52 protein-coding genes, 1 tRNA gene and 1 riboswitch (2 of these 54 cut by a window edge) are annotated in these 56,818 nt (G+C 70.8%); of the genes, 12 read left to right on the top strand and 41 right to left on the bottom strand.

The annotated features are described in order from the left end of the window. From CIK81_RS00770 to CIK81_RS00745, 6 genes are all read right to left on the bottom strand, one after another. A protein-coding gene (locus CIK81_RS00770) for an amidohydrolase family protein (RefSeq protein WP_241963861.1) crosses the window boundary here: on the bottom strand, nt 1-704 show its 5' portion. Its footprint begins 79 nt before the window's first position; 704 of the gene's 783 nt are visible here — the first part of the coding sequence; the start codon lies at nt 702-704; its stop codon lies off the left edge, out of view. Further along, nucleotides 701-3,613, bottom strand: a complete 2,913-nt coding sequence (locus CIK81_RS00765) for an RNA helicase (protein ID WP_114355269.1) — start codon at nt 3,611-3,613, stop codon at nt 701-703. The genes CIK81_RS00770 and CIK81_RS00765 overlap by 4 nt, the downstream gene beginning before the upstream one ends. Beyond that, nucleotides 3,610-4,551 (bottom strand): diacylglycerol kinase family protein, encoded by a 942-nt coding sequence (locus tag CIK81_RS00760; RefSeq protein ID WP_096197691.1) that lies wholly within the window; start codon nt 4,549-4,551, stop codon nt 3,610-3,612. The genes CIK81_RS00765 and CIK81_RS00760 overlap by 4 nt, the downstream gene beginning before the upstream one ends. Continuing rightward, entirely contained in the window at nt 4,548-5,420 is an 873-nt protein-coding gene (gene tatC / locus CIK81_RS00755; protein ID WP_241963860.1) for a twin-arginine translocase subunit TatC, read from the bottom strand. Before tatC ends, CIK81_RS00760 begins: the two co-directional genes overlap by 4 nt. 78 nt (nt 5,421-5,498) lie before the next feature. Further along, nucleotides 5,499-5,816: a Sec-independent protein translocase subunit TatA gene (tatA, locus tag CIK81_RS00750; protein WP_199586228.1), complete on the bottom strand. Its 318-nt coding sequence runs from the start codon at nt 5,814-5,816 to the stop codon at nt 5,499-5,501. A gap of 129 nt (nt 5,817-5,945) precedes the next feature. Continuing rightward, nucleotides 5,946-7,934: a WYL domain-containing protein gene (locus tag CIK81_RS00745; protein ID WP_241963859.1), complete on the bottom strand. Its 1,989-nt coding sequence runs from the start codon at nt 7,932-7,934 to the stop codon at nt 5,946-5,948. Nucleotides 7,935-7,991: 57 nt separating this feature from the next. Here CIK81_RS00745 and CIK81_RS00740 point away from each other — a divergent pair, with 57 nt between their 5' ends. Further along, nucleotides 7,992-9,101 (top strand): DUF3866 family protein, encoded by a 1,110-nt coding sequence (locus tag CIK81_RS00740; protein WP_096166189.1) that lies wholly within the window; start codon nt 7,992-7,994, stop codon nt 9,099-9,101. Between the two features lie 3 nt (nt 9,102-9,104). On the opposite strand, the gene CIK81_RS00735 is transcribed toward CIK81_RS00740, so the two are convergent. From CIK81_RS00735 to fmt, 7 genes are all read right to left on the bottom strand, one after another. Next, the gene (locus CIK81_RS00735; protein WP_096166188.1) at nt 9,105-9,530 is read right to left on the bottom strand and encodes a PH domain-containing protein; all 426 of its coding nucleotides are present in this window, start codon (nt 9,528-9,530) and stop codon (nt 9,105-9,107) included. 7 nt (nt 9,531-9,537) lie between these two features. Next, a complete protein-coding gene (gene hisG / locus CIK81_RS00730; protein ID WP_096197689.1) occupies nt 9,538-10,395 on the bottom strand; it encodes an ATP phosphoribosyltransferase in 858 nt (285 codons plus the stop codon). A gap of 100 nt (nt 10,396-10,495) precedes the next feature. Continuing rightward, nucleotides 10,496-10,759 (bottom strand): phosphoribosyl-ATP diphosphatase, encoded by a 264-nt coding sequence (locus CIK81_RS00725; RefSeq protein ID WP_096166186.1) that lies wholly within the window; start codon nt 10,757-10,759, stop codon nt 10,496-10,498. A 61-nt stretch (nt 10,760-10,820) separates the two neighbouring features. Further along, nucleotides 10,821-11,543 carry a nicotinamide riboside transporter PnuC gene (gene pnuC, locus CIK81_RS00720; protein ID WP_096197688.1) on the bottom strand — a complete coding sequence of 241 codons (723 nt, stop codon included), beginning with the start codon at nt 11,541-11,543 and terminating at the stop codon, nt 10,821-10,823. Nucleotides 11,544-11,637: 94 nt separating this feature from the next. Further along, nucleotides 11,638-11,755: riboswitch (FMN riboswitch) on the bottom strand. Between the two features lie 45 nt (nt 11,756-11,800). Next, a complete protein-coding gene (gene rpe / locus CIK81_RS00715; RefSeq protein ID WP_096166184.1) occupies nt 11,801-12,487 on the bottom strand; it encodes a ribulose-phosphate 3-epimerase in 687 nt (228 codons plus the stop codon). Then, nucleotides 12,484-14,073 (bottom strand): RsmB/NOP family class I SAM-dependent RNA methyltransferase, encoded by a 1,590-nt coding sequence (locus tag CIK81_RS00710; protein ID WP_096197687.1) that lies wholly within the window; start codon nt 14,071-14,073, stop codon nt 12,484-12,486. Before CIK81_RS00710 ends, rpe begins: the two co-directional genes overlap by 4 nt. Then, nucleotides 14,070-15,041 (bottom strand): methionyl-tRNA formyltransferase, encoded by a 972-nt coding sequence (fmt, locus tag CIK81_RS00705; protein ID WP_096166182.1) that lies wholly within the window; start codon nt 15,039-15,041, stop codon nt 14,070-14,072. Before fmt ends, CIK81_RS00710 begins: the two co-directional genes overlap by 4 nt. Before the next feature lie 75 nt (nt 15,042-15,116). Between fmt and CIK81_RS00700 the strand changes: the two genes are divergently transcribed. After that, entirely contained in the window at nt 15,117-16,316 is a 1,200-nt protein-coding gene (locus CIK81_RS00700) for an MFS transporter (protein WP_114355266.1), read from the top strand. Here CIK81_RS00700 and CIK81_RS00695 read toward each other — a convergent pair. From CIK81_RS00695 to CIK81_RS00650, 10 genes are all read right to left on the bottom strand, one after another. Further along, nucleotides 16,310-17,926, bottom strand: coding sequence for a DASS family sodium-coupled anion symporter (locus CIK81_RS00695; RefSeq protein ID WP_114355265.1), 1,617 nt, complete (start codon nt 17,924-17,926; stop codon nt 16,310-16,312). The genes CIK81_RS00700 and CIK81_RS00695 overlap by 7 nt on opposite strands. A gap of 87 nt (nt 17,927-18,013) precedes the next feature. Next, nucleotides 18,014-20,278, bottom strand: a complete 2,265-nt coding sequence (locus CIK81_RS00690; RefSeq protein ID WP_241963858.1) for a primosomal protein N' — start codon at nt 20,276-20,278, stop codon at nt 18,014-18,016. Continuing rightward, entirely contained in the window at nt 20,248-20,628 is a 381-nt protein-coding gene (locus tag CIK81_RS00685; protein ID WP_096166179.1) for an FKBP-type peptidyl-prolyl cis-trans isomerase, read from the bottom strand. Before CIK81_RS00685 ends, CIK81_RS00690 begins: the two co-directional genes overlap by 31 nt. Before the next feature lie 34 nt (nt 20,629-20,662). Further along, complete coding sequence (locus tag CIK81_RS00680) at nt 20,663-21,616, bottom strand: FKBP-type peptidyl-prolyl cis-trans isomerase (RefSeq protein ID WP_096197684.1); 954 nt, start codon at nt 21,614-21,616, stop codon at nt 20,663-20,665. Between the two features lie 126 nt (nt 21,617-21,742). Beyond that, nucleotides 21,743-23,128: a Pup--protein ligase gene (gene pafA / locus CIK81_RS00675; RefSeq protein WP_096197683.1), complete on the bottom strand. Its 1,386-nt coding sequence runs from the start codon at nt 23,126-23,128 to the stop codon at nt 21,743-21,745. 4 nt (nt 23,129-23,132) lie between these two features. Further along, nucleotides 23,133-23,321, bottom strand: coding sequence for a ubiquitin-like protein Pup (locus tag CIK81_RS00670; RefSeq protein ID WP_096166176.1), 189 nt, complete (start codon nt 23,319-23,321; stop codon nt 23,133-23,135). 9 nt (nt 23,322-23,330) lie between these two features. Beyond that, nucleotides 23,331-24,965 (bottom strand): depupylase/deamidase Dop, encoded by a 1,635-nt coding sequence (dop, locus tag CIK81_RS00665; RefSeq protein WP_096197708.1) that lies wholly within the window; start codon nt 24,963-24,965, stop codon nt 23,331-23,333. Between the two features lie 65 nt (nt 24,966-25,030). Beyond that, entirely contained in the window at nt 25,031-26,617 is a 1,587-nt protein-coding gene (arc, locus tag CIK81_RS00660; protein WP_241963857.1) for a proteasome ATPase, read from the bottom strand. A gap of 39 nt (nt 26,618-26,656) precedes the next feature. Further along, nucleotides 26,657-27,727: a tRNA (adenine-N1)-methyltransferase gene (locus CIK81_RS00655; protein ID WP_096166175.1), complete on the bottom strand. Its 1,071-nt coding sequence runs from the start codon at nt 27,725-27,727 to the stop codon at nt 26,657-26,659. 52 nt (nt 27,728-27,779) lie between these two features. Further along, entirely contained in the window at nt 27,780-28,898 is a 1,119-nt protein-coding gene (locus tag CIK81_RS00650; protein WP_114355264.1) for a site-2 protease family protein, read from the bottom strand. Between the two features lie 104 nt (nt 28,899-29,002). On the opposite strand from CIK81_RS00650, the gene CIK81_RS00645 reads away from it, so the two are divergent. After that, entirely contained in the window at nt 29,003-29,812 is an 810-nt protein-coding gene (locus tag CIK81_RS00645; RefSeq protein ID WP_096166173.1) for a PAC2 family protein, read from the top strand. Nucleotides 29,813-29,879: 67 nt separating this feature from the next. Here the strand turns inward: CIK81_RS00645 and mshC are convergent, their stop codons facing one another. The 3 genes from mshC to CIK81_RS00630 form a co-directional block, all read right to left on the bottom strand. Continuing rightward, nucleotides 29,880-31,157 (bottom strand): cysteine--1-D-myo-inosityl 2-amino-2-deoxy-alpha-D-glucopyranoside ligase, encoded by a 1,278-nt coding sequence (gene mshC, locus CIK81_RS00640; protein WP_096166172.1) that lies wholly within the window; start codon nt 31,155-31,157, stop codon nt 29,880-29,882. A gap of 52 nt (nt 31,158-31,209) precedes the next feature. Continuing rightward, entirely contained in the window at nt 31,210-32,082 is an 873-nt protein-coding gene (locus CIK81_RS00635) for an undecaprenyl-diphosphate phosphatase (protein ID WP_096166171.1), read from the bottom strand. A 139-nt stretch (nt 32,083-32,221) separates the two neighbouring features. Then, nucleotides 32,222-32,548 carry a DNA primase gene (locus CIK81_RS00630; protein ID WP_096197682.1) on the bottom strand — a complete coding sequence of 109 codons (327 nt, stop codon included), beginning with the start codon at nt 32,546-32,548 and terminating at the stop codon, nt 32,222-32,224. 89 nt (nt 32,549-32,637) lie between these two features. Between CIK81_RS00630 and CIK81_RS00625 the strand changes: the two genes are divergently transcribed. Together CIK81_RS00625 and CIK81_RS00620 are read left to right on the top strand one after the other, a co-directional pair. Continuing rightward, nucleotides 32,638-32,934, top strand: coding sequence for a DUF5703 family protein (locus CIK81_RS00625; RefSeq protein WP_096197681.1), 297 nt, complete (start codon nt 32,638-32,640; stop codon nt 32,932-32,934). Nucleotides 32,935-33,047: 113 nt separating this feature from the next. Then, nucleotides 33,048-33,557, top strand: coding sequence for a hypothetical protein (locus CIK81_RS00620; RefSeq protein WP_158541866.1), 510 nt, complete (start codon nt 33,048-33,050; stop codon nt 33,555-33,557). A gap of 21 nt (nt 33,558-33,578) precedes the next feature. Here the strand turns inward: CIK81_RS00620 and CIK81_RS00615 are convergent, their stop codons facing one another. From CIK81_RS00615 to CIK81_RS00555, 13 genes are all read right to left on the bottom strand, one after another. Next, nucleotides 33,579-34,439: a TrmH family RNA methyltransferase gene (locus CIK81_RS00615; protein WP_096166168.1), complete on the bottom strand. Its 861-nt coding sequence runs from the start codon at nt 34,437-34,439 to the stop codon at nt 33,579-33,581. Next, the gene (locus CIK81_RS00610) at nt 34,436-34,903 is read right to left on the bottom strand and encodes a tRNA (cytidine(34)-2'-O)-methyltransferase (RefSeq protein ID WP_096166167.1); all 468 of its coding nucleotides are present in this window, start codon (nt 34,901-34,903) and stop codon (nt 34,436-34,438) included. The genes CIK81_RS00615 and CIK81_RS00610 overlap by 4 nt, the downstream gene beginning before the upstream one ends. Before the next feature lie 153 nt (nt 34,904-35,056). Then, nucleotides 35,057-35,142, bottom strand: a tRNA-Leu gene (locus tag CIK81_RS00605). Between the two features lie 92 nt (nt 35,143-35,234). Further along, a complete protein-coding gene (locus CIK81_RS00600) occupies nt 35,235-35,642 on the bottom strand; it encodes a hypothetical protein (RefSeq protein ID WP_114355263.1) in 408 nt (135 codons plus the stop codon). A 103-nt stretch (nt 35,643-35,745) separates the two neighbouring features. After that, the gene (locus CIK81_RS00595) at nt 35,746-36,651 is read right to left on the bottom strand and encodes a shikimate dehydrogenase (RefSeq protein ID WP_241963856.1); all 906 of its coding nucleotides are present in this window, start codon (nt 36,649-36,651) and stop codon (nt 35,746-35,748) included. Continuing rightward, a complete protein-coding gene (mltG, locus tag CIK81_RS00590) occupies nt 36,621-37,787 on the bottom strand; it encodes an endolytic transglycosylase MltG (RefSeq protein ID WP_096166165.1) in 1,167 nt (388 codons plus the stop codon). Before mltG ends, CIK81_RS00595 begins: the two co-directional genes overlap by 31 nt. Then, nucleotides 37,784-38,335, bottom strand: a complete 552-nt coding sequence (gene ruvX, locus CIK81_RS00585; RefSeq protein ID WP_096166231.1) for a Holliday junction resolvase RuvX — start codon at nt 38,333-38,335, stop codon at nt 37,784-37,786. The genes mltG and ruvX overlap by 4 nt, the downstream gene beginning before the upstream one ends. Before the next feature lie 5 nt (nt 38,336-38,340). Further along, entirely contained in the window at nt 38,341-41,049 is a 2,709-nt protein-coding gene (gene alaS / locus CIK81_RS00580; RefSeq protein WP_114355262.1) for an alanine--tRNA ligase, read from the bottom strand. Nucleotides 41,050-41,182: 133 nt separating this feature from the next. Next, on the bottom strand, nt 41,183-41,809 hold the full coding sequence (gene rpsD, locus CIK81_RS00575; RefSeq protein WP_096166163.1) for a 30S ribosomal protein S4: 627 nt from the start codon (nt 41,807-41,809) through the stop codon (nt 41,183-41,185). A 156-nt stretch (nt 41,810-41,965) separates the two neighbouring features. Next, a complete protein-coding gene (locus CIK81_RS00570) occupies nt 41,966-43,339 on the bottom strand; it encodes a replication-associated recombination protein A (protein ID WP_096166162.1) in 1,374 nt (457 codons plus the stop codon). A gap of 63 nt (nt 43,340-43,402) precedes the next feature. After that, nucleotides 43,403-44,503, bottom strand: coding sequence for a quinone-dependent dihydroorotate dehydrogenase (locus CIK81_RS00565; protein ID WP_158541881.1), 1,101 nt, complete (start codon nt 44,501-44,503; stop codon nt 43,403-43,405). A 23-nt stretch (nt 44,504-44,526) separates the two neighbouring features. Next, entirely contained in the window at nt 44,527-45,048 is a 522-nt protein-coding gene (locus tag CIK81_RS00560) for a hypothetical protein (protein WP_338075623.1), read from the bottom strand. Beyond that, nucleotides 45,045-45,407, bottom strand: coding sequence for a hypothetical protein (locus tag CIK81_RS00555; protein ID WP_096166160.1), 363 nt, complete (start codon nt 45,405-45,407; stop codon nt 45,045-45,047). The genes CIK81_RS00560 and CIK81_RS00555 overlap by 4 nt, the downstream gene beginning before the upstream one ends. A 107-nt stretch (nt 45,408-45,514) precedes the next feature. Between CIK81_RS00555 and CIK81_RS00550 the strand changes: the two genes are divergently transcribed. The 3 genes from CIK81_RS00550 to sucB all read left to right on the top strand — a co-directional run bounded on the left by CIK81_RS00550 (nt 45,515) and on the right by sucB (nt 50,414). Then, nucleotides 45,515-46,987 carry a leucyl aminopeptidase gene (locus CIK81_RS00550; protein WP_114355261.1) on the top strand — a complete coding sequence of 491 codons (1,473 nt, stop codon included), beginning with the start codon at nt 45,515-45,517 and terminating at the stop codon, nt 46,985-46,987. A 146-nt stretch (nt 46,988-47,133) separates the two neighbouring features. Beyond that, nucleotides 47,134-48,537 (top strand): dihydrolipoyl dehydrogenase, encoded by a 1,404-nt coding sequence (gene lpdA, locus CIK81_RS00545; protein WP_096166158.1) that lies wholly within the window; start codon nt 47,134-47,136, stop codon nt 48,535-48,537. Nucleotides 48,538-48,557: 20 nt separating this feature from the next. Next, the gene (gene sucB / locus CIK81_RS00540) at nt 48,558-50,414 is read left to right on the top strand and encodes a 2-oxoglutarate dehydrogenase, E2 component, dihydrolipoamide succinyltransferase (protein ID WP_114306256.1); all 1,857 of its coding nucleotides are present in this window, start codon (nt 48,558-48,560) and stop codon (nt 50,412-50,414) included. 94 nt (nt 50,415-50,508) lie between these two features. On the opposite strand, the gene CIK81_RS00535 is transcribed toward sucB, so the two are convergent. Next, nucleotides 50,509-52,077 carry a hypothetical protein gene (locus CIK81_RS00535; RefSeq protein ID WP_147271511.1) on the bottom strand — a complete coding sequence of 523 codons (1,569 nt, stop codon included), beginning with the start codon at nt 52,075-52,077 and terminating at the stop codon, nt 50,509-50,511. A gap of 258 nt (nt 52,078-52,335) precedes the next feature. Here CIK81_RS00535 and lipB point away from each other — a divergent pair, with 258 nt between their 5' ends. From lipB to CIK81_RS00520, 3 genes are all read left to right on the top strand, one after another. Next, complete coding sequence (gene lipB / locus CIK81_RS00530; RefSeq protein ID WP_096166155.1) at nt 52,336-53,034, top strand: lipoyl(octanoyl) transferase LipB; 699 nt, start codon at nt 52,336-52,338, stop codon at nt 53,032-53,034. Between the two features lie 62 nt (nt 53,035-53,096). Continuing rightward, nucleotides 53,097-54,119: a lipoyl synthase gene (gene lipA / locus CIK81_RS00525; protein ID WP_096166154.1), complete on the top strand. Its 1,023-nt coding sequence runs from the start codon at nt 53,097-53,099 to the stop codon at nt 54,117-54,119. Nucleotides 54,120-54,151: 32 nt separating this feature from the next. After that, nucleotides 54,152-54,892, top strand: coding sequence for a DUF4191 domain-containing protein (locus tag CIK81_RS00520; protein ID WP_096166153.1), 741 nt, complete (start codon nt 54,152-54,154; stop codon nt 54,890-54,892). Between the two features lie 293 nt (nt 54,893-55,185). On the opposite strand, the gene CIK81_RS00515 is transcribed toward CIK81_RS00520, so the two are convergent. Then, nucleotides 55,186-55,620 (bottom strand): RDD family protein, encoded by a 435-nt coding sequence (locus tag CIK81_RS00515; RefSeq protein ID WP_114355260.1) that lies wholly within the window; start codon nt 55,618-55,620, stop codon nt 55,186-55,188. Nucleotides 55,621-55,814: 194 nt separating this feature from the next. On the opposite strand from CIK81_RS00515, the gene glnA reads away from it, so the two are divergent. After that, nucleotides 55,815-56,818: the 5' portion of a type I glutamate--ammonia ligase gene (gene glnA / locus CIK81_RS00510; protein ID WP_096166151.1), read on the top strand. It continues 427 nt past the right edge of the window; the window shows 1,004 of its 1,431 coding nt (coding positions 1-1,004); it begins with the start codon at nt 55,815-55,817; its stop codon lies off the right edge, out of view.

Raw genomic sequence — 56,818 nt, 5'->3', positions numbered from 1 at the left:
TCGAGGTCCGGCAGCAGCGGGGTCCGTGCACGAGGGTCCGTGGACCAGGAGTCGACCTTCAGGGCATGGGACTGCACGGTGAGGTCCCAGGGCTCCCAGACCACGAAGGTCGCCTCGATCCCGGTCTGCAGCGAGCCCGGATGACGCGCTCCGGCCAACCGCTGCCCACCCCGGGTCGCGGCGAGGAAGGCCGCGCGGTCGCTGATGCGCTGCTCGGCCGGCGGCCGACGGGTCGCTCCGCGCACCCAGTCCCAGGGGTCCGCGCCGGCCGGGTCGCCCGCCGATCCGAAGGCCATCGGCACCCCGTCGGTGCTGAGATCGAGGAACTGCGCGGTCTCGGTCGCGGGCGCGATCACGCGCACCCCGTCCCTCTCTCCCGTCGGCCCGGGAAGGCGCCGCACGATCCCGCGGGAGACGGCGTCCGCATCGGGCGTCGCCTCGGCGGCGGCGGCGTCGACGAAACCCGGTGTGACCAGGCAGCCGGCGGCGTCGACGACCTTGGCATCCGGGTGGATGATGCGAGCGGTCGCCTCGGGCCCGGTCCAGGCGATCAGCCCGTCCGCGATCAGCATCGCGGAGGCCTCGGGATCGAGGCTGCTGTAGAGCACGATGCCGGTGTAGAGCACGGGCGGGGCGGGCTGGATGGCGTGGTCGTCCTGGTTCACGCGCCCCAGGGTCCCCCGCGCGCCTGGGAGAACGCTCATCGATCGATCTCCTGGGCCACCAGACCGCGGCGGACGGCGCGGACCGCGGAGCGCGCCGTCGACCCCAGGAGCTCGTCGGCCGTGAGCTGATCGAGCAGGTCGATCACCTGGCGGCAGTGTCGGACGAAGTCGCCCGGCGGAAGGTCGTTCCCGGCCAGCGCGGCGGCGAGATGATCTCCCCGTGCCCACCGGTGCACGATCGCGGCGACCGCCGGATCCGGCACCGACGTCGGGTCGATCCCGTGGCGGGTCTGGGCGGACTGCAGCTCGGCGGCCAGGCGCACCGAGGCGGTCAGCGCGGCGTCGACCGCGGGATCGGGGATGACCTCAGGGGCCCGGTCGTCGCGCCGCGACTCGTGGACCGCGGCGGAGACCACGGCGGCGAGCCCGGCGGGATCGAGCCCGGTCCAGGCCCCGCGCTCGATACACTCGGCGATCAGCAGGTCTCGGTCGCTGAACAGTCGGCGCAGACGGAGCCCTCGGTCCGTGGGGACCAGCTCCTCGCCGTCGTGTCGGAGGTACCCCAGCTCGACCAGCAGGTCGGTGAGGCGGTCGAACTGCCGGGCCAGGGAGCTGGTGCGGCCGCGGATCCGGCGCTGGACGCCCTCGAGCTCTGAGCGGGACTTCCGCCAGCGGCCCGCCCAGCGCAGATGGGACGCGAGATCCGGGCACTGGGCGCAGGGGTGCTCGGCGAGCTCGGCGCGCAGCTGCTGCAGGGCCGGATCCGTCGCCGCCGTCGACGGGGTCCGCTCGGCACGCGCGCGCACCTCGCGGCGGGGGTCCTCGTCGTGACCGGACAGCCGCTGTCGCAGCGCGGCGGCGGTGTCCTTGCGCACCTTGCTGCTGCCCATCGCCTCCTGGCGGGGCAGGCGCAGCGAATCGATGACGGCGGGCGCCGAGGGGACGTCCCCGGGCCGCAGACTGCGGCGACGCGCCTCGGTGTCCAGCAGATCGATCTGGGGGCCGCCCAGCACGGCGCGGTCGACGTCCAGCACGACGGCGTAGCCCCGGCGCTTGCCCCCGGGCAGGGCGACCACGTCGCCACGACGCAGCGACCCCAGGCGGGAGCGGGTGCGGTCCCGATCGGCGGCGGCACGAGTCTGGGAGAGGGTCTTCTCCCGGGCGGAGATCTGCTCCTGGATCTCCGCGTAGCTCTCCATGTCGCCGAGATCGCAGGTGACGGCCTGTCGGTAGGACTCCACGGTGTCCTCGAGCTCGCGCGCCTTGCGGGCCAGCCCCACCACGGAGCGGTCCGTCTGGAACTGCGCGAAGCTGGTCTCGAGGGTCTCCCGGGCCCGCCCGAGATCGAAGCGGTCCAGCAGGTTGACCGCCATGTTCGGGGTGGGTCGGAAGGCCGAGCGCAGCGGGTAGGTGCGGCGGGAGGCGAGGGAGCCGACGGCCGCGGCGTCGAAGCCGGGCCCGGCGAGGACGACGGCATGGCCCTCGGTGTCGATGCCGCGTCGCCCGGCGCGCCCGGTGAGCTGCGTGTACTCCCCCGGCGTGAGGTCGGCGTGGTCGACGCCGTTGAACTTCACGAGCTTCTCCAGCACCACGGAGCGGGCCGGCATGTTGATCCCGAGAGCGAGGGTCTCGGTGGCGAACACGACCTTGAGCAGGCCACGGGCGAAGAGCTCCTCGACCACGGTCTTCAGCAGGGGCAGGATCCCGGCGTGGTGCGCGGCGTAGCCGTCGAGCACGGCGCGGCGGAACGCGGCGATGCCCAGCACCTCCTCGTCCTCAACGCCGATGCCGTCGAGTCGATCGTCGAGGACCGCCCGGATCTCGCGGCGCTCGGCGTCGTCGGTCAGGCGCAGCCCGGTGCGGGCGCACTGCTGCACCGCGCCCTCGCAGCCGGCACGGGAGAAGATGAACATGATGGCCGGCAGCAGCGCGGCGTCGTCGAGCAGGCCGATCACCTCGGGCCGGCGCATCGGGCGCGGGATGTGGCCGCCGCGGGGCCCACCGCTCCGGCCGCCACCGGTGCCGCCCCCTTGCGCGTCCCCGTGGCTGCCGTGCCGTCCGCGGCGCATATGGGGCGGCCGGTGCTGGCCGGAGCCGCGCGGACGATGCCTGCCGCTGGTGCCCTTGCGCCCGCGCGGAGAGCGTCCTCGGCCACCGCCGGAGCGTTCGTCGACGGGCAGGGAGAAGGAGGTGATCCGTTCGATCTCCGGATTCACCTGGCGCTTGCCCTGCGCTCCTGGACCATGGGAGACGACGGCCTCGCCGTCCTCGTCGACGAACAGGTCCAGCAGCTCCTCCCCGATCACGACGTGCTGCCACAGCGGCACCGGACGCGTCTCGGAGACGACGATCTCGGTCGCTCCGCGGACCTCCTGCAACCAGGCGCCGAACTCCTCGGCATTGGAGACGGTCGCGGAGAGCGCCACCATCTGCACCGAAGTGTCGAGGTGGATGATGACCTCCTCCCAGACCGGGCCGCGGAGCCGGTCGGCGAGGTAGTGGACCTCGTCCATCACCACGAACCCCAGGCCCTCCAGCAGCGAGGACCCGGCGTACAGCATGTTGCGCAGCACCTCGGTGGTCATGACCACCACATCGGCGTCGGGCCGGATCGAGGTGTCCCCGGTCAGCAGGCCCACCCGCTCATGGCCCAGCCAGTCCACCAGCTCGCCGAACTTCTGATTGGACAGCGCCTTGATCGGCGCGGTGTAGAAGACCTTGCGGCCCTGCGCGAGCGCGAGGTGCACCGCGAACTCGCCGACGACCGTCTTGCCGGCACCTGTGGGCGCGGCGACCAGCACGGAGCTGCCGGATTCGAGCACGCGGCAGCCCGCCAGCTGGAACTCGTCGAGCTCGAAGTCGTACCGGCCGCTGAAGACCCCGAGCTCGGAGGCGGCGAGCTTCTTCTCGGCCGCCCACCTGGCGTAGCGCTCGGACGGGGAACTCATACGGTGACGGCCTCCGGAAGATCGGCGAGCAGGCGCACCGCGCCTGGCAGGACTCGGGCGGTGATCGGGAGCAGCGACCGCGCCTCCCCATCAGAATAGGCCCGCAGGTCGCGCCCATGGCGCAGGCCGACGGTCACCTCGCGGACCGGACGACTGTGGAAGACGGGCAGCGACGTATGGGTGCCCCGATAGACGCGGGGGAAGAAGCGCACCAGGTCGGCGCGGCCGAGGCCCTCGACGCTGATCAGCTCGAGGGAGCCGTCGTCCAGGCGGGAGTCGGGGCCGATGCGCATCCCGCCGCCGAAGTAACCGGAGTTGCACAGCGTGAGCAGTGAGGCGTCGAGGTCGATGCGCTCTCCCCCGTCCACCTCGATCCAGTACGGCAGAGGAGCGAACGAGGCCAGCTCACGCACCACAGCGGCCGCGTAGCGGGTTCGGCTGCCCCGCTTGGAGCCGTTGGCCCGGGCGTTCACCAGCGCGTCGAATCCGAGGTTCACGTTCCCCAGCGCGATCGAGCGATGCGGGAGGGACTGCTCGCCGCGCGAGATGATCTCGATCGCGTCGATCGCGACCACCGGTCGCGAGAGGGCGTGCAGGAGGATCCGCGTGGATTCCTCGGGGTCGTTCAGCGGCAGGCCCAGCGCGCGTGCCATGTCGTTGCCGGTCCCGGCAGGGACGATGCCCAGGCGCACGGGACTGCCGGCCACGATCTCCGCGCCGAGCGCCACCGTGCCGTCGCCCCCGACCACCACGAGGGCCGTGAGCGTGTCGCGCACCTCGACCGCACGGGCGCGGGCCACGTGCGCGGACGGGCCGGACAGGTCGACCACCGAGATGCCGGCCAGGCGCAGCAGGTCACCGATCTGGCGGCCGACCCGATGGGCCGATCCCAAGGCTGCCGTGGGATTGGAGAGCAGGCCCACGCGGAGTCTGCTCACCTGTCGTCGTCCTCGTCGAGGGAGGACGGCCCCTCGACGGTGCTCGCCTCGTCGTCGTCGAGCTCGGCGTCCGTCCCGACACCCTTGCGGCGATCATGGATCAGCGCGATCACGATGGCCGCGAAGAACAGGCTCGCCATCGAGGCGGACATCGCCAGCAGGGTGATCGGCTCGGGGGTGGGCACCATGATCGCGGTGAACAGCACGCTGATGAAGATGATCCAGCGCCAGGCCTTGAGCATCGTCTTCCCGCGGACCAGGCCGAGGAAGTTCACCAGCACCATGACCACCGGCACCACGAACGCGATGCCGAAGGCGAGCATGGTCTTGGTCAGGAGGTTCAGGTAGTCGTCGTACGGGATGATCTGGCTGACGCCGTCCTGGTTCGGCGTGAAGCTCATGAGCACCGGAACCAGCTGGTTGACCGCCCAGTATCCGGCGGCGCAGCCGATGAAGAACAGGGGGATCGCGGCGCCGAAGAACCCGATCGCGTACTTGCGCTCGTTCCTGTGCAGTCCCGGCATGACGAACAGCCAGATCTGCAGCATGATCATCGGTGAGGAGAGGATCAGGCCGACGTACGCGGACATCTGCAGGCGCACGTTCAGGCCCGTGCCGACTCCCTGGAAGTTGATCAGGGCGTTGATGCTGTCCTCGCCGGAGGCCTCGAGGATCGGCTTCTTCAACGCCTCGAAGACCCACGGGAAGACGAGCCAGCCGACGATCGACAGCAGCAGCACGGTGATCGCACTGATCACCAGACGATTGCGCAGCTCGACGAGATGCTCCCCGAGGGCCATCCGGCCTTCGGGGTCCTTGCGACGACGGTTCTTCTCGGCCGCCTCGCGTCCCTGCGTTTCACTCGCCACGAATCCGATTCCTCCCAGCGGTCAAGGCCCGGGCGGCTGGTCGCCCGGACCTCTCGACATCATCCGACGATGCGGAGATCAGTCGCGACGGTAGGAGTCGTCGTCCTCGCGGGGCCGCACGGGCTCGCGCTCGACCTCGTCACGCGGGTCGTACTCGCGCGCGGGCTCACGGGAGTCCTGTGCTCCGCGGTCGTCGCGGGCGGGGCGCGAGCGGGGCTCGTCCTCCTCGGCGTCATCGCCCTTGTCGTCGCCGCGCATCTCCTCGACCTCGGACTTGAAGATGCGCATGGACTTGCCCATGTTCCGGGCGAGACCCGGGAGCTTGTTGGCTCCGAAGAGCAGCACGACGATGAGTACGACGATGACGATCGCCCAGGGGTTGCGGAACATTCCCATGAGATTCCCTTTCCAAAGCGCCACGTTGTTGCACGGGCGCGCACATCATCCCACAGCGGATGGAGCGCTCGACGGACCGCTCGGCGAGCGATTCGGCCCGCCGTGCGGCGGGTGGGTCAAGCGTAACGGCTATGCCTGGGTGTGACGTGCACCCGAGATCTGCGCCACGGTCACGATCGTGTCTCTCAGCTCACGGGGCGCGAGCACCTCGACCGCTCCCGAGGACTCCAGCACGGCGTCCACGAGCGCCGCCCGGACAGGGCCGTCCAGACGGGCGTAGGCGATCCCGTCCTCGCCGTCGCGCAGCTCGGCGGCGGCGAAGGATTCGGCGACCCAGCGTCCGGGCGGATCCATCCGCAGCCAGACCTCCTCCTGGACACGTCCCCCGAGGGCGGGCCCCTCCCCGCGGTGCGGCCGCTCCTGCGGGGTGCCGTCCGGCAGGATCTCCACGATCCGTTCGAGCCGGAACTGGCGCGGCGCGCCCGCGAGCTCGCAGTCGGCGACCAGATAGGACCGGGCCCCGTCGGTCTCGATCCGGAGCGGGTGGATCCTCCGCACGCTCGTGCCGGGGCGATCGGTGGAGGAATAGCGGACGGTCAGGCGCGACTGGTCGGAGTCGTCGTCGGCGCGCAGGGCCTCCTGCACCGCGGCGAGGACCGTCTCGGCGCGATCGGCGGTGCGCGCGACCATCTCGTCGGCCGCGGCGGCCTCGGCGAGCTCGGTGCGGGTGGGCAGCGGCGACGGGGCGTCCGGCACGGTCCCGGCGAGGAGCTTCTCCCGGGCGCTGGCGACGATCGGCTCCGCGTCCCCGGCGGTCGGCTCGAGGGCGGCGCGGCCGGCGAGCAGCGCGGTGATCTCGACCGCGCTGAGCCGCAGGGCCCGGCGCAGCGGCTCGGCGTTGCGCACCCGGACGGTGCCGTGCTCCCACTCGGCCTCGATGAAGTCCTCCCAGCCGGTGCCCATGTCCCCGCAGACGAACAGCACCTGCAGGTCGGTGATCAGCTGCTTCTCGGAGATCCCGAGCGCGGAGGAGAGCTCGGCGAGGTCCGCCTCTCCCCTGCTCATGACGTACGAGGCCTCCGAGATGAGGCGCGAGAGCGTGTCGTTGCCGGTGGGGGTCGTGCGGATCCGCGGATCGGGACGCGCAGCGGCGGTCCCGACGACAGAGAGATCCGCCTCGCCCTCATGGGCGGCCGCGACAGATGCCAGCACGTCCGCGATCTCCGTGCGCCACTCAGCAGGCTCGACCAGTTCGAGCCAGCGGATGTTCGACAGCAGCATGCGGCGCACGGCGGGGCGGGGCAGCTCGGGCAGCTCGAAGCGCGGCGCCTCGAGCGAGGCGCCGGCATGGTCGCGCAGGGCGAGCGCCTTGTACGGTGCGGCGTCGACGACAGCGCGCGCCTGGTCCTCGCTGGAGTGCAGCGTCTCCCAGACGGCATCGAGGTCGAGCCCGTCGGGGCGGGGCTCGACCGCCGGCGGGCCGAGGGACGGAAAGGATTCGATGCGCGAGGCACGGAACAGTCGCGGCGCCTCACGGTCCCGGTCCCAGCCGTGCACGTACCAGTGGCCGTCGTGCACTCCGACGACCCACGGCTCGACGGAGCGCGGGGTCGGCGTGCCCCGGGTGCCGCGATACGTGAAGCGCACGGTGCGCGAGGAGGTCACGGCCTCGAGCAGCGGGGAGAGGACGGGCAGCGACTCGACGACACCGCGCGGAGTGCGGCGCAGGAGATCGGGATCGGCGTCGTGGCCGAGGCTCAGCAGCTTCGAGCGCACCCGGCGGGCCGCGCCCCCGGCGGCGGCATCGTCCCAGGCACGGCTCGCGGCCAGCAGGACCGTGTACTCCTCGGTGGTGAGATCCAGCACCGCTCCGGACTCGGAGCCCTCGATCCGGTAGTACACCGTGTTCTCGTCCAGCACGTCGCGCTCGGTGACCAGGGGCATCCCCAGCTCGAGGATCGCGGCCTTGTCCCGCTCGAACATCCGCTCGGCGGCCTGCTCGGACGGAGCATCGGCATAGTCCGTGATCACAGCGAACAGCTTCGCGCGGTCGATCCGACGGCGCGACCCGATCGTCATGATGACGTTGAGCAGTCTCTCCACACTCTTGGCAGCCACCCCGCCAGCGTAGCCGTCGTGCCGCCCGGGGGCGTCCGGAACACCTAGGCTGGTGCCATGCTGCACTGGGAACGGGGAACGGTCACCGGCACGAGGTCCTCCTGGAGGGGCGTCGATCGCCTTCTGGTCGAGATCGAGGGCGAGACGCTCTCCGCGATCGCCTACCCCGAGCTCACCGGGACGCCGGCCGCGGGCGAGCAGGTGCTGCTGAACACCAATGCCCTCCGGCGCGACCTGGGCACCGGAGGCGACGCTCTCGTGGTGGCCCGGCTCGACGTGACGCCGCAGCCCGAGGCGACCACCGGGCACATGGTCAAGGCCCGCTACACCCCGATGCAGACCATGGTCGACGCGATCGACGACCCGGAGGGCGAGCACTACGAGACCATCCGCGATGCGCGGGACGTGGACGGGATGCCCGTCGTGGTCGCGGATCTGCACTCCTCGCTCCCCGCGATCGTCGCCGGGATCCGCGCGGAGCGGCACAGCGCGCGGATCGCCTATGTCCACACCGACGGCGCCGCCCTGCCGGCCGCCTATTCCCGCACCGCAGCGCGCCTGCGCGAGGCGGGCCTGATCGCCTCCGTGATCAGCGCGGGGCAGTCCTTCGGCGGCGATCTCGAGGCGGTCACCGTCCACTCGGCCCTGCTCGGTGCCAAGCATGTCGTCGAGGCGGACATCGCGATCGTCATCCAAGGTCCCGGGAACCTCGGCACCGGGACGGGGTGGGGATTCTCCGGCATGCAGGCTGCGGAGTGCCTGCACGCCGCGGCCGCGCTCGGCGGCGCACCGATCGCCGCCCTCCGGGTCTCCGGCGCGGATCGTCGGGAGCGCCATCGCGGGCTCTCACACCACTCCTCGACCGCGTACGGCCGGGCGACGCTGACCGCGGTGCGGCTGCCCGTCCTCGACTACACCGACCCTCGCTACAACGCTTTTCATGCGTCAGTGCGGGAACAGGTGGAATCGACGATCGTCGAGGAGGGGCGTGCCCGCGGGATCGAGCACGAGGTCTGCGGGGTCGACGCGAAGGGTCTGCGCGATGCCCTGGAGGACGTGCCGGTGCGGCTGTCGACGATGGGTCGCACCCTCGCCGAGGATCCGGAGGCCTTCCGGTATGCGGCGCTCGCGGGGCGCTGCGGGGCGAGCCTGCTCCCGGCCCTCTGAGGCTCAGCGCTCGGCGGCCTCGCCGCGCTCCTGGACGAGGGCCTGCAGACGGTGCGCGTCCGCGATGGCCCGCTTGCCGTCGTACCGCTGGATGGCGTTGATGGCCAGGGTCGATCCGTCGGCGAGGTCGAGATGCGCCCAGGGGTCCCCCATCGGGAAGCTGATGCCCAGGATCTCCGGCCATTCCACGGTACGAGTGCGGAAGACGTTCCTCACCTCGAGCTCGGACTCCCGCGCCACCAGGCGCACGGAGGCCTCGAGGTGGCAGAACAGGGCGATGAGCACGCCCACCGTGATCAGCCCGATGCGGCCGATGAGCAGGAACCCCGGCATCACGACGGCCCCGGCGATCATCCCGGCGAGCACCACGATGGCGGTCAGGTACGCGAAGACGCGCACCATTCGCGGGCGGAACACCGTCGTGGTCATCAGGGCCTCAGATGCGACAGGCCTGAATCGCGGTGACCAGGATGGCGCGGGCGCCGGCGTCGTAGAGATCGTCCATCATCCGGTGTGCGGCGCGACGATCCACCATCGCCCGCACGGCAGACCACTCGCCGCCGTGCAGCGGCGAGACCGTCGGCGACTGCAGCCCGGGCGTCACCTGGACGGCCGTCTCCAGCAGAGCAGTGGGGATGTCGTAGTCGAGCATCACGTACTCGCGGGCCACCAGAACGCCCCGGAGCCGCCGCTCGAGCACCTCGAGAGAGTGCGCACCGGCCTCCTCGAGCACCATGCCGGGGCGCGAGAAGAGCACGGCCTCGCTGGTCATGATCGGCTCGCCGAAGGGCTCGAGGCCGGCCTGGCGCAGGGTGGTGCCGGTCTCGACGACATCGGCGATCACGTCGGCCACGCCGAGGCGGATCGAGGACTCGACCGCGCCGTCGAGGTGGACCACGGACGCGCCGATGCCGCGCTCGGTGAGGTAGTCCTCGACGAGGTTCTCGTAGCTGGTGGCGATGATGGAGCCCTCGAGGCTCGTGATGTCCTCGCGGGTTCCCATCGGCGCGGCGAAGCGGAAGGTCGAGCGGGCGAACCCCAGGGAGAGGATCTCCTCGGCCGGCGTGCGGGAGTCCAGCAGCATGTCCTGGCCGGTGATGCCCACGTCGACGGTGCCGGAGCCGACGTAGACGGCGATGTCGCGGGGGCGCAGGTAGAAGAACTCGACGTCGTTCTCCTGGTCGACGACCACCAGGTCCTTGGTCGTGCCGCGGCGGCGGTAGCCCGCCTCCTGCAGCAGATCGACGGCGGGCTCGGACAGGGCGCCCTTGTTGGGGACTGCGATGCGCAGCACGGTTCCTCCTCGGCCGCGGGGGCGGCCCATGAAGCGGCGTCGGCGGGCGACGGATGGAAAGTCTGGTGAAGCTGTCAGGGAATGCGGGACGAGCGGCTGCTCAGAGCTGGCGGTAGACGTCGTCGAGGCTGATGCCCTTGGCGACCATCATCACCTGCAGGTGATAGAGGAGCTGACTGATCTCCATGGCGGCGTCCTCATGGCTCTCGTGCTCGCAGGCCATCCAGACCTCGGCCGCCTCCTCCACGATCTTCTTGCCGATCTGATGCACCCCGGCATCGAGCTCTCGGACGGTGCCGGAGCCCTCGGGGCGGGTACGGGCCTTCTCGGTCAGCTCAGCGAACAATGCTTCGAAATCCTTCACGCCACCAGGGTACGCGTCCCGGTGAGCAGAGCGCGCGTCGGACCATCCACCGGGCGCCGGATCACTCCCGGCGCACGGTGGGGTCCAGGTGCGCGGTCTCCACGGAGACCCGTTCGCCCTGCTCGCCGTGCTCGCTGCGGTCCTGACGGCTGCGCACGCGCCACCACACGAAGAAGCCGATCAGCGTGAACGCGCCGTAGAAGACGTACATGAAGGCGCTCGCGTAGTAGCCGGCACTGACCAGGAGAGGCACGCCCACGAGGTCGACGGCCACCCAGATCAGCCAGAACTCGACCCATCCCTTGGCCATGCCGAAGGTGGCCAGGAGGCTGCCCATGAAGATCCAGGCGTCGGCCCATACGGGCTCGTACGAGCCGAGGGCGCGGAAGAGCGGCGTGAGCGCTGCGGTGCCGCCGACGAGGGCGACCAGCAGCAGCACCCTGGTTCCCCCGGAGGCCCAGCGGGGCTCGACCGCGGTGCCGCCGTCGTGCTGAGCCTGACGCCAGCGCACCCAGCCGTAGATGCTGGTGAGGATGAACATGATCTGGCGTCCGGCCTGGCCGAGCAGGTCCACGGAGCCGGGATTGCCGAAGACGGTCCCCATGAACACCGTGAACAGCAGCACGTTGCCGACGATGCCGATCGGCCAGGCCCACACCTTGCGGCGCATGCCGCCCAGGGCGCTGAGGAGCCCGAAGACGTTTCCGAGCACCTCGCGCAGGAGGATGAACTGGCCGCCCGCGAAATCGATGCGCGCGTCGAAGAGCCACTGCAGGAGTTCCATGTCGGTCCTTTCGCCGTCGGATGCAGTGGCTCCGGGGGGGAAAAGGGTTCCGGCATGGCTCCGGGGAAACGCCGAGGGCGCCCTGGGCATGCAGGACGTGCGCCTCTCATCCAGGCTGTACTGTCGGTGCCGGAGTTCCACCGGCTCCACCGCCGAAGCGGGTCGCGGACTGTCACCGCCGGCTCGGAATTTCACCGACCCCGGAGCACGTCACTGATGTGACCGCCCCAGGATAGCGCCGTCGCCGCCGGCCCGGGTCAGTGGGCCGTGTGGCGCCCGGCCAGTTCGCGCAGGGCGGAGATCTCGTCGGCGGCGTCCTGGGCGCGGTAGATCGCGGAACCGGCCACGAACACGTTCGCCCCCGCCTCCGCGCAGCGTTCGATGGTCTCGCGGCTCACGCCGCCGTCGACCTGGATCGACACCTCGAGGTTGGCCTCGCTGATGGCCCGACGGGCGCGGCGGATCTTGGGGAGCATGGTGTCCAGGAAGCTCTGCCCCCCGAAGCCGGGCTCGACGGTCATGATCAGCAGCATGTCGAACTCGCCAATGACGTCGAGCAGCGGCTCGATCGGGGTGGCGGGCCGCAGTGCCACCCCCACCTCGGTGTTCTTGCGGCGCAGATCCCGGGCGAGCTTGATCGGAGCGCTCGCGGCCTCGAGATGGAACGTGACCGAGGAGGCACCGGCCTCGGCGTACTGGGGGGCCTCGCGGTCGGCGTCCTCGATCATCAGATGGGCATCGATCGGGATCGGGCTGCGCTCGACGATCTGCTCGACCATGCTCGGGCCGAACGTCAGGTTGGGCACGAAGTGGTTGTCCATCACGTCGACGTGGACGCTGTCGGCGGTGGAGATCTTGTCCAGCTCCGTGCCGATGCTCATGAAGTCGGCGTTGAGGATGCTGGGATGGATGTACTGGCCATCGGTCGAGTAGGCGGCATTCATGATGTCGGGGTTCCTTCCACGGCGGGGGCTGACTGCTTGCGCAGCAGGCAGATGTACATGGCGTCGGTGCCGTGCACGTGCGGCCACAGCTGCACGGCAGGGCCCTCGCCCAGCTCGATGTCGGTCCGATGCGCGGGCAGCACACCGGCGCGCACGGCGTCACGAGCGTCGAGCTCCTCGACGTCCTCGCGTCCCTTGAGCACGTCGGCGACCACCAGGCGCGTCTCGGCGAGGTGCGGCGAGCAGGTCACGTAGGCGACCACGCCGCCGGGCGCCGCAGCGTCCAGAGCGGAGGTCAGCAGGGTGCGCTGCAGGGTGCTCAGCTGGCCGACGTCCGCCGGGGTGCGGCGCCAGCGGGCCTCGGGACGACGACGCAGGGCACCGAGTCCGGAACAGGGCACGTCGGCGAGCACGCGCGAGAAGCGACCGGGCAGCTCGGCACCGAGGGTGGTGCCGTCGGCCGTACGGGTGCTGATCTCGCAGCCGGCCTCCTGGAGCGTCGCGACCGCGCGCTCGACGAGCTCGGTGCGGTGGGGCTGCAGCTCGACCGCGAGCAGGTCGGCGTCATGGCCGACGGTGAGCCCGCCCAGCAGAGCGGCCTTCCCGCCCGGGCCGGCGCATAGGTCGAGCCAATGGGCGTCGTCGGCACGGACCAGATCGTCCGCGCCCAGGGCGAGTGCGAGGGCGGCGAGCTGGCTGCCCTCGTCCTGCACGGCGACCCGGCCCTCCTTGACCGCGTCCATGCCGCCGGGATCGCCGGAGGGCCAGGACGCCGCGAAGACGCTGAGCCGGCCTGCGCTCGCGCCGTGGTCGATCAGCTCGTCGAGATCGGTGAGCCCGGGGCGCATCACCAGCGAGACCGCGGGCGCGGCGTTCTGGGCGGCCAGCAGCTCGTCGATCTCGTCGCGGGAGCGGCCGTGGCCCGCCAGTGCGTCGGTGAGGGCGCGCACCACCCAGCGGGGATGGGAATGCACGACGGCGAGATGGCCGGTGGGATCCTTCGCGCGCTCCGGAGCGACCTCGTCGATCCACTCCTCGAGGGTCCTCTCCCCCACCCGGCGCAGGACGGCGTTGACGAAGCTCGCCGCACCGGCGCCGACCTCGGAGCGAGCCAGGGCCACGGTCTCGGAGGTGGCGGCGTGGGGCGCGACCGTCATGTCCAGAAGCTGGTAGGCACCCAGGCGCAGCACGTCCACGAGAGCGGGGTCGACCTTCTCGAGGGGACGGTCCACGCACGCGGCGAGGATCGCGTCCAGGCGGCCCTGGGCCCGCAACGAGCCGTAGAAGAGCTCGGTGGTGAAGGCGGCGTCGCGGCCGGAGACCCGGTGGGAGCGCAGCAGGCGCGGCAGCACGAGGTTCGCGTAGGCGTCGTCCTCGCGGATCAGGCGCAGGCCCTCGAAGGCGACCTGGCGCGAGGGCGTCGAGCGACGGCCGCGCTCCGACGGCCTCGAGGAGGACCAGCCGCGTCGCGGCCCGCCCTCGCCGCGGGAGCCGGAGCGCTCCCGGCCCTTGCCGTCGCGACCGCCCTGGGGCCGGTTCCCGCGCCGGTCGTCCCGGTGCTCCCCGCCGCGTCGCTGCTCACTCATGCCTGTACTCCGTCCTTCTGGTCCTTCTGGTCCTTCGGCTGCTGGGTGAAGGCGGCGTCCTCGGCCAGCCCGGCACCACGGGCCCAGTCCGCGGCGCGCATCGGCCGCTTGCCCGCCGCAGCGATCGTCGAGATCGCCAGGGGGTCGGTGCCGGTGCCCACGAGGACGTGACGCTTCGTGGCCGCGATCCTCCCGGGGGCGAGGCCGACGTGCTCGGGAGCTGCCTCGATGCCGAGGATCTTGGCACGGGCACCGTCCAGCAGCGTCCAGGCACCGGGGTGCGGACTCATCCCGCGGATGTGCGCGCTGACCTGATCGGCCGGAAGGGCCCAATCGATCTCCGCCTCTGCGGTCGAGAGCTTCGCGGCGTGGGTGGCCCGGGTGTCGTCCTGCGCGGTGAACGTGGCGGTGCCGGCCTCGAGGGCGTCCAGCGCCCGCAGCAGCACGGACGCGCCCTCCTCCGCCATGCGGTCCAGCAGCTCACCGGAGGTCTCGAACTCGCCGATCGTGGTGGGAGCCGTCGTGAGGAGATCCCCCGTGTCCAATCCCTTCTCCAGGCGGAACACGCTCATGCCGGTCTCCCGCTGGCCCGCGAGCACGGCGCGCTGCGCCGGGGCGGCGCCGCGCCACGCCGGCAGCAGCGAGAAGTGCAGGTTCACCCAGCCGTGGGCGGGGATGTCCAGCGCCGCCCGGGGCACGAGGTTGCCGTAGGCCACCACCGGGGCCGCATCCGGAGCGAGCTCGCGGAGCTGCTGCTGGACGGCCTCGTCGCGCAGCGTGGCGGGGGTCAGGACGGGAAGGCCGGCGTCCAGGGCGAGGGCCTTGACCGGGCTGGGCGTGAGCTTGCGGCCGCGCCCCGAGGGGGCATCGGCGCGGGTGAGCACCCCGACGATCTCGTGGTGCGAGTCGAGCAGGGTGCGCAGGGACGGGAGGGCAGCCTCTGGGGTGCCGGCGAAGAGCAGTCGCATGATGGGCACGAGTCTACGGGGAGGCCCGGATGCCTAGAGTGGTGCCATGCCCCGTCGTCGCCCCCTCGTGCTCTGATGGCGGGGGACGTCACACCGGGCCACGCGATCGGGTCCCCTGCGTACCGGCGGATGCTGGCCGCACTGGTCTGCGCGGGGATCGCCACGTTCGCGCAGCTCTATTCGCCCCAGGGGATCCTCCAGCTCATCTCCGCCGATCTCGGCATCGGCGCGGAGCGTGCGGCACTCACCGTCTCCGCCGCGACCGGAGGGCTCGCGCTCGCCGTGCTCCCGTGGTCCTTCGTCGGGGACCGGCTCGGGCGGCTGCGCGCGATGGTCATCGCCGTGACGTCGGCAACGGTGCTCGCAGTGGCCTCCGCCTGGGCGCCGACCTTCGAGCTGGTGCTCGGACTGCGCTTCCTGGAAGGCGTCGCGCTGGGCGGGGTGCCGGCGCTCGCGATGGCCTATCTCTCCGAGGAGGTCGACGAGCAGGCGCGCACGATCGCCGCCGGATGGTTCGTGGCCGGCACCACGGTGGGCGGCCTGCTGGGGCGGGTGGTGGTCACCCCGATCGCCGACGCCCTGTCCTGGCGGGCGGGGATGACCGCGGTCGCCGTCCTGGCGGCGATCGCCGCCACGACCTTCGTGCTCACCGCGCCGCCGGAGAGGCGCTTCGTACGGCTCGACCCCCGCCACGGGGACACCCGTACGGCGCGGCTGCTCAGGACGCTGCGCGATCCCGGCCAGCTGGGCCTGTACGCCTGCGCGTTCCTGCTGATGGGCGGGTTCGTGGCGATCTACAACTATCTCGCCTTCCACCTCAGCGCCCCGCCGTACCTGATCCCCGCCGGGCTGATCGGGCTGGTGTTCCTCGCCTACCTCGGTGGCACCGTCTCCTCCCCGCTCGCCGGCAGGCTCGCGGCGCGACACGGCCGGTTGGCCGTCCTGCTGGCGTCGATGGGCGTGATGCTGCTGGGCCTGCTCGTCACCCTCGCCGGCCCGCTCCTGCTGGTCCTGCTGGGTCTGGTGGTGATGACGGCGGGGTTCTTCGGTGCGCATTCGATCGCGAGCGGCTGGGCCGGTGCGCGGGCTGCCGGCGCCCGGTCCCAGGCGACGGGCCTGTACAACCTCTCCTACTACGCAGGATCCAGCGCCCTGGGCTGGAGCGTGGGCTACGTGTACGAGGGCGCCGGCTGGCCGGCGACCGTTGCCGTGGTCGCGGCGGGGATCGTGGTGGCGGCGGTGCTCGCGCTCGCCGCGCTGCGTCCGCGTCAGTAGACCAGGCCGAACACCCACACCGCGAGGGTCATCGTGGTCGCCGTGATCAGCACGATGCCGATGAGGTTCAGCCACAGTCCCCCCTTGGCCATCTGCGGGATCTGCACGTAGCCGGAGCCGTACGCGATCGCGTTGGGCGGGGTCGCGACCGGCAGCATGAAGGCGCAGGTCGCAGCGATCGCCACCGGGATGGCCAGCAGCATCGGATCGATGCCGATGCCCACCGCCACCGCGGTCGCGACCGGGAGGAAGGTCGCGGCGGTCGCGGTGTTGGACGTGAGCTCCGTGAGGAACAGGACGCCGGCGGCGGCGATCATCACCACGAGCACGACGGGCAGGCCGCCGATGTGCTCGGTGACCTGACCGATCCACTCCGTGAGGCCCGAGTCGCTGAACTGCTTGCTCAGCGCCAGGCCGCCGCCGAACAGCAGCAGCACGCCCCACGGCAGCTTCACGGCCGCCTCCCAGTCCAGCAGACGCACCCCGCGGGCGGCGCCCGCGGGCATCACGAACAGCAGCAGCGCGACGACCATGGCGATGCCGGCGTCGCTGATCGGCGGCTCGGCGCCGAGCACCAGATCCCACAGCAGCGGCACGAACACCCAGCTCACGGCGGCGAGCACGAAGATCGCGAGCACGCGCACCTCACCGGAGGTGATCTTCCCCAGCGACCTGCGCTCGGTGCGGATCAGCTCGACGCCACCGGGGATCTCGGTGATCTCCGGCTTGAACAGCACCTTGGTGAGCAGGAGCCAGGCGATGACCATGTACACGACCGCGAGCGGGGCGCCCACGATCATCCAGCGACCGAAGCCGATCGTGATCCCGAAGTCCTGGCTCATGTGCGCCGCGAGCAGGGCATTGGGAGGGGTGCCGATGATCGTGGCGAGCGATCCGATGGATGCTGCGTAGGCGATGCCGAGCATCAGGGCGGTCCCGAAGTTGGACCGCACCGCGGTGGTGGTCGAATGGTCCGCATCGGGGTTCGGGTCGACGCCCTCGCCGGGCTCCTCCCCCTTCGCGGCGGCGTCCTCGAGGCGCAGCTTGTTCACCAGCAGCAGCACGGAGACGCCGATCGGGAGCATCATCACGGCGGTCGCGGTGTTCGAGACCCACATCGAGACGAAGCCGGTCGCGACCATGAAGCCGAGGATCAGCAGCGACGGGCTGGTGCCGATCATGCCGACGATCGCCAGGGCGATGCGCTTGTGGAGGTTCCATCGCTGCATCGCCAGGGCCAGCATGAAGCCGCCCATGAACAGGAAGATGATGTTGTTGCCGTAGGAGCCGCCCACGTCGTCGAAGCCGACGTCCGTGTTCAGGACCGGGAACACCACCAACGGCACCAGGGCGGTGGCCGGGATCGGCAGCGCCTCGGTCATCCACCACACGGCCATGAGCACCGCGGTCGCCGCGGTGAGCTTGGCGCCGTGCGAGGCGTCGTCCGGCATGATCAGGTAGAGGACGATCGCGAGGACCAGGCCCAGCACCAGGCCGAGCCGGCGGACGACGATCGTGCGACCGTGCTCGGCGGGGGCCCTCTCGCCGTCGGCGAGGTCCGGGCGGTCCTCGGTCGACGAGTTCGCCGAGGTCGAGGCATCGGAGTGCATCAGGATCCCTTCATCGCGACGGTGCGGTGGAGTACGGGTGCGAACGATCACACTAGTCGACCGGGACCGGGTCGGCAGCCGACCCGCTCAGAAGACGTCGGGCGGGTCCAGCCGGACCCGCAGGGAGCCCGGGGCCTTGCGGGCCGAGCGGGAGGCGACGCCGGCGCGGAGCGCATCGGCGAGCTCGCGGGAGCGATGCGGCTCCAGGCGGACCACCGCTCGGGCCCGCCCGCCGGCATCGGGGCCCTCCAGGTCGACAGGACCGAAGACGGCGGTGCCGTCGGGCAGCTCGACGCTCTCCAGGAAGCTGCGGCAGGCGGTCTTGTCCCCCACGATCTCGGCGACCCGGCTGAACGGCGGCAGGTCGAGATCCTGCCTGTCCGCGAGGACACGATCGAGGAAGACCCGGGAGCGGTGGGCGACGAGGTCGCGGATCGCCGGCAGGGTCGCCGTGCCCACCACCAGCACCTCTCCTCCCTCATCGGCGGTGCGGACCAGGGAGATCGCTCCGCGCCAGCGACGGATGGCTTCGATGTCCGCATCGAAGGCGGCGCGGCCGAGCATCGCATCGGCGTCCAGCAGCAGGGCCGCGGCGAAGCCTCCGGGCGGGGCCGGCTCGGAGCCGGGCGTCGCGACCACGATCGCGTCGTCCGGCACGTCGTCGTCCTCGAGGGCGCCGTGGGCGCCCCCGGAGACCTTCAGGGGCGAGCTCGGGAAGGCGCGGTGGAGCTCCTCCGCGGTGCGGGTGGAGCCGATGACCATGGCGCGCACCTGGGTGCGGTCGCATTCCGGGCAGCGGTAGCCGTCCTCGCGTCGGCCGCAGACGCGGCAGTGCAGGTGCCCCCCGCGGTGCGAGATCGACAGTTGGGCCGAGCACTCCGGGCACTGGGCCCGGGTGCCGCAGAAGGTGCAGGCGATCGCGGGGACGTAGCCGGACCGCGGGACCTGCACCAGCACCGGCCCGCGGGTGATGCCGGTGCGGATCACGCGCATCGCCTCCTGCGGGATCCGTGACCTGCCCGAGGGGCCCTCCCGGTCACGCAGGTACTGATCCATGGCCACGATGTGGGGCCGCACCTGTGTGACGGGGGCGGGCACCGGCTCGAGCCGCGCGAGGTATCCGGCCTCGGAGAGCGCGTGCAACGGGACCGAGTCGCTCGAGGACAGGAAGAGCAGTGCGCAGCGTTCCTCACGGGAGCGGCACTGCAGCACGGCCCGGACGTGGGGGTACGGGGCGCGGGGCTCCTCGAGCAGGTCGTCAGCCTCGTCCCAGCAGATCACGAGGGCCAGGTCCTGGACCGGGGCGAAGGCCGCGGAACGGTTGCCGAGCACGATCCTGGTCGCGCCTCGCAGAATGCGACGGAAGGTGCGGTAGCGCTTCTCCGGTCCCTCGGTGCCGGCGAGGACCTCATGGTCGATCCCCCGCTCCTGCAGCAGACGGCTCAGCCGCGCGACGTCCCGCTGATCGGGCGCGATCACCAGGGCGCCGTGCGCCGGATCGAGGCCCTCGAGCGCCTCCGCAGTGACGACGGTCCAGGCATCGACCGGGTCCAGCGTGATCGATGCGCGCGGCACCGGACCCTCGGGGCTGCCAGCGCGGGAGAGCAGGGCAGCGAGGCCCGGATAGCGATCGGCGGTGCGGGGTTCGGCGGTGCGAGGCTCAGCGGTCTGCGGAGTCCCGGACGTGCTCTCGGCATCCTCCGCCGATCCCGCGTCGTCGACCTGCACGGCCTGCTCTGCGTCGCCCGTCGGCGCGGTCGCCTCCGAGGTCGGCTCCGCCCGCGCGGCCTCCTCGGCCTTTGCCGCAGCAGCGCGATCGGCCTTCTCGGCGCGCGCATGGCGCGGCGGCAGGGCGAGGCGGAGCACGTCGCCGACGGTCCCGGCGTACCGCGCGGCGACGTCCTCGCAGACGCGCATCATGGCCGGCGGCACCACCACGTCCTCGGAGACGAGGCGGTGCAGGGGCGCCAGGGCGCGGTCGGTGGAGGGATGCTCGTGGCGCCCCAGCACGATGCCCTCGGTGTCGCGGCCGGAGAAGCGCACGCGCACCCGCATACCGGCAGCGGCGGCCGCTGTGGCGGGGGTGACCGCGTACTCGAAGGGGCGGTCCAGGTGAGGGAGCACGCCGATCAGGCGCACGCTCGCCACCGGCAGCTCGTCGACGATCTCGAAACCGGCGGTGGTGCGCAGCCCACGGACCCGGGCCGCGTTCTCGCGGCCCGGGTCCGTGCGTGCGGGGTCGGGGACGGGAACGGCGGGGGCCGCGAAGAGGCTCGCCTGCTCCCCTTCCTGCTCCCCCGCCGTCCCGGTGGCGTGCGTGGTCAGCGCTTGTGCACCGCCACCAGGTCGCACACGAAGATGAGGGACTCCCCCGGCGCGATGACGGGCGGGGCGCCCATGTCGCCGTAGCCGAGCGCCGCGGGGATGTCGAGACGGCGACGGCCGCCGACCTTCATGCCCTGCACGCCCTCGTCCCAGCCGGTGATGACCTGCCCGACGCCGAGCTGGAAGCGCAGCGGCTCGCCACGGTCCCAGGAGGCGTCGAACTGCTCGCCGGTCGAATGGGAGACGCCGACGTAGTGGACGTCGACCACGTCGCCGCGGCCTGCCTCCTCGCCGTCGCCGACGATCTCATCGGTGCTGACCAGCTCGGTGGGCGCGGGGCCCTCGGGGTGCTCGATCTCGGGCTTGCTGCGATCCATGTGTTCTCCTCGGGTGGATGGGTCGGGTCGTGGGTCAGTCTGCCAAGTGGGCGGCGTCGAGGACATCGATGACGAAGATCAGGGTCTCGTCGGCCAGTTCGCCCTGATCGCCGTACGCCTCGTCGGCCGGGACCACCAGCATGACCTGGCTGCCGACGGCGAGGTCCAGCAGATTCTCGTCCCAGCCGGCGATGACCTTGCCCTGCCCCTGGACGAAGGAGAAGGGCGCGCCGCGCTCCCAGGAGGAGTCGAACTGCGAGCCGTCGGACCACTTCCAGCCGGTGTAGTGCATCGTGAGGAAGTCCCCCTCGCGGGTGGTGTCCCCCTTGCCGAGGATCAGCTCCTCACGGGTGGTCTTCGTGGGGGCGTCGCCCTCCGGGGCGCCGGAGATGGCCGGAGCGCCGTCGTCGTCGAGGGTCACCTCGGGGAAGTCCCCGGACGGCTTGCCGGGGTCGCCCTTCGCCCGCAGCGTGGAGACCACGCGGTCCACGTCGCCGACCTGGACCAGGGAGCGGGCCTGGCCGGACTGGTCCGTCTGCCAGCCCGCCATCGCGAAGCGGGAGCCGACGGTCATCGTGGAGAAGACCGCGAAGGCCTCCTCCCCGATCGCCTCCGCCGTCACCTGCACACCGCCCGCAGGGCCGCCCTGCCACCAGGACTGCAGCGTGTCGCCGGAGCTCGCGTCGACGTAGATGTCGCGCCAGATGACCATGTCGCCCTCGGCGATCGCATCGCCGTCGCCGGGCACCACGATGCGGGCGTCGGCCGCGCTGATCTGGAGCGGTGCGTCGAACTCGACGGTCGGCTCCTTGCCGACGTCCTCGCTGATGGTCACCGCGTCCAGCGCGGGATCGCCACCGCCGCCGTCGGAGGCGCCGCCGCCGTCCGACGTGGTGCCGCCGCCTGTGTCGTCGTCGGTGCAGGCGGCCAGGCCGATGGCGGTGGACACGGCGAGAGCGGTGGTCAGCAGGGTGCGGCGGCGGATCACGAAGGGCCTTTCAGAGAGGGGGCCCCGAGCGGGGCACGAGGACCAGCGTACGTGGGACGGGGCGTGAGGATTCTCAGGCTGTGGAGGCCGGTGTGCTCACTGTCTCCCACGTCCCCTCGCATCCCCTCACGCGGGAGGCGCCGGGGTGGCGTCCTCGCCCCGCGAGCGGATCTCCTCGAGCAGGGCGTCGACCTCCGGCATCGAGGTCGCGAACGGATCGAGCACCTGCACGGGCATCGCACCGGGCCTGGTCAGGCGGAAGCTGGTCCAGTCCACGACATGGTCCACCCCGTGCTCCTGGGCGGCGGCGACGACCTGCCCACGCAGGTGCGCACGGGTGGTGCGAGGCGCCGCCTCTCGCGCCGAGGCGATGTGCTCCTCCGACAGCTCCGCCGGTGCCAGCCCACGTCGCTGCAGCGTCTGGAAGACGCTCTGACCGGGATCGATGTCGTGGTACGCGAGATCGAGGCGCTCGATCGACGGATCGTCGAGCGCCACTGCCCTGCGCTCCCTGACCTGCTCGAACAGGCGCTCCTTGATCGCCCAGTCCAGGTGGCTCGCGGCCCAGGAACGATCACCCGTCGCCACGGCATCGATCGCCTTCTGCCAGGTCTCGAGCACCTCGTGCTCCTCGTCCTCGGCGAAGCGAGCGGCGAGATCCAGCCACCGCTGCTGCACGTCGACGGCATTCGTGGTCCCGCCGTCGGCCAGAGGGATCGGCTGGCGACCGGAGGAGTCCCGCGAGACGGCGCGGATCGTGGCGATGTCATCTCGGAGCGCGAGCTCGGGCAGCGCGCGGCCCGACTCGATCACCCGCAGCACCAGATCGGTGGTCGCGAATCGGAGGTGCGTGGAGACCTCGCTCATGGTCGAGTCGCCCACGATGACGTGCAGACGGCGGTACAGAGTGGGATCGCCGTGGGGCTCGTCACGGGTGTTGATGATCGGCCGGGTGCGGGTGGTGGCCGAGGAGACCGCCTCCCACATGTGGTCGCTGCGGCGCGAGAACACGAAGCGAGGGCCGTCCTCGTCTGCGACGACGCCACCGGCGCCGGTGACGATCTGTCGTGTCACCAGGAACGGCAGCAGGTACTTCGGGAGCCGGGTGAACTCGCCGCGTCGATCGACGAGGTAGTTCTCGTGGGAGCCGAACGCGTTGCCGGCGGAGTCCACGTTGTTCTTCAGCAGGTGGATCTGCGCGTCCTGCCCGTCGGCGGCCAGGCGTTCATTGGCCTGGTGAGCCAGATCCGCGAAGATCCGCTCTCCGGCGCGATCCTGCGCCACCAGCTCCCACCAGTCGTCGCACTCCGCCGTCGCGTACTCGGGATGGGAGCCGACGTCGAGGTAGAGACGGGCGGCATTGCGCAGGAACACGTTCGAGGAGCGGCCCATGGCCACGACGGGCCGGAACAGTTCGCGGGCGGCGGCCTCGGGCTCCATCGCCCGGGAGCCGTCGGCGCGCACGCAGACCAGGCCGAACTCGGTCTCCAACCCTCCGACGCGACGCTTCATCGGGTCACTGCCCGCCCTTCTGGACGAAGGAGCGCACGAAGGTCTCGGCGTTGGATTCCAGCACCGAGTCGATCTCGTCGAGCAGGTCGTCCGAGGCCTGCGCCGAGGCGAAGGTCTGACCGCCGCCGGTGGCGGCCTCGGACTGCTCGTCCTCGGGTCCGGTGCCGGGGCCGTTCAGGGACTGCTGGGACATGATTCCTCCTCAGGACGGTGAGACGGCTCGGCGCAGGGCGTCGAGGATCGTCTCGGGATCGGTGGTCAGGTCGATGCCGTGGCGCTCGCACCACAGTGCCGAGCCCAGGCGCGGGTCCGCCAGGCGCAGACGGTATCCGCTGTCCTCGCCGGCGAGGGTGATGGTGTCCCACCCGGCCGCCGGCACGAGTCGGCGGTGAGCGGCGATGAGCCCACCGCGCAGATGGGCACGGGTGGAGGTCGGTGCGGTGGTGAGCGCGGCGTCGACCTCCTCCTGGCCGACGAGCGTGCGCACCGCGCCGGCGGCCCGCAGCTTCTCGAACAGGCCGCGCCCGGGCCGGAGGTCCGAGTACTGCAGGTCGATCATGAACAGCCGCGGGTCTCCCCACTCGAGGCCGTGGCGCTCGCGATAGCGGTTCAGCAGCTGCAGCTTCGCGACCCATTCGACGCGGTCCGCGGCCAGGAACGGGTCCTGCTCGAGCAGGTCCAGGAGTTCGCCCCACGCGGCGATCACCTGCGCTGTCTCCTCATCGGAGGTGTCGGCCACCTCGGCGAGGGCGCGGAGATGCTCGCGCTGGATCTGGAGCGCGGTGAGCTCACGGCCGTCGGCCAGCGTCACGGTGGCCTTCAGCGACGGGTCATGGCTGATCGTGTGCACGGCGGCCACGGGATCCTCCAGGCGCAGATCCGGCAGGATCGGGCGCCCCGTGCGGTGCTCCGCCTCGAGTGCGGCGAGCATCAGCGACGCGGAGCCGAGCTTGAGGAAGGTGGCCTCCTCCAGCAGGTTCGCATCGCCGATGATCACGTGCAGACGGCGGAAGCGCGACGGATCCGCATGGGGTTCGTCGCGGGTGTTCACGATGGGGCGGTTCAGGGTGGTCTCCAGGCCCACCTCCGCTTCCATGAAGTCGGCGCGCGAGGAGAGCTGGAACCCGGGGCGCTCCCCGCGGGTGCCCAGTCCCACGCGCCCGGCCCCCACCAGCACCTGGCGCGTGGCCAGGAACGGCAGCATCGCGGCGGTGACCCGTTCGAACGGCACCGCGCGGTCCACGAGGTAGTTCTCGTGGGTGCCGTACGAGGCGCCCTTGCCGTCGGTGTTGTTCTTGTACAGGACGACCTCGGGAATGCCGTCGGCGGCGGCGAGGATGGTCATGGCGCGCCGGGCGATCTCCTCCCCTGCGCGGTCGGCGACGACGGCCTCGCGAGCACGCATGACCTCGGGGGCGGAGTACTCGGGGTGGGCGTGGTCGACGTACCAGCGGGCGCCGTTGGTCAGCACCGCGTTACCGATCGAGCGCTGGGCCGCCCAGGTGAGCACCTCGGCGTCGTCCCCGTCCGGGGGGAGCTCGGGACCGGCCAGCGGAGCGTCGAGATCGACGCTGGGCACGTGCGCGTCCCGGACCTCGTCGGTCAGCTGGGTGGGATGCGCGGCGGCGCGCTGCAGCTCGAAGCCGCGGGCGTCCCGCAGCGGGGTCTCGTCCCCGTAGTCCCAGCGCACACGTCGACCGCGCTCCCCCTCCTGCGGATCGAGCAGGGCGTAGGCCCCGACCACCAGGTGGGAGAGGAGGATCGAGCTGCCGGCGCCGGCCCGGGACCGGTCCTCGAGGTCGGCGTGCAGGACGCCGAACTCGGTCTCGATGCCCATGACGCGCTCGGTGGTCAGAGCCTCCTGCGAATCCTGCACGTCGTGCTGCCTGTCGTGGGCGCCGGTCACCGCTGGTCCTCCTCGAAGCTCGCGTCGGCCGCGCGGGAGCGGCCCTGGAGCGGCACCACCGCCTCCACCCGTCGGCGCGAGCCGCCCGGGGTCCCGGAGATGCGTGCCCAATCCTCGGGATGGGCGGCGGAGGGCATGTCCTCGTTCTCGACGAACTCGGCGGTGATCGCGTCGATCAGGTGCTGGGAGGTGAGGCCCACGCTGCCGGTGGAGAGCTGGTCCTTGACCGCGAGCTTCTTGGCGCGGTCGGTGATGTTCCGCAGCGTCGCGCCGGAGACGAAGTCCCGGAAGTGGAGCGTCTCGTGGGTGCCGTCGGAGAACTCCAGGCGTACGAACGCGGAGTCGGGTCCCTCGTCGTAGATCTCGCGCACGGCGACGTCCAGCAGCGCCTCGCGACTCTCCCGCATGGGGACGGCGTCGTCGAGGTAGAGGCCCAGGATCTCGCGACCGGCGCGCTGGTTGGGGCGGCGCACGCGGATCTTCACGTCGAGGCGTCCGGGCCGCAGGATCGCCGGATCGATCATGTCCTCACGGTTCGAGGCACCGATGACGATGACGTTGTCGAGGCCCTCGACGCCGTCGATCTCGGCGAGCAGCTGCGGCACGATCGTGGTCTCGACGTCGCTGGACAGGCCCGTGCCACGGGTGCGGAACAGCGCCTCCATCTCGTCGAAGAAGATCACCACGGGATGATCCGCGGCGGCCTTCTCCCGTGCGCGCTCGAACACCAGCCGGATCGAGCGCTCCGTCTCGCCGACGTACTTGTTCAGCAGCTCGGGTCCCTTGACGTTGAGGAACGCGGAGTTCTCGAGCGCCTCGGCGACGCTGACGCCGCGCACCTCGGCGCTGCGCAGCACCAGCTCGTGGGCGACGGCCTTGGCGATCATCGTCTTGCCGCATCCGGGCGGCCCGTACAGCAGGACGCCCTGGGGCGGGCGCAGGCCATAGGTGCGATAGAGGTCCTGTTGGAGGAAGGGCAGCTCCACGGCGTCGCGGATCGCCTCGATCTGCTCGCCGAGCCCGCCGATCTCCTCGAAGGACACGTCGGGGACCTGCTCGAGCACGAGGTCGGTGATCTCGGCGCGGTCGATCCGCTCCATCACGAGCTGGGCCTTGAGGTCGACGAGCACGTGGTCCCCGGGGTGGAGGGCCTCCTCGGCGAGCTCACCGGCCCGGCGCAGCACCCGGGTGTCGTCGGGCGCGACGGCGACCAGCACGCGGGAGTCGGCGAGCGACTCGACCACGGGGACGACGTTGCCGGCGTCTCCCGGCGGCACGGCCTCGACGGCGGCCAGGGCCTCGTTCAGGCGCAGCTCGGCGCCGGGATGCAGGGCGTCGAGGTCCAGGCTCGCAGCGGTCGCGACCCGCAGCCGCCGCCCGTTGTGGAGCACGTCGATCGTGGTGCCCTCGGCGCGGCGTAGGAAGGTCGCATAGGAGTTCGGCGGATCGCCCACCCGCTCCAGATCGCTCTTGAGCTCGACGATCTGGGCACGGGCGCTGCGCAGCCCGCCGACGAGCCGCTCGTTGTGGGCGGCGAGCTTCTCGAGCTCAGCGGTCATCTCCGCGTAGGTCTTCATCGTCATGCCTCTCCTTCCTGTTCTGAGCCGGTGGTCAGCGGGCGATCAGCGATCGCGGCCCTGGCGGATGTCCCGCAGGGCCCGCTTCAGCTTGCGCGGGGCCACACCGCGCTCGCCCACGTCCTGCGGTCCCCACTCGGCATCGGAGCCGCCGAAGCCCTCGTTGTCGGGGTGGTTCAGCTCCTCCTCGAGACGGGAGCCCGGCGCCGGTCGGGTCACCCGGGTCAGCGCCTGCGTGCCGTGCGCGGTGCGCCGGGCGGTGAGCAGGAACCCGGTGTGGGCGTTCATCCGGTGCTCGGGGCGCACGGCGAGACCCTCGAGGTGCCAGGGCCGCACGAAGCTCTCCCAGGCGTACGGCTCGGTGAACTCGCCGTGGGCCCGCAGGGCCTCGGCCGTGCGGGAGAGCTGGGTGACCGTGGCGACGTAGGCGAGGTAGACGCCTCCGGAGACGAGCACCTCGGCGGCGGCGTCCACGCATTCCCACGGGGCGAGCATGTCCAGCACCACCCGGTCCACCGCGGGCTCCCCCGGGGACAGCGTCGGGGCGAGGTCCTGGAAGTCGCCGACCGAGAGGTCCCACGCGGGGTGCGGGCCGCCGAAGTAGGTCTCGACGTTCTCGCGCGCCACCTCGGCGAAGTCCTCGCGGCGCTCGATGGAGTGCACGGTGCCCTCGGGCCCGACGGCGCGCAGCAGGGCCGTGGTCAGTCCGCCGGAGCCGACGCCGGCCTCGAGCACCCGGGCGCCGGGGAAGATGTCGCCCCACATGAGGATCTGGGCGGAGTCCTTGGGGTAGATGATCGCGGCGCCCCGCGGCATCGCGAGCATGTAGTCGGAGTACAGCGGGCGCAGCGCCTGGTAGCGGGTGCCGTGGAGGTCCTCGACCACGACGCCGTCCTCGGCACCGATCAGCTGATCATGGCGGAGCACACCGCGATGGGTGTGGAACTCCCCGCCCTCCTTGAGGGTGATCGTGTGCAGACGGTTCTTGGCGTCGGCGAGCTGCACCTTGTCGCCGATCTCGAAGGGACCGGTGCGGTCCAGGCCCCGACCGGACGGGCGGGGAGCAGCGGCCGGAGCCTCGTCAGGGGCGGCGGGCGGCTGCGGCTGATCAGTCATGCGTCCAGCATATGACGCACCGTGAGACGTCTGCGTCGAAGAGTCATGTTGGTCACCGACCGCGCAGGAGGTCGTTGACATCGTCGCTCAGGATGATGCCCCGGATCTGACCCGGTTCCCCCATCGCGAGGTAGACGGGGACGGGCAGGGCGAGCATCGCCGAGACCAGCTCGCTGCCGCGCAGGGAGGCGTCCAGGAGACCGACCTCGCCGACCGGACCCGTCACCGCGCTGGCCGGCGTCCGCTCGCGATGGGCCGACGGCACCGCGGCGACGGCCTCCGGGAGGATCCGGTAGGCCCGGCCGACGACGCCGGGGCGGATGGCCCGCTGCTCCAGGACCAGGACGTTCGTGAGCTCCGCCTCGCTGCCCAGGCTCGAGAGCGTCTGCTGTGGGGTCACCAGGCGGAGGGGGCGGACGAGGTCGAGGGCGTCGAGGGTGTCGACGCGCCGCTGCAGGGTGGCCGCGTGCAGCGCGCTGGAGGCGCCCTGCCACAGCATCCCGGCGATGAGCATCGCCCAGACCAGGGTGAGCAGCAGGAACATGCCGGCGCCCTCGGCGCGCACGATCCACCACAGCGGGATCGCCACCACGGCGAGGGCGAGGGCGCGTCCCGTCCAGGCGGTCACGCGGGTGCCCAGCAGCGGGTTGCGCAGCACTCCCCCGAGCAGCGCCTCCACTGCTCGGCCGCCGTCCATGGGCAGGCCCGGGAGCAGGTTGAACACGGCCAGGGCGATGTTGAGGCGTGCGCAGAACGACCAGAAGACGGCGGCCGCCGTGCCGGGGCCCGACACGGACTCCGCGCCGAGAGCGACCAGTGCCAGGGCGAGATTGCTCACCGGTCCGGCCAGCGAGATCGCGACCGATGCACGCGCGGACATCTCCTTGCCGCGGTACTGGGTGTGTCCTCCCCACAGGGTCAGCGCGATGTGGTCGACCGTCGCCCCGAAGGCGCGAGCGCTGAGCGCGTGCGCTCCTTCGTGCACCAGGACGGAGACGATCATGAACAGTGCGATGCCCAGCGCGAGCAGCGCGGCAGGCACGGAGAGCACGTCGCCGGGACCGGAGAAGGACGGGTACAGGATCAGGGCGAGCACCAGCACGGTGACGAGCGTTCCCGGGCTGACGCGGATCGGCGGCAGCGAGCCGAGGCGCAGCGTGGGGCTCTTCATGGTGGTCTCCTCCGATGCCGGGCTGAGGGTCCCGGCGCAGGCCGAGGATATCGGCTGCTCCTGCACCCCGGCTCGGAGCCTCGGGCGGACCCTATGATGGAGAGATGAGTCGAATCGCCATCACGGCTTTCAGCGGATGGAACGACGCCGGAGAAGCCGCCAGCGGGGTGATCGAGCATCTGCTCGAGGTGTGGCCGTCCCGGCTGGTCGGGGCAGTCGATGCGGAGGAGTACATCGACTTCCAGGTCAATCGCCCCGAGATCCGCACCACCGAGGACGGGGAACGGGTGGTCGACTGGCCCGATACCGAGCTGCGCATCATGCAGCCTCCTCGCGGCCCCGAGCTGGTGACGGTGTTCGGACCCGAGCCGTCGCTGCACTGGAAGAGCTTCTGCGACGAGGTGCTCGAGCAGATGCAGGCGCTCGGCGTGACCTCCGTGATCTCGCTGGGAGCGCTCCTGGCGGATTCTCCGCACACGCGGCCGCTGCCGGTCTCCTCGGCGACCGAGCAGGGTCGGGACGGGCGGCCCGACGGCTCCGAGCTGTATTCGGGTCCGATCGGGGTGCCGACGATCCTTGCCCGCCGCACTGCGAGCGCGGGCCTGCCGACCACGAACGTGTGGGTGCAGGTTCCCCACTACGTCTCCCAGAACGCCTCCCCCAAGGCCGTGCTCGGGCTGATCCGTGAGGTGCAGGGACTGATCAGCGCGCCGATCCCGATCGCCGAGCTGGTCGAGGACGCCGAGGCGTGGGAACGCGGGGTCGATGAGCTGGCACGGACCGACGAGGACGTCGCGGACTACGTGCGCCGCTTGGAGCGCGCACAGGATGCCGCCGAGCTCCCGGAGGCGAGCGGCGAGGCGATCGCCAAGGAGTTCGAGCAGTTCCTGCGTCGGCGCCGAGAGTCGGAGTGAGCCGGCCCGCGGAGTGAGCCAGTCCGCGCAGTGAGCCAGTCCGCGCAGTGAGCCGGCCCGCTCGGGATCAGCCGCGCAGATCCAGCCCGAACAGGGCGTCGGCGGCTGCCGCGACGTCTCCAGGGGCGTCCGTCGGCCCGGACGGAGCCGACGTGTCGACCGGGAGGGACCCGTCCACCGCCCGCAGGGCCTGCGCCCAGGCGTCGAGCTCGGTGAGCGCTGTGGGAGTGTCCAGGTCCTCGCGCAGCGCGGCGCGCAGCGCCTCGACCGTGCGCGGATGGTGACCACCGGCCGCAGCGGCCGCGCGGTACGTTTCCAGGCGCGACTGGGCGAGCGCGACCTCGTCCTCGGACCAGGCCCAATCTGCCCGGTAGTGGTGGGCCATGAGCACCAGTCGCACCGTCATCGGGTCCATGCCGTCACGCACGAGCCGATGCACGAAGACGAGGTTCCCCAGCGACTTGCTCATCTTCTCGCCGTCGTGGGCGACCATGCCGCTGTGGGTGTAGGTGCTCGCGAAGCCGCGACCCAGGGCCACCGCATGGGCGGCGCTCAGGTCATGGTGGGGGAAGATCAGGTCGCTGCCGCCGGCCTGGATGTCGAAGGGCAGCCCGAGCCCCTCCTCGGCGATGCAGACGCACTCGACGTGCCAGCCGGGGCGACCCCGACCGAGCACCTCGGAGTCCCACGCGGGCTCCCCCTCCCGCTCGGCGCGCCACACCAGCGGATCGAAGATCCCCCGCTTGCCCGGGCGCTCCGGATCTCCACCGCGCTCGGCGAACACCGCGAGCATCTGCTGCTCGCTCCAGCCGGAGACGCCGCCCAGTGCGCCGTCGGCCGCGAGATCGAGGTACCAGTCCTCTCCCTCGGCGTCCGGGGTGGGGACCTGGTAGGCGCGGCCGCGGGCCTGCAGCGCGCTCACGGTCTCGATGATGCCGTCCATCGACTCGCTCACCGAGCGATAGGTCTCCGGGGCGATGATCCGCAGCGCTTCCATGTCCTCGGCGAACAGTGCCGTCTGGGAGGCGGCGAGGTCGCGCCAGTCCACCCCGTCACGGGTCGCGCGTTCGAGCAGCGGGTCGTCGACGTCGGTGATGTTCTGGGCCACCTCGACCTCGTGGCCGGTGTCCCGCAGGGCTCGACGCATGAGATCGGCGGCGTGATAGGTCGCGGCGTGGCCCAGGTGCGTCGCGTCGTACGGGGTGAGCCCGCAGACGTACACCCGGGCAAGGCCGGGAGTCAGCGGGATCTGCGGCGCGACCCGACCGGTCCGGGTGTCATGCAGCCTCAGCGGCAGGCCGGAAGCGGGAAGGGGCGAGAGCGAGGGGGAGGTCCAGGAATGCACCGTTCGATCATACGGTCCGGGACGAGGACGAGGAGCACGCGTGGCACTCGTCTCAGGCGCCGGCCAGGGGATCGATCACGCCGGACCACAGCAGCGCCAGCAGGATGACTCCAGCGACGACGCGGTAGGCGACGAACATCAGGTACGAGCGGTTCTCGATGATCTTCATGAACCAGACGATCACCGCATAGCCGACCGCGAAGGCCACCGCGGTCGACAGGGCCATCGCCAGCAGCGACGGCTCACCGGCCGCGGCCGCCGCGGCGTGGCCGTCCGTGGTCAGCAGGACGGGCACCTCCTTCGCGGCCTTGTACAGCCCCGAGGCGAAGACGGCGGGGATCGCGAGCAGGAAGGCGTAGCGGGCGGCGGCCTGGCGGGTGTAGCCCATGAGCAGTCCGGCCGTGATGGTGCCGCCGGAACGGGAGACGCCGGGGATCAGCGCGAGGGCCTGGGCGAGGCCGAAGAGGATGCCGTCGCGCACCGTGAGGTTCGTGAGCTCCTTGCGCTGCGGGGCGATGCGGTCCGCGAAGCCGAGCAGGATGCCGAAGAGGATCAGCATGGTCGCGGTGATGTAGAGGTTCCGCAGGCTGTGGTCGATCTGACTCTCGAACAGCAGGCCCAGCACACCGATCGGGATGGAGCCGATGATCACGAGCCAGCCCATGCGCACGTCCGGATCGGAGTGCGGGACCTTCCCGGCCAGCGCCTTGAACCACTTCCCGATGATCCGGGTGATGTCCTTCCAGAAGTAGATCAGGACCGCGGCCTCGGTGCCCAGCTGGATGATCGCGGTGAAGGCCGCCCCCGGGTCCTGGCCGGGTGCCATCAGCTCGCCGGCCACACGCACGTGGGCGCTCGAGGAGATGGGGAGGAATTCGGTGAGGCCCTGGACCAGCCCCAGGACGATCGCCTCGATGAACGACATGGACACTCCTCGGGGACGACGACCGCTTCAACAGGCCGACGCGTTCATCGACCCCGGACAGAGTACGCGGCGCCGGGCAGTGTGCCCGGCGCCGCGGAGGGAGCAGTGGTGAAGATGACGTGCAGTGTCGGTGAGGGGCTCAGCGCACGTCGGTGCCGCTGTCGTCCTCGTCGCTCTCGTCGTCGTCGATCGCGTCGTCATCTAGATCGTCGAGGTCGTCCAGATCATCGAAGTCGTCGTCATCGTCCTCGTCGTCGTCCTCATCGGTGTCGAACACGATGAGAGGAGTGGCGATGTCGTAGGCGTCGAACAGCGCGTCGTCGTAGTTGTCGAAGGCCGTGGTGAGCTGGTCGGTAGCAGCGTCCAGGGCGGGATCGTCGTCATCCCGGGAGGCGGCGGCCGCCTCGTAGTGACGTTCGAGGGCAGCGATCAGCGCAGCGAGAGCAGAGCGAGGATCCGAGTTCATGAGTGGACGGTACCCCGTCCGGAGGCAGAATGGACAGAGGGACCGACGAACACCCATGACTCAGCACCCACGACCCCAGGAGGACGGCAGTGCCCCCACTTCACAAGCCCTTGGCGGCCCGCATCGAACACATCCGTGACCCGCGCGGGCTGCGTGACCTCCCGGTCGAGCGGGGACGCCGTCCCGCCGACTACGAGTTCCAGATCATCACGGTCCCGCGCGAGAGCTCCGTCGGGCAGGTGCGTCGCACGCTCACGGAGCAAGCCGAGTACGGCCGCTGGGAGCACGCCCGGACCCGCGTCTACCTCGGTGGCGGCAAGAAGGTCTGGCTGCGTCGGCGCATCATCCGCGTCAAATCCACGCTCGACGACTTCCTGATGTACTGAGCACCGCCCGCGGGAGGGCCGGTCGCACCGCCGCTGCGGTGCGTCTGCGACGCGTCATCCACACTCGACGCCGTCCGGACGCGGCGGCAGGAGATCTCTGGTCCAATGACGGAGTGCCTGCCGCCACCATCCCGCTCACCACGCTCGCCGTGCTGCTGGTCGTGTACCTGCCGCCCGCGCTGGTGCTCGCCTGGGTGGACGGCCGGGAGCATCGCCTGCCCAATCGATGGGTGGGCGTCCTGACCCTCGGCGTGCTCGTCGCGCTGACTCTCGAAGGCGCGGTGCTCCCTGCGCAGCGCCAGACGCTGAGAGTCGCGCTGGTGCTCGCCCTCGTGCTCGGGGTGGGCGCCGTGCTCCTGGCCCTCCTCGCCCCGCCCCTGCTCGGGATGGGCGATGCGAAGACCCTCCCCGTGGTGGTGCTCATGAGTGCGGCGCTCGGCGGCGAGGTGCTCATCGCCTCGCTGCTGGGGATCGCCCTTCTGAGCGGTGCCGCCGGAGCCGCCGCGATCCTCTGGACCCGCCGCAGCGGAGTGCGCTTCGCCGTCGGCCCCCTCCTGCTGGCGGGCCCGTTCCTCGGGCTGCTCGGCGCACCGTTGGTGCGTGCAGCCCTGGGGACGAGCTGAGTTCGGGCCGGCCCGGCGGGATCAGGCCGCTCCTGCTGCCCCGCCGCGCTGGCGTCGCGCCTCGTAGAGCGCGATCGATCCGGCGACCGAGGCGTTGAGCGAGGAGGCGCTTCCGCCCATGGGGATCTCGGCGACCACGTCGCACGCCTCCCGCCAGCCGGCGCTCATCCCGACGGTCTCGTTGCCGACCACGAGCAGCACGGGGCCGGTGAGGTCGACCCCGGAGATCTCGAGACCGCCGGCCTCGTCCAGCCCGACCACGCTCCAGGGGGTGCCGGCCTGGCGCTGCTCCTGGATCCAGGCGAGCACCTCGTGATGCGAGGGCCGGCGCAGCACCGGCACGGCGAAGACCGAGCCGGTGCTGGCCCGGATCGCGGCCGGGTCCCAGACGTCAGCACTGTGACCGGTGACCACGACCCCGTCGGCGCCCAGCGCATCGGCGGTGCGCACCAGCGAGCCGATGTTGCCCGGGCCGGAGGGGCGGTCGAACACCACCACGAGGCCCGCCGGTGAGGGCACCAGGCGCGTCATGTCGTCCGACGGCAGTGCAGCCACCGCCAGCAGCTCGGGTGCGCCGTCGGCGCGCTCCCCCAGCTCCGTCATGAGCTCTGGGGTGAGCTCCACGACCGGACCGGGCGGATCCTGGAGCAACGCCTGCGCCCAGTGGGAGGGACGCTCCCGACCATCGGAGAGCAGCGCACGGATCGTGACCCCGTGGGCGATGGCCTGGGAGATGGGGCGCACGCCTTGGATGATCATCTCGCCGTTGCGGGTGCGCTTGGTGCGATTGGTGAGCAGGGACTGCCACTGCTGGAAGAGCGCATTGCGTCGCTCCAGACGGGCCGGGAGCCCCTGCCGGGCACCGGGCGTCGGGGGCGTCATGCCCCTGCTCCGCGATAGTCCAGCTGCCGCCACGCCTCGTACACGGCGATCGAGACCGCATTGGCGAGGTTGAGGGAACGGCGCGCCGGGAGCATCGGGATCCGCACGCGTGAGGTCACTCGGGGATGGTCCATCGCCTCGGCGGGAAGCCCGGTCGGCTCGGTGCCGAACAGGAGGATGTCCTCCGGTGTGTACTCGACGCTCTCGAAACCCACATCGGTCTGGGAGGTGAAGGCGTAGACCCGGGCACCGGGCACGGAGGCGAGGGCGGCGTCGAGATCGGTGTGGACACTCACGTCGGCGAGGTCGTGGTAGTCGAGCCCGGCCCGGCGCAGCTTCGCGTCCTCGAAGTCGAAGCCGAGGGGTTCGATGAGGTGGAGCCGCGCGCCGGTCACGGCGGACAGTCGGATCGCGTTGCCGGTGTTGCCCGCGATCACGGGCTCGTGGAGGAAGACATGGACCATGGAGCGATTCTTCCACGGGCCGGCGATGCATCACGCGCCAGCGATGGATGGCGGGGCCGTCCTGGGCACGCTGCCTGGGGAATCGGACGCGCAGCCTGAGGAATGAAGAAACCCCTCCTGATCGGCTCTCACCGATCAGAAGGGGTTGTTCCGTGTCCGAGAGGGGACTTGAACCCCTACGCCCTTATACGGGCACTAGCACCTCAAGCTAGCGCGTCTACCAATTCCGCCACCCGGACGAGTGGCCGCCTCTGCGACTCGAAAAATATAGCACGCACCCTGCGCCGATGTCGCACCGAAACGGCCTCTGCCAGCATCGACGTGAAGACAATCACGCCATCGCGTCGATGTGCGCCGGGTCCATCAGCGTATGCAGGAGGCGCAGCGCGGCGTCGATGCGCTCCGAAAGGGCGTTCGTGCTCGAGGGGACGAGTCGCTCGGCGAGGTCCTGCAGGGCCGCCGCCGCCAGGACGACCATCGTCGGGTCCGGATCGCGCAGCGATCCAGCATCCCAGAGGGCCAGGGTCTCGAGGACACCTTCGAGCTGCTCCGCGGCCTCGTGACGGCTCCCGGAGAGCAGGTCGACGCGGGCGCGAGTGGCCAGCGCGGTGCACTGCCGCAGCAGCGGCGTGGAGATGAGCGGCCCGATGTCGCGGGGTGGAGACACGACCAGCGGCTCCTCGGCGAGCCGCTCGGGCTCGTTGCCGTACGCCATCTCGGCCTCTCGGTGCAGGTCCATGGGTCACTTCCTCGCGCTGGTCCCGGGTGTCGACGGCGCACCGTCGAGCTCCCGTCACTTTACTACCTCTTTACCGGAAGTGGCAGTGGTGGTCGCTTCCGTCTCAGGCGCGCGTCGCGAGCTCGCCGCGTGCCGCCGCGAGCATCTCGGCGACGGGGGCGGCAGGAACTCCCAGCATGGAGCGGATCTGCATGTCCGCCTGATGCGTGAGCATCTCGAGCCCGTCGACCACCTCGCCGCCGCGCTCCATGACCACTTCCATCAGCGGCGCCGGCCAGGGATCGTAGAGCACATCGAGGAACTGCTCCGGGACCGCGAGCTCGGATCGCCCGCCCCAGGTCCCGGCGACCGCCCGGGCGCCGGCGACGGCCAAGGCACTGATCACGATCTGCGCCTCGAGCAGCTCGTGGCTGGCCTCCCACGGCACCTGCAGCACCGTCGCCCCGGAGCGTGCGGCGAGGGCCTGGAGCGGCTCCAGCTTGTGCGGGCTGCGGGCGCTCAGCCGGATATCGGTGACTCCGAGGTCGAGGAGCGCGGCGACCGCGCTGAGCGCCGTGGCCCCTGAGCCCAGCACTCCGCCCGTGGTCGCAGCGGTGGCCCCGTGGTCCCGCAGCGCGGCGACGATCCCGTGCACGTCGTGGTTCTCGGCGCGCCAGGACCCGTCGGGCCGACGCACGAGGGTGTTGGAGATCCCGAGCATGCGCGATGTGTCGTCGACCTCGGTGGCCAGGGCGAAGGCCTCGGGCTTGCCGGGCATGGTGACGCTCGCTCCCGTCAGGCTCCGCCCGCCGCCCTCCGTGAGGAACTCGGCGAGGCAGCCTGCCGGGACGTCGTGGCGCTCGTAGGCGGGACCGTCCGGTCCGGCGAGGCCGAGCTCCCGGTAGGCGGTGCGGTGCAGCACCGGGGAGAGCGAGTGCTCGACGGGCGAGCCGAGCACCGCGAAGCGGCGCCCCGCTCCTGCTGTCGCATCGTCCATGATCAGTCCTTCGTCGCCGCCCAGTCCTGCCATTCCTTGACGTTCTCCTCGTGCTCGGCCCAGGTCGCCGCGAACTTGGTCTCGCCGGTGTCGGTGTTGACGGTGACGAAGTAGAGCCAGTCGCCCTCGGGCGGATCCGCCGCGGCGTCGAGGGTCTCGGCACCGGGGGCGCCGATCGGCCCCGGCGGCAGTCCGGTGTTCAGATAGGTGTTGTAGGGGCTCTTCGTCTTCCGCTCCGCCGAGGTGGTGCCGACGCTCGCGGCCTTGCCGGTGAGGAAGTGGATCGTCGAGTCGAACTGCAGGGGCATCGGCGTCCCCTCGGCCTCGCCGACGCCCTCGAGCCGGTTGTAGATGGTGCGGACCACCATGCCGTAGTCGTCGCTCTCACGGACCTCGAGCTGGGCGAGCGAGGCCACGGTGAGCTTCTCGTGCCACTTGTCCTCGGGGATGTCCCGGGCGACGAGCTGCTTCTCCATGCTGTCCCACATCATCTGGATGACGTCCTCGGCGGTGGCGTCCTCGGGGATGTCGTAGCGTCCCGGCCAGAGGTAGCCCTCCAGGCTGTCCGCCGAGTTCTTCGGGATGCCGTACTCCGTGTAGTCGACCGCGGCCTCTTCGAAGTCCTCGACAGGGATGTCGGTCGCCTCCGACAGCAGCGGCCAGATCTGAGTGAGGTTGAGCCCCTCGGGGATGATCACCCGGTGCCCGGCGAGGTTCGACGGGTCCAGCAGCGCGTCCAGCGCACCGGCCGAGGTCATCTGCTGCTGGAGCCGGTACACGCCGGGCTCGATCGCGGCGGCCTCGCGCGTGTTGGAGAAGATGTTCACGAAGGGGCCGGGGGACTTGATGACATCGGCCTCGACCAGCGTCTCGGCGATGTCGGTTCCGGTATCACCCTGAGCGACCTCGACGATCACCTCGCCGCTCCCGGGGCCGGGGTAGTCCGCGGCCTCCTGCTCCACGCTCACGTTCGAGGTCAGCCAGCGATACCCCTGCACGCCTCCGAAACCCAGACCGCCCAGCACGGCCAGGACCAGCAGGATGGGCAGCACCGCGCGGAAGAAGCCGCCACGACGCGGCGCGGACCGTCGTCGTCCTCGGCGTCCCGGAGGCGCCGCGTGCTGATGCTCTGCGAGATCGTCGAAGGAGACGTTCTCCTCGTCGCTCATCCGGCATCCTCCTGGTCGGTGGTCGGGGCGGGGCCGGTCGTCGGCCCGGGAACGAGCTCCCCGGCGCGTGCCGAGGTGGCCCGCTCGATGTCCAGCGCCTGCTGGAGGATCAGGACGGCGGCGACCTGGTCCACGACCTGCCGGTGCTTGCGCCCCTTGCGGCCCGAGCTGTGCAGGGCCTGGTGCGCGCTCACCGTGGTCAGCCGCTCGTCGAGCAGGCGGATCTCGATGTCCTGGCCGCTCTCGGCGAGCAGGACGCCGAGATCGGCGGCGAACGAGCGGGCCTTCTCCGCCGCGCGGCCCTCGCTGCCGTTCAACGATCGCGGCAGCCCGACCATGATCACACGGGCCTCCGCTTCGAGCGCCTCATCGGCGACTCGGCGCGTCGCGACACCTCGGTCGGCGGTCTCCACCGGCGTCGCGATGAGCCCGTCCAGATCGCTGCGGGCGATGCCCACTCGCACGTCGCCGACATCGACGCCCAGACGGACGCCCCGAGGGAGCTCCGGCACGCCGCCGGTCCTCGCCGTGCCGTCGTCGCTGTCCATGCCCGTCATACGGCCGCGGTCGCCTCGACCGCAGCGCGGACGGAGGCCAGGGCCTCGGGGATGCGGGCGGGCTCGCCGCCGCCTCCCTGCGCCATGTCGGCCTTGCCGCCACCGCGGCCGCCCATCGCCTCGGCGCCCCTGCGAAGCAGGTCCCCGGCAGCGAGGCCGGCATCGCGAGCGGGCCCGTTGGTCGCGACGAGGAGCGCGGCCCGGCCGTCCGCATGCCCGGTGACCGCGACGACCGTCGGGGCGTCGTCCCCGAGGCGTGCCCGCAGGTCGAGCGCGAGAGTGCGCAGATCCCCGGCGGCGATGCCCTCGCCGGCGTCGTGCAGCACGGTGCGCACGCCGGCGATCTCGACCGACTGCTCGGCGAGCCTGCCGGCCTCTGCCTGCAGCTGCTGACCGCGCAGGGCGGCGAGCTGCTTCTCCATGTCCTTCATGCGCTGGGTCATCGAGGTGATGCGCTCGGGGAGGTCCTCGGCGGAGCCGACCTTCAGCATCTCCGAGAGCTGGGAGACGAGAGCATGCTCCTGAGCCTGGAACCGGTAGGCCGACAGGCCCACGAGGGCGTCGACGCGACGCACGCCGCTGCCGATGGAGGCCTCGCCCATGAGCTGGACCGTACCGATCGCGCCGGTGCTCGCGACGTGGGTGCCGCCGCACAGCTCGCGCGACCAGTCCCCGCCGATGGAGACCACGCGGACGATGTCTCCGTACTTCTCGCCGAACAGGGCCTGCGCACCGAGCGCACGCGCCTCGTCGATCGGCATCTGCTGATCGGTCACGGCCAGCTCGTCCTGGAGCAGCGTGTTCACGCGGCCCTCGATCTGCGCCAGGGCGCTGCGCGGCACTCCCTGCCCGTACCGGAAGTCGAAGCGCATGCGGCCGGGAGAGTTCTCCGAGCCGGCCTGAGTCGCGCCGTCGCCGAGCTCCTCGCGCAGTGACTGGTGGACCATGTGGGTGGCGGTGTGTGCACGAGCGATCGCGCCGCGCCGCTCGGTGTCGATCGACGCGACCGCGCTCGCCCCGGGGTGGACATCGCCCTCGACCAGCCGACCGCGGTGCACCGTCAGTCCCTTGACCGGCGCCTGGACGTCCTCGACCTCGACGATGCCGCCGCTGGCCAGCGTGATGCGGCCCTGGTCGGCGAGCTGGCCGCCCATCTCCGCGTAGAACGGGGTCGCGGCGAGCACCAGCTCGACATCGGCCGGCGCCTGCACGGAATCCACCAGGGCGCCGTCGACCAGCACGGATTCGACGGTCGTGGCGAGAGTGGACTCGGTGTAGCCCACGAAGGGCACCGCCTCGCCGCGCTCCCCCAGCAGCCGGTTGTACACCGCGGTGTCGGTGTGGCCGCCCTTCTTGGAGGCCGCATCGGCCCGCGCGCGTTCGCGCTGCTCGGACATCGCCGCGCGGAACCCCTCCTCGTCGACAGTCAGGCCCACCTCCTGCGCCATCTCGAGGGTGAGATCGATGGGGAAGCCGTAGGTGTCGTGCAGACGGAAGGCATCGGGGCCGGCGACACTGCGACCGCCCTCCTGCTTGACCGCCCCGGCGACCTGGTCGAAGATCGCGGTGCCGGTGACGAGGGTGCGACGGAAGGCCTCCTCCTCCGCATAGACGATGTCGCTGATGCGGGTGAAGTCCACCTCGAGGCCGGGGTAGGACTCCACCATCGCCTCCTTCGAGACGGGGAGCAGCGCGGGCATGGACGGCTCCGCGTAGCCGAGCAGTCGCATCGAGCGCACCGCCCGACGGATCAGCCGGCGCAGCACGTAGCCGCGCCCTTCATTGCCCGGACGGACACCGTCGGCGACGAGCATGAGCGCGCTGCGCACGTGGTCACCGACGATCCGCAGGCGCACGTCGTCCTCGCCGTCGGCGCCGTAGACGCGACCCGAGAGCTCCTGCGCCTTCTCGATGACCCCGAAGACCTGGTCGATCTCGTACATGTTCTGCTTGTCCTGCAGGATGTACGCGAGGCGCTCCACGCCCATGCCGGTATCGATGGACTTCTGCTCGAGCTCCCCGAGCAGCGGATAGTCCTTGCCCTTGCCCTCACCGCGCAGGAACTGGTCGAACACCAGGTTCCAGATCTCGATGTAGCGGTCCTCGGCCTCCGCGCTGCCCGGCCACTCGTCCTGTCGTCCGCCCATGGCGTCCGGGCCGTACTCGGGGCCGCGGTCGTAGTGCCACTCCCCCGTCGAGCCCGCGGGGCCGGGCTGACCGGTGTCCCAGCAGCTCTCCTCCCAGGGCAGCTGCACGATCCGTGCGGGATCCAGCCCGATGACCTCGGTCAGGTGCTGATAGGACTCCTCGTCCTGCTCCCACAGCGTGATCCACAGCCGTGCCGGGTCCAGACCGAAGCCGCCGTCGTCCTGCGAGCTGGTGAGCAGCTCCCAGGAGAAGTCGATCGCGCCCTGCTTGAAGTAGTCCCCGAAGGAGAAGTTCCCCGCCATCTGGAAGAACGTGCCGTGGCGCGTGGTGCGCCCGACGTTCTCGATGTCATTGGTGCGGATGCACTTCTGGACGCTCACGGCGCGGTCGTACGGGGCCTTCTCGGTGCCCACGATGTACGGGATGAACGGGACCATGCCGGCGATCGTGAAGAGGATCGAGGGATCGTTCGACACGAGCGAGGCGCTGGGAACGACCTCGTGCTGCTTCTTCTCGAAGAAATCGAGCCAGCGACGATGGATCTCGGATGTGCGCATGGTCTGGGGAGGTCCTTCCTGGGACACCGGAAGCGGGCGCCGGACGGCGCCGAGAGGGAGATACGGACACGAAGGCCCCGGTCAGGGTACCGGAGTACACCCGCCGGGGCCTTGCGTGCCGCAGTGAGAAGAGTCAGCGCGCGTAGTACTCGACGACCATCTGGACGTCGCAGGTCACGGGGACCTCGACGCGCTTCGGACGGGCGACGAGCTTCGCCTTGAGCTCGCCCAGCTCGACCGAGAGGTACGAGGGGACGGAGGCCAGGACGTCCGAGTTGCCGCCTTCGGCAGCGATCTGGAACGACTCCATGGCCTGGCTCTTGGGCTTGATCTGGATGGTCTGGCCCGGCTTCACGCGGAAGGAGGGACGATCCACGATCTTGCCGTCGACCATCACGTGGCGGTGCACGACGGCCTGACGGGCCTGCAGGGTGGTGCGGGCGAAGCCGGAGCGCAGCACGAGGGCGTCGAGGCGCATCTCCAGCAGCTCGACCATGCTCTCACCGGTCAGGCCCGGCTCCTTCTTGGCATCCAGGTAGGCGCCGTGCATCTGCTTCTCGCGAATGCCGTACTGGGCGCGGAGACGCTGCTTCTCCTTCAGGCGCACGGCGTAGTCGGACTCGGTCCGACGGCGAGCACGGCCGTGCTCGCCCGGGGGGTACGGACGCTTCTCGAAGTACTTGACCGACTTGGGGGTCAGCGGGAGCCCGAGGGCTCGGGACAGGCGCGCCTGGCGGCGCGCACGGGTGACGTTGGTCACGAGGTATACCTCTTGTTCGGGTGTGGTGAATCCAGTCTTGCAGCCGCGGATTCAACGCCCAAGATTACCGCAGGCGAGGACCAGGCTCAACGACTTGGCCGTCAGGAGTGCCTCGAGTTCCTGTGGAGTCGCACACAACGGCGACCGCCGCCTGGGTCAGGTGCCGTCGCCGGAGCGCAGGATCCGTCGCAGCGCGTCGACCCGCCTGCTGGTCTGCGCCTCGTTGCCGTGCCCCTTGGGGTGGTAGTAGTCCACGCCGACGAGGTCGTCCGGCGGGTACTGCTGGGCCACGACGCCGTGGGGAGCGTCGTGCGCGTAGCGGTACTCGGTGCCGTGCCCCAGCTTCTCGGCCCCCGCGTAGTGCGCGTCGCGCAGATGGGACGGCACTCCGCTGCCCCTGCCCTCGCGCACATCCGCGATCGCCGCATCCAGCGCCCGGTAGGAGGCGTTGGACTTCGGGGCGGTGGCGATGTGCACGACCGCCTGCGCGAGCGGGATGCGCCCCTCGGGCATCCCGAGCATCTGCACGGCCTGCATGGCGGCGACCGCCACCTGCAGCGCGCTCGGATCCGCCATGCCCACCTCCTCGCCTGCGGCGATGACGACCCGTCGGGCGATGAACCGGGGATCCTCACCCGACTCGATCATCTGGGCGAGATAGTGCAGTGAGGCGTCGACGTCGCTGCCCCGCATGGACTTGATGAATGCGCTGGTGACGTCGTAGTGCTGGTCCCCGCCCCTGTCGTAGCGCAGAGCGGCCCGGTTCACGGCCTGGGCGAGGGTCTGAGCGTCGATCTCCCGGGAGTCCTTCAGGAGGGCCGCGGCCGCTGCGGCCTCGAGCGAGGTGAGGATCTTGCGGGCGTCACCTCCCCCCAGTCGCAGCAGCGCCTCCCGGGCGTCATCGGTGAGGGTGACGGAGTCGCCGAGACCTCGCTCGTCGCTCAGGGCACGGTCGACCAGCGTGCTGAGGTCCGAGCGCTCCAGCGGCTCCAGCGTGAGCACGATCGAGCGGGAGAGCAGCGGAGAGATCACGGAGAAGTAAGGGTTCTCGGTGGTCGCGGCCACCAGGGTCACCCATCGGTTCTCGACGCTCGGGAGCAGTGCGTCCTGCTGGGATTTCGAGAAGCGGTGCACCTCGTCGATGAAGAGCACGGTCTCCCGGCCGATGGTGCGCAGTCGCGAGCGCGCCTGGTCGACCACCGCTCGGATGTCCTTGACACCGGCCAGCACCGCAGAGACCTCGACGAACTCACGATCACCGGACTGGGCGACCACATAGGCGAGAGTCGTCTTCCCCGTCCCGGGAGGGCCCCACAGGATGACCGAGCTGGGCGAGGTGCGGGAGTCGTCGGCCGCGACCAGCCGGCGCAGCGGACTGCCCGCCTCGAGCGCGGACTGCTGGCCGACGATCTCCTCGAGGGAGCGCGGGCGCATCCGCACGGCCAGGGGCGCACGGTGGTCGACGTTGCGGTCGGACAGCGTGCGTGGCGTCGGCGCGTCCCCGCCGAGCGAGAACAGATCCTCGTCCATGCCGTCAGCCTAGGCCGCCGTGCCGACGGTCCCTGACCGCCGACCCGACGGAAGGGGCCCACCTCACGAGAAGGGGCCCACCTCACGAGCCAGGCGACCGGGCCACGCCGGGCCTTCGTAGATCATCGCCGTATAGCCCTGGACGAGGTCCGCGCCGGCCTCGAGGCGGGTGCGCACGTCCTGCGCGGTGGTCACTCCCCCGCAGCTGATGATCACGGAGCTCTCGGGGAGCTCGCGGCGCAGCAGGGTCAGCATCTCCAGCGAGCGCTCGGCCAGCATCGGGCCGGAGAGACCCCCGCTGCCGATCGAGTCGATGCGGGAGCGGGTGGTGCGCAGCGACTCCGGGCGGGAGATGGTCGTGTTCGCCGCGATCACGCCGGCGAGCCCCACCTCCGTCGCCAGGTGCGCGACGGCCCGCACGTCGTCGTCGTGCAGGTCCGGCGCGATCTTCACCAGCACCGGGAGCTCGCGGCGCAGGCGACGCTCCGCCCTGCGTGCCTCGTCGACCACCGCCTCGAGGACCGGGCGCAGCATCTCGACCGTCTGGAGATCGCGCAGCCCCGGGGTGTTGGGGCTGGAGACGTTGATGGCGAGGTAGCTGGCATAGGGCGCGAGGATCCGCGCGGAGAAGCGATAGTCCTCGGCGGCGTCGTCGAGCGCAGTGACCTTCGACTTGCCGATGTTCACGCCGATCACGGCCCGCTGACCGCGCTCGGTGCGGCGGGCGGCGGCGAGGGACTTCGCGAGCGCGTGGGCGCCGTGGTTGTTGAACCCCATGCGATTGATGAGCGCCCGGTCGGGGATCAGCCGGAAGGAGCGCGGAGCCGGATTGCCCGGCTGCGCCTTCGCCGTCACGGTGCCCACTTCGACGTGGCCGAAGCCCAGGTCGAGCAGCGCGAGCGGCACCTCGCCGTCCTTGTCGAACCCGGCCGCGAGACCCAGAGGACTGCGATGATCCGCCCCGAGCACGCGCTTCGCCGGACGCGGGTCACGCATCGGGTCCGGGGTGCCGAAGAGCGCGCGCAGCAGCCAGGGGCCGCCGGGCAGGGAGTACGCCAGATGCAGGCTCCGCATGGTCATCCGGTGCGCCTGCTCGGCGTCCAGACGGCTGAGGGCATGAGAGAACACGGCCGTGTAGAGGCCGCGTTCTGAGGTGTCGTTCATGGTCACGGGGATACCGTACGCGGTCACCGGGCGCTCACGGAGGCCTCAGGTCCCTTGCGCCGACCGCGCACGAGGAAGAACAGCGCCACGACCGGCAGCAGCAGCGGGACGTATCCGTAGCCCTGGCCGTAGACGGACCACACCGTCGCGTCGGGGAAGAGCGCCGGATCGAGCACCGACAGCGTGCCGACGGCGAGCACACCCACCAGCTCGACCAGGCACAGCACGAGCGCGGTCGTGGAACGGCGGCCGCCGCGCACCAGGGCGATCGTCACGGCGATGTAGGTCAGTGCCGCGACGAGCGAGAGCAGGTAGGCGACCGGCGCGAAGGAGAAGTCTCGGAGCATCTGGACGCTGCTGCGGGCCGTCGCCGCCAGGGAGAAGAGGCCGTAGACGACGATCAGCACGGCCTCGAACCCCCGAGAGGAGGCGCCCGTGGCGCCCGGCGAGACGGGAGCATCCGACGCGCCGGTCGGCTCCGGCACGCTCGGCACGCTCGGCACGCTCGGCGCAGCATCGCTGCGGTGTGTACGGGGATCTGTCATGCGAAGCCTCCCGGCCAGATCTGATGGAGGCGCATGAGCAGCACCACCGCGACGAGGGCGACCACGGCGATCACCATCGAGCCCCACCGGCTGCGCTCCCAGACGCCCACCCAGCTCCCGCCGATGACCATCGCGAAGCCGGTGAGGAGGTACCCGTACAGCGTGACGCGGTCCGCCGGGTGCCCGCCGGCGGCGTCGCGCAGTCCGATCACCGCGCCGAGCACCGCCCAGACCAGGGCGACGAGACCGGCAGCGCCCAGCAGCACCAGATCGGCACTGAGATCGCGGGCCGCGTAGTAGAAGCCCAGTGCCGCCGTCACGAGGCACACCACGGTCACCAGGATGCTCAGCGCCGTCATCGCCCTACCTGTTCTGCTCGTGCAAGGGTCCGGATGCGCCGTCGACGTGCGCGGCGGAGCACCGTGGAGCGCGGACATCCGGTCCGGGCCGCCTCTACGATAGAGGCATGCCCACCATTTCAGTTGCTGACGTATCCCTGCGTGACGTCGAGGCCGACGTCCTGATCCTTCCTCTGCTCGCCGGCGCGGGAGACGCCCCCTCCTACGTCCCCGGAGCGCCGGAGTTCTCCGAGGTCGTCAAGGGTCTGGACCCCTCTTCCGGGCGCGGCGACGTGCACCGCATCCCGTCCTTCGACCTGACCGGTGCGGGCTCTCTGCTGCTGGTCGGTCTCGGTGAGGAGGATCTCGCGAAGATCTCCGCCGAGAACCTCCGTCTCGCGTTCGGCGCGGCCACCCGCGCGCTGGCCGGCATCGAGTCCGCCGCCGTCGCCCTGCCCGAGGGCTCCCCCGACCAGCTCGCCGCCGCCCTGGAGGGCGCCGCTCTGGGCGCCTATGCGTTCACCGGCCACAAGACCGCCGCCGGAACACCCTCCGCGAAGGGGGCGCTCGCCTCCCTCACCGCACTGAGCGGGGAGGAGTCCGCCACGAGCGCCGCCGAGCGCGCCACGGTGCTGTCCGAGATCGTCGACCTCACCCGCGACCTGGTCAACACCCCGCCAAACCTCCTCTACCCCGAGGAGTTCGCACGCCGCGCGCAGGAGGTCGCCGCCGACCTCCCCCTCACGGTCACGGTGCTCGACGAGGAGCAGCTGGCCGAGGGCGGCTACGGCGGGATCGTCGGCGTCGGCCAGGGATCCACCCGTCCGCCGCGTCTGGTGCGCGTCGAGTACTCGCCCGAGAACGCCTCGAGCTCGGTCGCCCTGGTCGGCAAGGGGATCACCTTCGACACCGGCGGCATCTCGCTGAAGCCCGCGCCCGGCATGGATGACATGACGTCCGACATGACCGGCGCGGCCACCGTGCTGGCCGCGACCGTCGGCGCGGCCAGGCTCGGCCTGGACGTCAAGGTCATCACGTTCCTCGCGCTCGCCGAGAACATGCCCGGCGGCGGCGCCCAGCGCCCCGGCGACGTGGTCACCATGCGCAACGGCAAGACCGTCGAGGTCCTGAACACCGACGCCGAGGGCCGCATGGTCATGGCCGACGCTCTGGTCGATGCCGTGTCCGAGGGTCCCGATCTGGTGATGGACGTGGCGACCCTCACCGGTGCCGCGATGGTCGCGCTGGGCGAGCGCACCGCCGCCGTGATGGGCACCGAGCAGGCGCGGGATCTCGTCCTGGAGGCGGCCGACGTCTCGGGCGAGCCCTTCTGGCCCCTGCCCTTCCCCGCGGAGCTGCGCGCGGACCTCAACGGTCGCGTCGCGGACCTGCGCAACATCGGAGACCGCCCCGGCGGCGCGCTCTCCGCCGGCATCTTCCTCCAGGAGTTCGTGGGCGATGCGGAGTGGGCGCACCTCGATATCGCCGGCCCCGGATTCGCCTCGGCGCCGCTGGGATACATGAGCAAGGGGGCGACGGGCATGAGCGTCCGCACCGTGCTGCAGGTGCTCGAGGAGCGCGCCGCGCGCTCCGGCAAGTGATCCACGCCGCGCAACCGGGCTGAACATCTGGTCGAGCGGGCCTGTCAGCGCCGCCTGGTGGCCTAGCATGGGTCACGCAGGCGGCGCCGTCGGCCATCCCGGTCAGCGCGTGCCGCGGAGAAACGTTTACACCGAGGAGCACACAGGTGGCGGATACAACCACTGACCAGTTCGACGTCGTGATCCTGGGCGGTGGCAGCGGCGGCTACGCGGCCGCGCTGCGAGGTGCCCAGCTCGGCCAGAAGATCGCGCTCGTGGAGAAGGACAAGCTCGGAGGCACGTGTCTCCATCGCGGCTGCGTCCCGACCAAGGCGATGCTGCACGTCGGCGAGCTCGCAGACGCCCCGTCGGAGGCGAAGTCCGTGGGCCTGGACCTCACCCTGAACTCCATCGACGCCGAGAAGGTCATCGGCTTCAAGGACAAGATCGTCTCGCGCCTGTACAAGGGCCTGCAGGGGCTCGTGAAGTCCTCCAAGGTCGAGTACGTCGAGGGCTTCGGCCGGCTCACCGGGCCGAAGACGGTCTCTGTGGAGACCGAGGGCGGCACGCGCGAGCTCAACGCCAAGAACATCATCCTGGCCTCCGGCTCGTACTCGAAGACCCTCCCGGGCATCGACCTGGGTGGGCGTTTCCTGGATTCCGAGACCGCGCTGCAGCTGCCGGAGATCCCGAAGAACCCGATCATCCTGGGCGGCGGCGTCATCGGCGTCGAGTTCGCCTCGGTGTGGAAGTCCCTCGGTGCGGACTCCGTGACCATCGTCGAGGGCCTCCCCCGTCTGGTCGCGAACGAGGACGAGTCGATCTCCAAGTCGCTCGAGCGGGCGTTCAAGAAGCGCGGCATCACCTCGTCGCTCGGGGTGTTCACCGAGAAGGCCGAGCAGACCGACACCGGCGTCACCGTCACCCTCGCCGACGGCACGGTCCACGAGGGCGACTACCTGCTGGTGGCCGTCGGCCGCGGGCCGAACACCTCGGGGCTCGGCTACGAGGAGCAGGGCATCGAGATGGATCGCGGCTTCGTGCTCGCGAACAAGGAGACGCTCGAGACGAACGTCCCCGGCATCTACGCCGTCGGCGACATCGTCCCCGGTCTGCAGCTCGCCCACCGCGGCTTCGCCCAGGGCATCTTCGCCGCCGAGCGCATCGGCGGCCTGAACCCCGCGCCGATCGTCGAGTCCGGCATCGAGCGCATCACCTACTGCGAGCCCGAGATCGGCTCGGTCGGCCTCTCCGAGAAGCAGGCCAAGGAACAGTTCGGCGACGAGGGCATCCAGTCCTACGAGTACAACCTCGGCGGCAACGGCAAGTCCCAGATCCTCGGCACCACCGGCTTCATCAAGCTGGTGCGCGAGAAGGACGGCCCCATCGTCGGTGTCCACATGATCGGTGCACGCACCTCCGAGCTCATGGGCGAGGCGCTGCTGATGGTCAACTGGGAGGCCTACCCCGAGGACGTCGCCTCGCTGATCCACGGTCACCCCTCGCAGCACGAGGCCATGGGCGAGGCCGCTCTCGCCCTCGCCGGTAAGCCGCTGCACGCACACGCCTGAGTCCCCAGAGGAGAACACCCATGTCTGAATCCGTGAAGATGCCGGCTCTCGGCGAGTCCGTCACCGAGGGCACCGTCACCCGCTGGCTGAAGGCCGTCGGCGACACCGTCGAGGTCGACGAGCCGCTGCTCGAGGTCTCGACCGACAAGGTCGACACCGAGATCCCCTCGCCCGTCGCGGGCACCATCGAGAAGATCCTGGTCGAGGAGGACGAGGACGCCGAGGTCGGCGCCGATCTCGTCGTCATCGGCGATGGCTCCGGCTCCGACGATGCCGGGTCCGACGACTCCGGTGCCGAGGACTCCTCCGAGGAAGAGGCTCCTGCTGAGTCGGACTCCGCGGGAGAGTCCGAGGGCGAGGATCTCGCCTCCGACGAGACCACCGCTCCGTCCACCGACGCCCCGGCCGACTCCGCGGAGTCGCCTGAGTCCGACGAGTCCTCCGACGAGGGCTCCGAGGGCGGGAGCGCCTCCGGCGAGGACGTGACCATGCCGGCTCTCGGCGAGTCCGTCACCGAGGGCACCGTCACCCGCTGGCTGAAGGCCGTCGGCGACACCGTCGAGGTCGACGAGCCGCTGCTCGAGGTCTCGACCGACAAGGTCGACACCGAGATCCCCTCCCCCGTCGCGGGCACCGTGCTCGAGATCAAGGTCGATGAGGACGAAGATGCCGAGGTCGGCTCCGTCCTCGCCGTCATCGGCGACTCCTCCGCTGCGTCGGCGAAGTCCGAGAAGCCCTCGGCTCCGGCCCCGAAGGCCGAGGAGGCCCCCGCGAAGGAGGAGCCGAAGAAGGACGAGCCGAAGAAGGAAGCTCCCCAGGAGACGCCGAAGGCCGAGGCGCCCAAGGCCGAGGCCCCCAGCGCTCCCGAGCAGACGTCTCAGGAGCCCTCTGCCCCGGCGGCCGCTCCGAAGGCTGCGGATTCCGTGACCGGCGCCGAGGCGTCCGGCTACGTGACCCCGCTGGTGCGGAAGATGGCGGCAGAGGCCGGCATCGACCTGTCCGGTGTCTACGGTTCCGGCCTGGGCGGTCGCATCCGCAAGCAGGACGTGCAGCAGGCGATCGACGCGCAGAAGTCCGCTGCGTCGGCCCCGGCCCCGGCCCAGGACGCCCCGGCGCCCTCCGCTCCGGCTGCGGCCCCGGCCAAGGTCGAGGTCTCCCCGCTGCGCGGCACCGAGGAGAAGATGAGCCGCATCCGCAAGGTGACCGCCAAGCGGATGATGGAGTCCCTGCACGGCCAGGCGCAGCTCACCACCGCGGTCGAGGTCGACATGACCCGGGTCGCGAAGCTGCGCGGCCGGGCCAAGGACGCCTTCGCCCAGCGCGAGGACGCGAAGCTCACCTTCCTGCCGTTCATCATGCAGGCCGCCGTCGAGGCGCTGAAGACCTACCCCAAGGTCAATGCGTCCATCGACGACGACCTGATCAAGTACGCGGCCTCCGAGAACATCGGCATGGCGGCGGACACCGAGCGCGGCCTGGTCGTGCCCGTGATCAAGAATGCCGGCGACCTGAACCTGGCGGGCCTGGCCCGTCAGATCGGTGACCTCGGCGCTCGCGCCAAGGGCAACAAGCTCACCCCGGACGACCTCCAGGGCGCGACCTTCACGATCACGAACACCGGATCGGGCGGTGCCCTCTGGGACACCCCGATCGTGCCGAGCCCGCAGGTCGGCATCCTCGGCTGCGGCACCATCGTGAAGCGCCCTGCCGTCGTGCAGAGCGCCGAGGGCGACGACGTCATCGCGATCCGTTCGATGATGTACCTGTTCCTGTCCTACGACCACCGTCTGGTCGACGGCGGCGACGCCGCGCGTTTCCTCACCTTCATGAAGAAGCGTCTCGAGGACGGCGCCTTCGAGGCCGAGCTGGGACTGTGACTCCCTGAGCCTGCGCACGCAGGCAGTCGACGAAGGGCCTGCTGCCGGAAGTCCGGCGGCAGGCCCTTCTCGCGTCGACGGCGACCCCGTCCTCTCAGCGGGCCGCTCCCTCGTCCCCGAGGACGGCCTGGTGCAGCGAGCTCGACGCTCCTCCGGCGGCCTCCCCCACGGGCACGCTGCTGGCCACCAGCCAGCGAGTGCCGTCCCACTGCAGCGACAGACGGATCTCGACCTCGGCCGAGGTCGGCACGGTCTCCGCGGCGCCCTCCTTCCCGCTGGCGGCCTCCCGGACCGAGTACGTCTCGGTGGACGTGATGACGAGCAGCTCCGCGGTGCCGTCCTCCACGGGGCCCTCGAGCAGCGTCGCCTCGTGGATCACCGGACCTCCGCCGTCGATGGTGAGGCTCTCGTAGGCCCGCCGCACGTCGTCGTCCTCCCGAGAGGCTGCGCTCCCGGGCACAGCGACCGACCGGCTCGACAGACCCGTGACATAAGCGTGTCGCGAACCGGCGAGCTCTGCGGCCAGTGCCCAGGGGTCCTCGATGACAGGCGGGGGCGCGGGAGCGGAAGCCGACGGCGGCTGCGGCGCGTGCGGAGCCGGCCGGTCGGTGACCGCATCGGTCCCGTCGGGCGCGAGCGCCAGCCAGGATCCGGTGCCGATCACCACTCCGGCCAGGACGACCGCGCCGGCGCTCAGCACCGCTCTGCGTCGCAGCCCCCGACCAGCACGTGCCGCTCGCGATCCCTCGGGCGGACCGCCCGCCCCGGGTCGCCGCCGCACACCGGCGCCCAGGAGACGCCCCGGCCGAATTCGTCGCTCAGGATGATGAGGAGGAAGGGGGCCGAGAGGCCGCAGCCGCGCCATGGCCGTGCGCGGTCCGGTCCGCCCCGTCGTCGGCTCCTCCCACGGTCCGTCCCCGTCCTCTCCCCTGCGCGGCGCCCATTCCTCGTACCGCCCCGAGTCCCCATCACCGCCCCAGCCACCGTCGCCGGATTCTCTGCCGAACCGATCCCGGTCGTCGTGCCGTGCCGGTTCGCCCGGCCCGAACCTCCCGCTGGACAGCGCGGGATCAACGGATACCGCGGCGAGGTCCGCAGCGTCCGGCCCGGACCGCGGCCCGGTGCGCGCCCGCGTGACGTCGGTGTCGGGGAGGGGCTGCTCGCAGGCGTGGACGCGACGACGCAGGGTGCGCTCCTGATCGTCGAGCACCGAGTCCACCCAGGCGCGGTCCGCGTGCCGATCCGCGAGCTGCTCGCTCGGCCGCAGCCCCCGCAGGTCCCGCAGCACCACGCTCCCGTCGGCGCGGCGACCGAGGCCCTCCCCCGGCGCTGCACCGAGAACCCACCCCCGCTCGTGCACCTCGTCGATCAGGGCATCGAGCTCGTCGCGCACGTGAGCGACCGCTTCGCGCTCCGCCGTGGCCGGGGGCCCCGCCTCGGCCGAGCGCCGCCCACCACGGCGACGGAGAGCAGGAGCGCTCTCGCGGACGTAGCCGTCGTCCTCGACGGTGAGGATCGTGGGGACGGTCCGGAGGCCGGCCACCTCCTCGAGGGCCGCGAGCAGCTGCATCTCCGCGCGGGTCTGGAGTCGCCCGGCGGGGGTGAGGCCGTGCACGGCCACCGCGGAGCGGCCGTCCCCGCCGTCGACCAGCTCTTCGAGCACGTCCTCCGTGCACCGCAGCCGCTCGCCCGGATCCTGCGACTCGGAGCCGTCCTGCCTGCACCCATCGTTCGCCGGACCGGGCCTGCCCTGGGGTTCTCGGAGAAGAGCGCGACGCCGCGCGCGACCGCCGAGCGGTGCAGGTCCCCGCGTGAATCGTGCGTCGTCGAAGTCGTCCATGGGCAGAGTCAACCCCACCGGCGCCGAGGCCCCTCGTGGTCGTCCACAACGCACTGGTCGCAGCGGGAGTAGCCTGGCGCAGTGCTCGATGTGATCCGACTCGGTTTCAGTGAACCCCTCCCCGGCGGCGACCGCCATGAGGAGTTCTCCCTGCCTGCGGGCCCTGTGGACTATCGCGCGGCATGGGCGTTGCAGCGGCGGATCCACGGGGAGGTCGTGGCCGGAGACAGACCGGATACCCTCCTGCTGCTGGAGCATGCACCGGTGTACACGGCCGGAAAGCTCACCGAGGATCACGAACGCCCCCGTGACGGGGCCGAGGTGATCGACATCGACCGCGGCGGGAAGATCACCTGGCACGGTCCGCAGCAGCTCGTGGGCTATCCGATCGTCCGCCTCCCGATACCGATCGACGTCGTCGGATTCGTCCGGGACCTCGAACGGACCCTGATCGACGTCTGCACCGAGGTGGGGGTTCGAACCGTCCCGCTCGAAGGCCGCAGCGGGGTCTGGGTGGCGCCCGAGAACGCCCCCGCTCGCAAGGTGTGTGCGATCGGGCTGCGCGTCTCGAAGCGCGTCACGATGCACGGCTTCGCGCTGAACTGCGCGAACGACCTCTCCTGGGCGCACAACGTCATCCCCTGCGGGATCGACGATGCCGGGGTGACGAGCCTCAGCCAGGAGGCCGGTCGCCGTATCGCTGTGGCCGACGTCGTCGACCACGCCGCCGAGGCCCTTTCCGACCTCGTGGCGCACCGCACCTCAGCCCCCGCGGTTTGAGGCGCGCCGGGCGCGCTGCGCTCGATACACTTCCGAGAACACCGAACGTAGGAGGCATGAGGGTGAGCGTTGTTCCCGACGGCCGTCGCATGCTGCGCGTCGAGGCGCGCAACGCCGAGGTCCCCATCGAGCGCAAGCCGGAGTGGATCAAGACCCGCGCCGTGATGGGCCCCGAGTACAGCGCGATGAAGAAGCGCGTGCATGGACAGGGCCTGCACACGGTCTGCGAAGAAGCAGGCTGTCCGAACATCTTCGAGTGCTGGGAGGATCGTGAGGCGACCTTCCTCATCGGCGGTGACACCTGCACACGGCGCTGCGACTTCTGCAACATCGCCACGGGCAAGCCGCTCGCGATCGATCCCATGGAACCGTTCAAGGTCGCCCAGAGCGTCAAGGAGATGGGGCTGCGCTACTCCACCATCACCGGTGTCGCGCGCGATGACCTCCCCGACGGCGCCGCGGGTCTGTTCGCGCAGACCTGCCGCCAGATCCACACGATGAACCCTGGGACCGGGGTCGAGCTGCTGATCGACGACATCAAGGGCAACGGCGAAGCCCTCGAGCAGGTCTTCGATGCCCAGCCGGAGGTGTTCGCGCACAATCTCGAGACCGTTCCGCGGATCTTCAAGCAGATCCGTCCGGCCTTCCGCTACGAGCGGTCGCTCGACGTGATCACCATGGGCAAGGACGCCGGCATGATCACCAAGTCCAACCTCATCCTGGGCATGGGTGAGACCACGGACGAGATCATCGAGTCGATGCAGCGCCTGCACGATGCGGGCTGCGACATCCTCACGATCACCCAGTACCTGCGCCCCTCGAAGCTCCACCACCCCATCGATCGCTGGGTCAAGCCAGAGGAGTTCCTCGAGCTGTCCCACACCGCCGAGGAGATGGGATTCCTCGCGGTCATGGCGGGACCGATGGTGCGCTCCTCGTACCGCGCCGGAAAGCTGTGGGCGCAGTCCATGAGGAAGCTCGGCCGCGAGATCCCCGAGAATCTCCGCCACCTCGACCAGAACCAGCCAGCACGTCAGGAAGCCGCGAGCGTCGTCGCCCGCCGCAATCAGGCCGCCGCGAGCTGACGCCCGCGCGCCCCCGAGAGGACCCATCGAATATGGCCCGCAAGAGCGAGAGCAAGCCCGCCAAGGGCGACAAGAAGTCCGACGGCCCGAAGAAGCCCGGCCGCCTCAAGCAGATGCTCGAGGTGTTCAAGTACACCCAGGAAGTCGACCGCACCACCTTGCCGTGGATGATCGGCGCCGTGGTCATCGCGATCATCCTGGGCGTCCTGCTGAGCTGGCTGGTGCTCAACAGCCCCTGGTACGGCATCTTCCTGGGCATCGCCGTCGGTCTGCTCGCAGCCATGCTGATCCTGGCCCGCAAGGCAGAACGGGCAGCCTTCAGCCGCATCAAGGGCCAGTCGGGTGCACCCCTGGCCGCGATGCAGTCCATCCGTCGGGGCTGGGACGTGGCCGAGGAGCCCGTCCAGGTCGATCCGCGCAGCCAGAAGATGCTGTTCCGCGCCTCCGGCCGCGCTGGGATCGCCGTGGTGGCCGAGGACTCCTCTGCGGTCTCGATGAAGTTGCTGGAGAAGGAGCGTCGCAACATCCGTCGTGTGCTCCAGCACGAGAATGTGCCGATCCACCAGATCGTCGTCGGCGACGGTGAGGGCGAGGTGCCGCTGCACAAGCTGCCCAGTCACATGACCCGGATGAAGCGCGTGCTCACCAAGGACGAGTCGGCTCAGGTGAGCCGTCGGCTGACCGCGCTGCACCGCTCGATCCGGCAGTCCGTGCCCAAGGGCGTGGACCCGATGAAGGCACGCCCCAACCGCAAGGCGATGCGCGGCCGCTGAACCGACAGCACCCTGCACGAAGCCCCCGACCGGTCCACGGACCGTTCGGGGGCTTCGTGCTGCGAGGGGCCGCCTGATCCATGCGCTGCCCGCGTTCCGTTCCCCGGGCCGGGGCGGGCCGAGAGCGGCCGTTATCTTTTCGATACCGTCGTTACCTCATCGTGACATTGACCATCGATGCAGGTCACAGAGAATTTTTGGGGAGCGAGATCCGGGAGCCCGGCGGGCTCGGCGGTACGACGAGCAGACGGCTTCAGGGGCGGCCAGCGGTGCGCTCACGGCCTGCGTGCCGGTCAGACGGTGACGACTGCCGTCCCGGCGACGGTGTCGTGCAGGGGCTGGCCGTCCTTGGTCCAGAAGCACGCCGGAAGGATCAGGAGCATCGCCACCGTGCGGACCAGCGCGCGCACGATCATCGGGGTGCGGCCCCGCACCGGATGCACCCGCACCCGCAGCACGAACTGCCCGGGAGTGCCCCCGAAAAGGCTCAGGAACAGGACGTTCACTGCCACGAAGAGGACGAGGTTCACCATCGCATCGGACTGGAAGGCGAGCGCGGAGATCACCATGCACAGCCCCCAGTCCAGCAGCAGCGAGAGGGGCCGGCGCCAGAAGGGCGCCACCGCACCGGGGCCCGTCCCGGGCAGGCCCAGGGAGGAGCCCTTGACGTAGTCCGGGGCGCTCGGGGCGCCGTCCATCCACGAGCCGAGGTCCTTGCGATCGATCACGGGGGGCACCTTAGTGCGTGCGACTGGGAGGGGCCCTGTGCCCCGTGCCGACGTGCGGCACGGCATAAGCTGGACCCAACGAGTCCCGCTCGGGTCAGCAGTCCCCGGATCGCTGGCCGCCGGCGCTCCGATCGGTGATCGCCCTACGGGGACACTCAGCACAACACGCACCTCACGGTGCGGATGGAGGAGATGTGTTCAACAATCCCAGCGAGGTCGTCAAGTACATCGAAGAGGAGGGTGTCGAGTTCATCGACATCCGTTTCTGCGACCTTCCCGGCATCATGCAGCACTTCAACGTGCCGGCCAGCACCTTCGATGAGGAGGCGATCGCGACCGGGCAGCTGTTCGACGGCTCGTCCATCCGGGGCTTCCAGGCGATCCATGAATCCGACATGAAGCTCGTGCCGGATCTGGAGACCTCCTACCTGGATCCGTTCCGCGAGCGCAAGACCCTCATCATCAACTTCTCGATCGTGGATCCGTTCACGGACGAGCCGTACTCCCGCGATCCCCGTACCGTCGCCTCGCGGGCCGAGGAGTACCTGCGCTCCACCGGCATCGCGGACACCGCGCTGTTCGCGGCGGAGGCCGAGTTCTACATCTTCGACGACGTGCGCTTCAAGACGGGCGTGAACTCCGGCTTCTACAGCATCGACTCCGACGAGGCCGTGTGGAACACCGACCGCGACGAGTCCGAGTACGGCGGCAACCAGGGATACAAGACGCGCCTCAAGGGCGGCTACTTCCCGGTCCCGCCGAACGATCAGATGGCAGATCTGCGCGACGAGATCTGCGCCGTCCTCGAGGAGACCGGGCTCCAGGTCGAGCGCGCCCACCACGAGGTCGGGACCGCGGGACAGCAGGAGATCAACTACCGCTTCAACACGCTGCTGCAGGCTGCGGACGACGTCATGAAGTTCAAGTACGTCGTGAAGAACACCGTGTGGGATGCCGGCAAGACCGCCACCTTCATGCCCAAGCCCCTGTTCGGCGACAACGGCTCGGGCATGCACACCCACCAGTCCCTGTGGAAGGACGGCGAGCCGCTGTTCTACGACGAGCGCGGATACGGTGGCCTCTCGGACATCGCCCGCTGGTACATCGGCGGCATCATCGAGCACTCCCCGTCGCTGACCGCGTTCACCAACCCCACCGTGAATTCCTTCAAGCGTCTGGTGCCCGGCTTCGAGGCACC

Origin of the sequence: Brachybacterium sp. JB7, assembly GCF_003335205.1 — a bacterium.
Taxonomy (GTDB): Bacteria; Actinomycetota; Actinomycetes; order Actinomycetales; family Dermabacteraceae; genus Brachybacterium; species Brachybacterium alimentarium.
This window is presented reverse-complemented; position numbering and strand designations above follow the sequence as displayed.

Bases quoted from the DNA above. Each gene is read 5' to 3' on its own strand.
- CIK81_RS00765 (WP_114355269.1), bottom strand. From the start codon at position 3,613: ATGAGTTCCCCGTCCGAGCGCTACGCCAGGTGGGCGGCCGAGAAGAAG.
- tatA (WP_199586228.1), bottom strand. From the start codon at position 5,816: ATGGGAATGTTCCGCAACCCCTGGGCGATCGTCATCGTCGTACTCATC.
- CIK81_RS00740 (WP_096166189.1), top strand. From the start codon at position 7,992: ATGCTGCACTGGGAACGGGGAACGGTCACCGGCACGAGGTCCTCCTGG.
- CIK81_RS00735 (WP_096166188.1), bottom strand. From the start codon at position 9,530: ATGACCACGACGGTGTTCCGCCCGCGAATGGTGCGCGTCTTCGCGTAC.
- pnuC (WP_096197688.1), bottom strand. From the start codon at position 11,543: ATGGAACTCCTGCAGTGGCTCTTCGACGCGCGCATCGATTTCGCGGGC.
- rpe (WP_096166184.1), bottom strand. From the start codon at position 12,487: ATGAATGCCGCCTACTCGACCGATGGCCAGTACATCCATCCCAGCATC.
- CIK81_RS00710 (WP_096197687.1), bottom strand. From the start codon at position 14,073: ATGAGTGAGCAGCGACGCGGCGGGGAGCACCGGGACGACCGGCGCGGG.
- fmt (WP_096166182.1), bottom strand. From the start codon at position 15,041: ATGCGACTGCTCTTCGCCGGCACCCCAGAGGCTGCCCTCCCGTCCCTG.
- CIK81_RS00700 (WP_114355266.1), top strand. From the start codon at position 15,117: ATGGCGGGGGACGTCACACCGGGCCACGCGATCGGGTCCCCTGCGTAC.
- CIK81_RS00695 (WP_114355265.1), bottom strand. From the start codon at position 17,926: ATGCACTCCGATGCCTCGACCTCGGCGAACTCGTCGACCGAGGACCGC.
- CIK81_RS00685 (WP_096166179.1), bottom strand. From the start codon at position 20,628: ATGGATCGCAGCAAGCCCGAGATCGAGCACCCCGAGGGCCCCGCGCCC.
- pafA (WP_096197683.1), bottom strand. From the start codon at position 23,128: ATGAAGCGTCGCGTCGGAGGGTTGGAGACCGAGTTCGGCCTGGTCTGC.
- CIK81_RS00670 (WP_096166176.1), bottom strand. From the start codon at position 23,321: ATGTCCCAGCAGTCCCTGAACGGCCCCGGCACCGGACCCGAGGACGAG.
- dop (WP_096197708.1), bottom strand. From the start codon at position 24,965: ATGGGCATCGAGACCGAGTTCGGCGTCCTGCACGCCGACCTCGAGGAC.
- arc (WP_241963857.1), bottom strand. From the start codon at position 26,617: ATGACGATGAAGACCTACGCGGAGATGACCGCTGAGCTCGAGAAGCTC.
- CIK81_RS00655 (WP_096166175.1), bottom strand. From the start codon at position 27,727: ATGACTGATCAGCCGCAGCCGCCCGCCGCCCCTGACGAGGCTCCGGCC.
- CIK81_RS00650 (WP_114355264.1), bottom strand. From the start codon at position 28,898: ATGAAGAGCCCCACGCTGCGCCTCGGCTCGCTGCCGCCGATCCGCGTC.
- CIK81_RS00645 (WP_096166173.1), top strand. From the start codon at position 29,003: ATGAGTCGAATCGCCATCACGGCTTTCAGCGGATGGAACGACGCCGGA.
- CIK81_RS00635 (WP_096166171.1), bottom strand. From the start codon at position 32,082: ATGTCGTTCATCGAGGCGATCGTCCTGGGGCTGGTCCAGGGCCTCACC.
- CIK81_RS00630 (WP_096197682.1), bottom strand. From the start codon at position 32,548: ATGAACTCGGATCCTCGCTCTGCTCTCGCTGCGCTGATCGCTGCCCTC.
- CIK81_RS00615 (WP_096166168.1), bottom strand. From the start codon at position 34,439: ATGACGCCCCCGACGCCCGGTGCCCGGCAGGGGCTCCCGGCCCGTCTG.
- CIK81_RS00610 (WP_096166167.1), bottom strand. From the start codon at position 34,903: ATGGTCCATGTCTTCCTCCACGAGCCCGTGATCGCGGGCAACACCGGC.
- CIK81_RS00600 (WP_114355263.1), bottom strand. From the start codon at position 35,642: ATGGACCTGCACCGAGAGGCCGAGATGGCGTACGGCAACGAGCCCGAG.
- CIK81_RS00595 (WP_241963856.1), bottom strand. From the start codon at position 36,651: ATGGCAGGACTGGGCGGCGACGAAGGACTGATCATGGACGATGCGACA.
- mltG (WP_096166165.1), bottom strand. From the start codon at position 37,787: ATGAGCGACGAGGAGAACGTCTCCTTCGACGATCTCGCAGAGCATCAG.
- ruvX (WP_096166231.1), bottom strand. From the start codon at position 38,335: ATGGACAGCGACGACGGCACGGCGAGGACCGGCGGCGTGCCGGAGCTC.
- alaS (WP_114355262.1), bottom strand. From the start codon at position 41,049: ATGCGCACATCCGAGATCCATCGTCGCTGGCTCGATTTCTTCGAGAAG.
- CIK81_RS00570 (WP_096166162.1), bottom strand. From the start codon at position 43,339: ATGGACGAGGATCTGTTCTCGCTCGGCGGGGACGCGCCGACGCCACGC.
- CIK81_RS00565 (WP_158541881.1), bottom strand. From the start codon at position 44,503: ATGAACGACACCTCAGAACGCGGCCTCTACACGGCCGTGTTCTCTCAT.
- CIK81_RS00560 (WP_338075623.1), bottom strand. From the start codon at position 45,048: ATGACAGATCCCCGTACACACCGCAGCGATGCTGCGCCGAGCGTGCCG.
- CIK81_RS00555 (WP_096166160.1), bottom strand. From the start codon at position 45,407: ATGACGGCGCTGAGCATCCTGGTGACCGTGGTGTGCCTCGTGACGGCG.
- CIK81_RS00550 (WP_114355261.1), top strand. From the start codon at position 45,515: ATGCCCACCATTTCAGTTGCTGACGTATCCCTGCGTGACGTCGAGGCC.
- sucB (WP_114306256.1), top strand. From the start codon at position 48,558: ATGTCTGAATCCGTGAAGATGCCGGCTCTCGGCGAGTCCGTCACCGAG.
- CIK81_RS00520 (WP_096166153.1), top strand. From the start codon at position 54,152: ATGGCCCGCAAGAGCGAGAGCAAGCCCGCCAAGGGCGACAAGAAGTCC.